Here is a 57671-nt window from a genome sequence, read left to right as displayed (position 1 = left end):
CAGTATAAACAACGTTTTCTCGGCCAACGCCAATCGCGACGTCGTCACCACGACCTCCCATCAGTCGGTTAGTATCCCCAAGCGCCAGCATGACATCCCCCCAATCTCCCGCTTCATTTTCTTGAAGTAGGTGGTAGTTATTGTCAAAAGAAGGCAGCCGTTCAGACCAATCAATCCCAATCACATTAGGAATAGAAAATGCGGGTATATTGATGGCCTGAGCAGGCAGTGTCAGCGCATCCATATCGGTGTAGTCACCTAAGCTAAAGTCAGGAACACCAAATTCTGGAATTTCAAAGTTTGGAACCTTGAAACCATAGAACTCACGCCCACTCAAGGCCGTGCCAAATAAACTAAATCCTGACAAGTCAAAACCGTTAAGATTGAATTCTGGCACTTTTATCTCAGGTAAATGCAATGTTGGAAGCTTGACCGTGGTATAGGTCGTCGAGTCGGTTCCGGTAGAACCGCCACCACCTCCAGATGTGGTCTCAGTGTGTTTAAGTTCAAAGTCATCTGGGGTTGTCCATTGCCCAACCGATGTTTCATTGATCAAGTGATTGTCTGTACCAGCTTCGGCAGGGGTGTCCTCGTCGCCGTAAAGGAAATAATTGTCAGACGCCCCTTTCGTTGCCGTATCAATGTCGCCCAAATCAGCCGATTGATAGGTATACATATTTAAGAACGCACCATTATCATTCAACCTTGGCTTAAACTCGGCTTGGGAGTTAAGAATGTTTCTACTTTGTCCGCCGCCCGACTCGTAACCAAATAGGTCACCTAGCATCGAGTCCGCACCACTGAATATTGATGAATTCACATCCAATTCGTACGTTAACTCCAAATCAAGGCTATCGACTTCCACTCCAAATCCACTCAGTGATGGCATGCAAAGTGACGGCAACGTGATACTCGGTATCTCTATTTCCGGTGTACTGATAGTAGGTAAATGAATTTCGGGTAAGCCATAGTTACCCAGCGAACCATATTGGTATGAAGGCGCCGATTTCAATGCAGGGATAGGTGGGATATCAAAGTCATACTGAGGAATCGTCAATGATGGGGTCTTCCAATCCGGGACACTTGGATCGGAGAAGTCCATCTCTGGGAATAGCAAATTGAAGTTGCCACTCATTTTCATTTCAGCTTCAAAGCTTGCTGAACCCAGCGTTCCTTTTACAGGATCACCACTACGCTCACCTTTGTCATCCTTCTCTTGGAACATATTTTCAGTGCCTTTTTTAAGCTCTGTAATTTCTTCTGTTGAAAAGGTAATCTCATTGTCTGCAGCGATCATGTTGCGTTTACCAACGGCTAAAATGATATCTGCACCACCACCTGAAGCTATCCAGTTTTCCTTACCAAATGCCGCTATCGTATCGTTACCACTTCCCGATAGAACCACATTATTTTGACCAACCGAAAGCACAACGTCGTCACCGCCTTCGGTCAGTAAAATATTATGCTGTCCAACAGCAGCCACAATATCATTGCCCCACCCCGTCAAGGCGACGTTGTAACGCCCCGCTAGAATCGCGACATCATTCCCTCCGCCTGCATGAACGAAATTCGAATACCCAAAGGCATAAATGGTATCGTTACCCGAAGCCGTAGAAATGATATTTTTCGTGCCAAGCGCGGCAACCGCATCATCCTGACTGCCCGTCAGAACAATGTTGTCCATGCCTGCCACAATGACATCATTTTCACCGTCACCAGCCAGCATGACATTCAGCTGTCCTAGCGCGACCATCACATCATTGCCATCGCCTGCCCAGAACAGGTTTTTCATCCCAACGCCAACCATAAAGTTGTCACCATTACCCGCAAGCATAGCGTTGACATTTCCTAGACCAATAAATGCGTCGTTACCACTGGCGCCTTGGAAAATATTATTGCCGCCTACCGCAACGGCGATGTTGTCGCCCCCGCCCATGACCAAAATATTGTTTGCACCAGCCACCATGACATCATCATTGCCACCAGCACCAAGGAAGACATTGTTCAATCCTATTGCTGTCATGGTGTTATTCCCGTCACCAGCAATAAAAATGTTTGAATCGCCCATCGTACATAACGTGTCGTCGCCCGAGCCGCCCCAAACAATGTTGTAAGCCCCAAGCGTGGTAATGTCATTGGTGCCATTTCCTGCAATGATCAAATTCGCATAACCAAACGCGACAATGAGATCGTTACCTGACCCCGTTTGAACTAAATTACCTCCGCCGTATACTTTCACTACGTTGTTGCCTTCGCCCGCCAGAACAATATTTCCTGCGCTTGTTACGTTGGCTAAATTTTTAAGATGATCGACCCCTGTATCCTTGCCAAAGTCATCACCATCCTCAGTGACAATTGACAGTAACCCCCCAGCTCGAATTTTGTCGTCGCCATCGCCTGACAAAATGAAATTACCGAAGCTATAAGCACGGATTTCATTGCCTGCCACTTCGCCGTGAGCAACCTGTCCAACAGAAGAAGCGCCTGAACCGCCGCCATTACCCGTGCCAATGATATTAAAACCACCTTCCGCTCGAATGACATTTTTTCCATCGCCGGCAAAGACAATATTCAACGCGCCTGCCGCATGAATCGTATTGCGACCATTGCCTGAAAACACGAAGTTTCCACCACCAAAGGCATCAATGGTATTTCGTCCATGACCAGCTAACACCACGTTAAGGCCACCAGCACTGTGGATGGTATTGTTATCATGGGCAACCTGCACCACGTTCATCCCACCTCGTGCATCAATCGTGTTATTGCCCCATCCCGCAGAAACCACATTCACGCCACCGTAAGCTTTAATGACATCATTGCCGTTTCCTGAGTTAATCGACTGACCGCCGACCGAGAGCGAATCAATCACATCATTACCATTGCCACTGGTAATTTCAGCACCCGCCGCACTCACTAAAATAGTGTTGTTACCATGCTTAGCATCAATCTTGACACCTATCGCTTTTACTTCAATTCGGTCATCACCATCTCCAACAAAGACATTGCCTCCGGCGGCATGCAACACGGCGTGATTGTTACCTTCACCAAGGTCAAGTAGCCCTACCCCCGCACCGACATAGGCATAATCATTACCATTACCTGCCGTAATACGAGCTCCCGCGGCACGTACATCAATGTGGTTATGTCCACCCTTAGCGTCGATATTGACACCAACAGCACGGACATTAATTCGGTCATTTCCATCACCAACGCGAACTTCACCGCCAATGGCATGAAAATCCACCGTATTATTACCGTGACCTAGATTTAGCAAACCAACCGCAGCTCCGACATAAGCGTAATCGTGACCGTTACCCGCGGTAATATTGGCACCCGCTGCACGAACATCGAGATGATTATTCCCTTCCCCCACATTCATACCGACACCAACAGCACGCACATTCACTCTGTCATTACCGTTGCCCACTCTGACTGTGCCACCAACCGCGTGATAATCCACTGTATTGTTGCCGTGACCTAAATCAACCAACCCAACCCCAGCGCCAACGTAGGCATAATCATGCCCATTGCCCGCCGTAATATTTGCGCCCGCCGCACGGATATACAATTTGTTGTTACCACTACCAGCATGAACGGTGGCACCAACCGCATTAATGTTGATAATATCGTTACCACCTTCAGTACGAACCTTGGCGTAAATACCTCGAGCATCAACTTCATCGTGCCCATTGCCGGTCCATACATCCGCATGAGCGCCACCAGCATAAACGTAATTATTCCCATTCCAGCCAGTATGCGCTGTTACCGACGCGCCTTTCGAGACGATCCAATCATCACCATTACCACTGTGAATATACGAAGAAACCGCACTGGTATAGATCGTATCGTGACCACTACCGGATTTCACACTGACCCCCGCACCTTCGGCGATAATATTATTGTTCCCGCCCCACGTTTCCACTTTGCAATTAAAGGTTCCAAAGGCGTATATCGTGTCATTACCATACCCCGTGGTTACACTGGTATTCGCTGACTTAACATTAATATCACGGTCATACCACGTACCTTTCTCGACCAATGTTGCTTTAGAGCCGACATAGTTGACCGTCACGTCTTTTTCTCCGGTACCAAGCTCGATGTAAACATTGCTACCAGACGTCACTTTATAGGTATCGTTACCCGAGCTCGCATAGATATTGACGTTCACCGCGCCGACATTGACATAATCATCACCGGCACCATCCCAGATATAAATTTGGTTCAGTGCTTTGTTGTAGTTACCAATGACATCGTTACCGTCTCCGGCATAGATCCATGATTCCCAAGTTGTATGTCCAGCACTGAGATCATCATTTCCTCCCCCTCCTGAAATAATACTTTTATGCGTGGCGTGACCAGCATGAAGCCTGTCTGCGCCGTTACCACCTTGATAATTTCGCGTTCCCATTTCATTTTCCTTCTGTTGTTTTAAACACACTCGCTACTTTCTGCGTACTGACGCGTGCAGTGTCATCGGTTTCACCCCACAGCACCCGATCAATTCAAATAACTAGCACCACTATGTTCAACATGCCCTTTCCGATGTTTAAATACCCTGTCGGCCTTAGTACCAGCGCCAAGACGTCGACACCAGGCTTGATCTTTATGGCTAAACTGCTGGCTCAAACTTCTTCGAATCGCGGTGCAATTTCCAAATGGAGCAACAAAGTCCATGAACCAAAGGTAGTTACCCCTATTCCATTCCACCTCCGGTAGCCAGACATCGTCATCAGTCAGCTTTTCATGCCACTCGCGGGTAACTTGTGCCCAAGTCACAATGCCAATGGGACCTTGCTCATCATAAAAGAATCGACATTGCCCCATTCTTATCGCATTCAAAAAACGGCTTTCCAGAACATGCAGGGGATAATCTCGATGTACTTCTGATTGCAATAGCAACCATGAGACTTCACCAATAAGCTGCATCTCTTTCTCATTCATATATGGACGCTCTAGCTTCATATACCCTCTCCGAACTTGTTTAAATATTCACCAGTCATCCCTATTGTTAGTAACTTATGCACCTATACTCAACAAATAGTTAAATTATGAGACGAATTGTTTTAATTTTAGTGATCACGATCATCAAACTAGATGTATATGAGACCGCTTGTACTGGTAAATACAGATCGAAAAGACGTTTGAAGTAAACACTCGAGAGGTGGGTAAATGGGGTTCTAAAGAGGCAGATATTGATAAAAGGCGCTAGAAGAAAGCGACAGTCGTTATATCGTTAATTTCAGCTAAAGCATGGGCATCAATCGCAAACCGACCCAATTATGCTCTTCTTGGGGGGAATATGATTGCCCGTTATCGAGACAACCTCTAATGGTGTCTCGATAACGAGCGATGTCTGGCAGTCAGCCAAGATTAACTCATCGAGTGTAATAGCCTACCGCGACCAATTTATTATCGATGACTCGATAATAAGTATGTTTGTTCTCCACTTCACTTGAGAGCGGATTAAGCCAACGATACGAGTATTCTCCTCGACCATTCTCTCGTGCTAGCTTGAGCATCTCGGTGATAATTGGCTTATTATCAGGGCTTAGTATCTCATTATGCGATAGCCCGATGAGCTCAGGTGAAGTCCCATGGGCAAGAAATTTGCCTGAGTTCATATCCAAAACAAATACATAGAGATCACCTTCGACGAAGTCCCCATCAATATCATTAAATGCCGCAATGCTTTGCTGCTCCGATTTGACCATTGCGGTCATTGCGCGAGCAAGGAGGTGCTTAGCTTCTGCCGAACTTGAACGCTCTGGGTAATAACCAACCGCGACAATGATATCCCCTACACGCTCAAAAAACGTTCGCTTTGGTTCGCCCATTCTATCGGTAGGGTTCGTCCAATGATATTCCACTTCACCAAAACCGCTGTGCACTGCCTTAGAAAGCATTTCACGAAAAAAGGGTTTACCGTAAACATCCTGCGTATCAAGTACACTGTCGCCAATAAGCACCATAGACGAGCCACCACTGGCGAGAAATTCTCCGTCGATACCTACCGCAAACACATACAGCTCCCCATCCGTAAATTGTGCATCACGTGAAAAATCTTCCACACTTTCATCACCATTAACCTGTACATGAAGCACCGCCTTTGCCAGTAGCGTTTTGGTTCTTAACTCGGCCTCGGTCGAAACATGCGGCTCACTGATCTCCAAAACATTCGTCGCCTCTTCAGCGCGAAGGTTTAGACTGACTAACACCAGCCAAAACGCAATGCTCGTCATTATAATTTGTCGTATTTTCAATGTACTATCTCCTAGTAACCTACCATCGACGGTAACCACAGGCTTATTTTCGGGAAGAAGGCGATAACAAAAACGCCGACAATAGACGCCACCACAAACGGGTGAATCTTAGCGGTAATTTGTTCCACGGTAGCCCCTCCTATCCCTGACGCCACAAAGATATTTTCCCCCAGCGGCGGGGTTGCAAAACCAATCGATAACGTGCAGACGATAACAATTCCCACATGTGTCGGATCAGCGCCCAACATGTACATAATCGGCAATAGAACAGGCACAATGATCATAATGGCGGCAAGGGTTTCCATAAACATACCGATAAACAACAGCAACATGATTGTGAGCGCCCATACCAGATACATATTATCGGTAAAGCCAAGCAAAGACTCCGCAACAATCACAGGGATCTTTTGCTCAATCAACAGACGGCCAAATACTGTTGCCGCAAACAAAATCAGCAGTACTCTACCCGTGATCCATGTTGTTGTAGAAAGCGATTTTAAGATGTTTTTAAACGACAACTCTCGGTGAATAAACACACCAACAAACAACGAGTAGAAAATAGCGACAACCGCTGACTCTGTTGGTGTAAACATGCCAGTATAAATACCACCAAGAATCAAAAACGGCGCTAATATCGACCATAACCCGCGCTTTATCGACACTTTAACTTCATCAAAGGACCAGTTTTCAGACAGCCCCCGATACCCTTCGCGCTTAGCAATCATATAATTGGTCATGACTAAGGTAGAGGCCATAATCAACCCCGGTACAACGCCCGCCACAAACAATTTCGGAATTGATAAAGAAGCAAACTGTCCGTGTAAAGCAATGGCTTCTGGTGGTGCCATCAACCCCATCGATGAAATACCGAAGATCACCAAAGGTATCGACGGTGGAATAATAATCCCAAGTCCCCCAGAGGCTGCCGTCACCGCCGATGCATAACTTCTGTCATACTCTCTCTTGACCATCGCTGGCACCATTAACATGCCAACCGCTGCTGTTGTTGCAGGGCCAGAGCCTGAAATGGCACCAAAAAATAAGCATGCCATCACCGTGGCGGCGCCTAACCCACCCGTCACTGGCCCTGCCAGACTTTCGGCAATATCCACCAACCGTTTAGAGATCCCAGCAGCTTCCATTAATGCGCCTGCCAACACGAACGCAGGCAACGCCATTAGGGGAAAATTACCAACCGACGTAAAAGCGATTTGTACCAAGGCAATGGGATTTTTATCCAGTATCAAGTAAGCGGCCATCGAAGCGCCAGCTAAAGACACCGTGATCGGTGCACCTAGGATAAGTAGGAATAAAAAGCCACCAAAAAGAATCAGAGTTAAATAAGCTTCCATAGTAATGTCTCTTCCGTTTCGTTAAGGCAGGTTTTTTTGCATGGTCATTTTTCGCAACTCTTTCGCTTCTGGGTCTTCGTTTTCAGCCCCTTTAAACAAGCGCTCATAGTTGTTCCAGATGATTCGAACCATCATTAACGAAAACGCAATCGGCAAAATCATATAAAAGTATTTCATTGGAATGCCTGTAGTTTGGGACTTCCAAAAGAGATTCATTTTATTAAAAACAAAGTCATAGCTTAGATAAACAAAATAACCATTGAAAGCTAACCAGAGTAAGTCAGCAATGGTCTCACTGACGGTTTTTACGATTGGTGGGAAAAATTTGAAATGAAAACTCACTCGGTTATGCGCCGACATTTTGGCCGCAACGACGGCACCAAGGTAGGCAAACCAAACAAACATATACGTAGCGACTTCATCTCCCCAAGGAATCGAATAATCAAAGAACTGACGAGTAATAATTTGACTAAATAACAGTAAAACAAAGCTTGCTAACAATAAGCAGCATGCGTATTCCTCGGTATTATTTAGGTGTTTTTTTATTGTGTTTGCGACCGACATATAGCCTCCTTTTTATGTTCTACATGACAACCAATCGCTCTAATTTCAAAACGTTATTGAGTAGGCATGTAATCACGCTGTCTAGCAGCAGGGGACACTGCTAGACAGCGCTAGTCCTATGGTTACTTTCTACCCAACAACTCCAGAACATTATCAAGTTTGTCTTTACCACCAATGCTGGTGTAGAACTTAGGCCAAACTTTGGTTGTGACCTTTTCGATCCACTCTTTCTCACCATTCGCAGGGTCGGTAAACACCATGCCTTTCATTTCTAACTCTTTACGGATCTTACTTTCCGTTTCTTGTAGGTACGCAAAACTGTGCTCAGTTGCTTCTTGACCCGCTTCCAAAATGGTTTTTTGCATTTCAGCAGATTGTTGCTGGAAAACGGACTCACTGACAATAAGTGGCTCTAGAGAGAAGATATAGCGCACGTTCGTGACGTATTTTTGTACTTCGTTAAACTTCATTGCGTAGACCGTGATATAAGGGTTGTCTTGCCCGTCAACCACACCTTGCTGCAAGCCAGTAAAGGTTTCAGACCAAGCCATTGGCGTTGGGTTCACACCCCATGCCTGATAAGAAGCAATCATAATTTCGTTACGAGGCACTCGAATAACAAGACCTTTTAGATCTTCAGGCGACGCCACCGGTTTTTTCGAATTGGTGATGACTCGGAAACCAGAATATGCCCAACCAACCACACGTACGTTGGCATCACGAATGGTATTTTCTACCAACTCCTGACCTACCTCTCCTTGCGTCAACAGTACCGCTTCTTCGGCACTTTGAATGACGTAAGGCATTGTTAGCAAGCCAACGGTTGGAGAGAAAGGCGTCACATTGTTAATGGCGAGGATTGAAAAATCGAGTAATCCAATCGCAGCATCATTGACCGTATCTTGCTCATTACCCAATTGACCATTTGGAAATAGGTCGATCTTGACCTGCCCATCGGTTTTCTCTTCCATCAACTCAGTGAATTTCGTTCCGAGCTCCCATTGTGTACCGCCCGCGGCATCACCGATAGCCATTTTAAATGTCGCTGAGATAGCGCTGTGCGACATGAACGTCGTCGCCATAATGGCAACAGTGGCTACGAGTTTGTTCTTTGTAAATGTCATAGTCTTAACCTTTATTATGTGTACATCTATTATTCTGTACATTGCTTTTAAGGTGACCTGGTACAACAATCCTGGTCGTCGTTACTTCCCTATTGATGGAAACAAATTCTTGCTGACAGGGGATGCCCTCTATCTATTAGATGTCACCTGTCGGAGCCTAAAGCACCTCATCTTTTAACTGATACCATTGGTAAAGAAAGTGTTGCCCTACGCGTCGAAACGGCGCAAAGAACTCTGACTCAACCACTTCTTGTATATTTGGAAATGGCAGCTTGGATTCAAAAATAGGCAGGTTGAGTTCATGCCCTTCACCTCCAATCCACTGCGCCAACCTTTTGCCTGCCTGAGCAGAGTACATGACGCCATTACCGCCATAACCCAACGCATAGAAAATGGTTTCATTGGGGTTAGGCTGATAAATTCTTGGCATCATGTCATGACTCACATCGACCCAACCCCACCATGAGTAGTCAATCTGAATCCCTTTTAAAGCTGGGAATTTTTTTGCCAAATCCGCTTTTAGCATGTCTTCATATTTTTTGTTCGGCGCGTCGCGGCCTGAAATAGCACTACGGGTTCCAATTTGCACACGGTTATCCGGCAATAAACGATAGTAGTGACGCAACACACGGGTGTCGGTAATCACCTGATTGGTTTTGAAATTACAGGCTGCTATTTCGTCTTCGGTTAACGGGCGCGTCACCATTGAATTAGACAAAACAGGGAGCAGCCGATTTTTCAGTTCAGAGTGCAAACCCTGACTGGTATAACCGCCAGTACAGACACCCACATTTTTTGCAGTGACAGTGCCATTCGGGGTCTTGATATAATGCATTCCATCACGAGTTTCCCAGCCTAATACAGGGCTAGAGGGGTGAACTTTAACTCCCAGTGCTCGTGCTTTTTTTAAGTAACCAAAGGCCAATTTTCCAGCATGTATTCCAATTCCCTCAGGCTCGTGCATAGCACCCGCGGCTTCTTCATCATCGACATACTCGCGCTTTACCGTCGCTGCATCGAGAATTTGCGCGTTGTAATTAAATGTCTCACGCAACAACTTGGCTTCTTTTTCCAGCGTTCGCATCACCTTAGGGCGATGAGCAATGTATAAATGTCCACCATGCTGTGCATCGCAATCAATGTCTTTAATCAGCGCCTTAAACGTCTCCATTCCGTCTAGGCATTCTTGATGCATTTTAAGCGCGGTGTCTAAACCCCAACGGGCAATCCACTGTGAGCGCTTTAATCGACCTGTTGCGCACTGTGCCTGCCCACCATTTCGAGTACTGCAACCCCAACTCGCACGGTTTGCTTCAATTACCGTTGCTTTAATGCCATACATTTCAGCAAGATGGATCGCCGTGCTTAAACCGGTATATCCAGAACCAATAATAACCACTTCCGCTTCCATATCTTTCACGATAGGTCCATCATCTTCCGGTGGCTCTCCGGCGGTATCAACCCAATAAGTAGGCGCGTATTCTTTGCCACACCCTGGGCTGTTATCCTTTAGCGGATCGTACTGTGGATCGTAATGCTCTTTGGCTTGCGTACTTGGTGACTGACGATCAATGGCGTCAGGTACAGGCTGCTCGATGACTACACTCATAACTTCACCCTCCTTGATATACTGACACGCAAGTCACACTGATAAGTAGCTCGCAAGACTGCGTGGATAGATGTGTGCATCACGGGCATCATGCTCTAGCCGCAATCACTGGCCGTGTTTTTCGAAACGCATTCTTTACACTGATCTTGCCATCTTTGAGGGTAAAGACATCCACCATTCTTGCTTCAATCACACCACCATCCGGGTTGGTCGCAGAAAATGTCGATTCTGATACCGCACGGTCACCACAAACAAAATGGCTAGGGTCTGACCAAGCGGCATCAGGAAAGTTTTGCCAAACCAATTCGAAGCTTTTTCTAACCGCTTCTCGGCCTGCTATTGTGTTGCCTAAAACGCCATCGCCCGCTACGGTATGGAACACACAGTCATCGGTAATAAAACCCATCAGTGCTTCAATGTCATGATTGTTCCAGGCATCACTGAAAGACTGTAAAAATTCGACATCTACTTGATTGCTTTCGATTTCTGGAAATGTTCCTGTTCGCATGTTCATATCCGTATTCCTTTGGTTCGCGTTATTTGTTAGTTGCCACTAGTCGCATTTAGAGCGTTCTTTGCCACCTTTGATACCTAGATTATTCAATCGAAACCACTTAATGTTTACAACCCATTAACATTCACCCGACTGTAACGTCGCGCTATTTCACATTCAAACGTCAAGCTCACACATTTGAGAGTTTGTTGACCATCTAAACATAATATTTAGTCTCATATTCCTATAACTTCTAATGACTCGGCTTATATTCAAACTAGTGTTTACATTTTTATTATTTAGTCTAACTTCTTTGTAAGAAACTAATCAAAGTCGAAGTCAGCATGATATTTACGTCCATATTGCTCTAACGTATCCATCGGGTTTTCTGTACTTAAATCCTTATTTTCTAATTTACTTTCTTTAGCTTCTTCGATCTCAACCGACTTAGTCGCATTATCATCCATATTTATTTCCTCCATTAATATTACTCTTGATGTTATTTTAGGTGCAATCCGTCCAGATTTTACTCTGTGTATTTCAGAGCAACACTCCTCAGACAAATGAATCACTCCCAGTACTGATTCATTTTCTAACTCATCACTTAACGATAAAACTTTGTTATTATTTTTAATCGGGTGGCAGGTAAACCACTTGCAACTATCCTCTTCATCAATATTGCAATCCATTGACTTAAAGACTGTTATTTTATCTAGTTTTTCATGGCACTGTGTAAAACACACCAAATCGTCTGAACTGACTTTTAGTATGTAAATGGCATCAACGCAATCCGAATAAGATACCGACCAAAATGCTTTCTCTGCGTCACTTGTCCACTCTAATAGTCGTGTATCAAAACCTAGTTCCTGTGCTATGCACATTAAACGCCATTTATTTCCTCCATCAACCCCTAGTATGTTGCCACCATAAGTTAACACGGAAGATAATATATCCCTCTCTTCAGATAATACGCTTGCTTTATTTCTATTCGCAATTTTCGGAACTAGAGCATGTTCATTTGATACATTAGACCTAAATATAACCACATCATCATGGGTCGTAAAAGAACCAATTAAATGATGATATTCATCTATAGATCCAACGTTATATTCATTAATCATCTCACCACTCCAGCTAAATTTAATAATAATTCGCTTACATTTGAAGATAGATAACTAGCAACATATATCCCGCAATAAATACCGTATTAGAGAAGAGTAATACGATTGGCTTCCAGCCTAATGAAAACAGTTTCTCAAACGAGGTTTTAACGCCCAGTGCCGCTATGGATATCACCAAACACCATTTAGACGCATCTGACATCGTATTGACCGCAGACTCAGGAACCAGATTAAAGCTGTTGGCGACAATAAGTGCGATAAACACCAGTAAGAAAAACGGTATTATCGGCGTTGATAATGTCGATACGCTGCTTTCTGACGAACGGTTAAATCGCACCGACAGCGCCAAAATAACAATAACGGGCATCAACATCGCTACTCTGAACATTTTCGCTAATGTCGATGCATCACCAACCTCTGTCGACAGCATAAAGCCCGCCCCGACTACCTGCGCGACATCATGAATCGAGCCACCTAAGAACATCCCTGCTTCCGCTGGCGTCAAACCTAGCGAGGTCACGATCAATGGATATGTCACCATTGCTAAAGTAGAAAATGCTGCCACACCAATGGCGGTCATCAACGTAAACTGTTCGTTTTCTTTGGTTTGTGGCAGTGTTGATGAAATGGCCATCGCAGCCGAAATACCACAAATTCCAGTGGCACCTCCCGCGAGTAGCGCAAAAGGTCCCGGTACGCGTAGCAAACGAGCAAAAGTAATACTAAACAATATGGTCAGCACAACAGCGCCTGCCAAAATCCCGACCCCGTGAACCCCTATTGTCGCCACATCGCTATAAGCAATTCTTACGCCTAACAGCGCCACACCAATACGTACTAACTTCTTCGCGGCAAACTCAATACCAGCCACGCACTTACCATGTTCAGACAAAAAGTGTAGCGAGATCCCAAGTAATAATGCGTATAAAAATTTTGGCCCGCCGTAGTGATCTGACACAAATGTTGCCGCTGCCGCAATCACGATACTCAATAGCAGTCCTGGAGCAATCATCGTCGATTCGAGATACAGATTTCTTGGGATTTGTACTGATTTTGAAACCATCGCTTTGACTTCCTCATGCCCACAGTGAAACTTCCAATGTGTCCGGCCAATTCAGGCCGGACAATCTGTACTCGACTTAAACGTAATCTTTATACTTATCTAAGAAGCGTACTGGTTTGGATAAAGCATCACGACGGAACGGGTCACCCAGCTCTTGAGTACACATGATTTCAAGAATGGTGGTTTTCCCTTCGTTCATCTGCATATCAATCGCTTTTTGCAATGCCGGACCAACATCTTCCAGTTTGTCGACCGTTATACCTTCAGCGCCCATCGCTCGGGCAATTTCAGCAAAGCTTTCATTTTCAAGTTCACCAGCCACAAAACGACGGTTATAGAAATCCACTTGGTTTTTCTTCTCTGCTCCCCACTGCCTATTGTGGAAGACAACCGCCGTAACTGGGATGTTATGGCGAACTGCAGTCATGGTTTCCATTAAGCTCATCCCCCAAGCACCATCACCCGCATAGGAAATCGCAGGACGGTGAGGCGCAGCGGCCTTAGCACCAATAATGGTTGGGAAAGCGTAACCACAGTTACCAAAACTCATTGCAGCAAAGAAACTTCTTGGTTTCTCAAATCGGAGGTAACTGTTGGCAACTGAATTAATGTTACCGATGTCCGTCGATACCATGACATCTTCAGGCATCGCTTTTTCTAACTCTCGTAACACTTGACGTGGGTGCAGATACTCACCACCAGAAAATGGCGTTTCTTGGGCATTTTCTTCAATCATATCTAGGCTGAACGGGTCACGCTCATGAGTCCATTCATCCAGCTCTTTTTCCCACTGCGCTTTTTCTGTCGCCACGGTATCTAGTCGGATAGCTTTGTTGCCATCACAGGTAAGGTTTCTACCTTCCAATCGTTGGGTGATTGCCACGGCAGCAGCTTTCGCGTCGCCGCAAATACCCACAGAGATTTTCTTCACCAGACCTAGCATTTTATTGTCAGCGTCAATTTGAATGATCTTGGCATCTTTCGGCCAGTAATCCATACCGTGCTGAGGCAAGGTGCCAAATGGCCCTAAACGCGTACCTAATGCAATGACAACGTCAGCCTGAGACATCAGTTTCATCGCCGCTTTCGATCCTTGGTAACCAAGCGGACCACACCAAAGTGGATGACTCGCTGGGAAAGAATCATTATGCAAATAACTATTTACGACGGGTGCACCAAGTCTTTCTGCCAATGCAGCACACTCTTCAACTGCATCCGCCATCACGACGCCACCGCCAGAAATAATGACTGGGAATTTCGCCTGTGCAATTAGGTCTGCGGCTTCATTCAGTGACTTTTCACCACCTGGCCCTCGGTCAAGTCGTGCGGGTTGTGGAATTTCTGTTTTGCTTTCTCCGTAGAAATAATCACGAGGAATGTTAAGTTGAGTTGGCCCCATTTCACTCATTGCACGGTCAAAACAACGTCCTGTGTATTCTGCCATTCTGTCAGGGTGAGTAACGTGGCCTTGATATTTTGTAAACTCTTGGAACATAGGAAGTTGGTTACATTCTTGGAACCCACCTAGCCCCATCGTTTTCGTACCGGTTTCTGGTGTCACAATAACCACAGGGCTATGTGCCCAATATGCCGCTGCTATTGCCGTCACACAATTACTAATACCCGGTCCGTTTTGACCAATAACCACACCGTGACGACCAGAAACACGAGAGTAGCCGTCTGCCATGTGAGCAGCGCCCTGTTCATGTACCACAGGAATGAGGCGTATCCCAGCAGGTGCAAAAATATCCATCGCGTCCATAAATGCAGACCCCATAATGCCAAACATGTCGGTGACATCATTTGCGACCATGGTTTCAACAAATGCTTCCGACGGTGTCATCGTAGTTATACCGGAAACAACCGTCCTTTTTTCTTGCTCGCTCATCCTTCGCTCTCCTTGACTTCTGATAATAATTTCAATTTTCGGAACAAAACGTCTCTTTTTTGACTTCACAATCACCTTAGTTGCTGTGATTTTGTTCGTCAAAATTTTTAATATAAAACGGAACATATTATTCCAATAAATAAAACCAGATCACATTATTGATAGTTTTTCGTACAAAACTTGTCGTTAATTACGCCAGTGAGTCTCTATAATCAAAACCAGAAGCCTATAGTCAGAACCACAAGCTTATTGCCAGAACCAGAAACCTATAGCCAGAACCAGAAACCACTTCGTGGTTGCGACCATTATCATTAAGGAAGGATGATTCAGATGAGTGAAAAGCAAGTAACCCCACAAGTAGACCTATCGGTTCGTGATGTCTTTGGTATTGAAAGCGATTTAACGGTGACTGCTTTTGCCGAGCGAGGTGATTATGTCCCTGACATTGATCCCAGCTATTGCTTTGACCCTGAAGTCACACTCGCCATTTTGGCCGGCTTCACGTCAAATAGAAGAACGTTGATTCAAGGGATGCACGGTACAGGCAAGTCATCACATATAGAGCAGGTCGCAGCGCGACTGAATTGGCCATGTCTTAGAGTGAACTTGGATGGGCACTTAAGTCGGCTCGATCTCATTGGTAAAGACAGCATCGTGCTAAAAGACGGCCTACAAGTTACCGAATTTAGAGAAGGCATATTACCCAAAAGCATTCAGCAACCCATCGCACTCGTGCTCGACGAATACGATGCAGGTCGCCCTGATGTTATGTTTGTGATTCAACAAATTTTGGAGCAAGACGGGAAATACACATCACTGGAACAAAATCGCGTGATCACGCCACACCCGTACTTTCGCTTATTTGCTACCTGCAACACGGTCGGACTCGGCAATTTTTCTGGCTTGTATTCAGGTACTCAAGTACTGAATCATAGTCAGTTAGACCGATGGAATATTATCGCCACCTTGAACTATCTAGACCCAAGCCATGAAGCAGATATCGTGTTGTCGCGCGTCCCTGTATTACAGAATGAACTTGGTAGACTGACGGTCGATAAAATGATCGCCACCGCAGGACTGACGAGAAAGGGCTTTGTTGCCGGCGATCTTTCAACCGTGATGTCACCACGAACAGTTATTACTTGGGCGGAAAATATCGCTATTTTTAACAGCGTTGCGACGGCCTTCAGACTCTCTTTTGTGAACCGTTGCGAAGAAGAAGAGAAGCATTTGTTGGCAGAATATTTCTATCGGTGCTTTGGTGAAGAGCTCATCCCAACAAACCCGTCGACCGCAGAAGGGAAATATCATCGTGTCTAACACAACCTCACAACCGATCACGCCTTTACAGAAGCGTCTTCTCGATAGCAGCGTTGCTGTCGCTCGTGCCATTAGCCATGATGCGAACCTAAACTACCGTGGTCATCGCTTATATCAAGGAAATCAACCTTGCTACTTTCTTGCTGCACACGTCAATGATTTAACCTTCCATTCTCGGCATAATCACGCTGCTGATCATGCTTCTACCCGAGGTAAAATTGACTCCGCCGCCATACGGATTCTGTTTTCAGACAGAGAATTGCACCGCTCTTTGCGTCCAGACTCTGAAATTGAAAGGCTACTGTTCGATTTCTGCGAACAAGTTCGCGTGGAGTCAATCGTCCCTAATCACCTTCAGGGCGTTATCAACAGTACGCGACTCAATTTTCATCATTGGAGTCAGCTCTACCATCAAAATGGCTTTACGGAATCTAAACTTGGCATCTTATTATTTACTCTCATGCAGGTGCTCTATTCTCGCCTGCATGGTTTAGCGGTTCCTGAAGCCATTGCCGATAGCATTGAAGCTACCCGCGCCGGGATCGCTCCAGCGATCGGTCACGCCCTAAAAGCACTGCGTGAATCCAAAACCGATCAACCTAACTTTGCACAGCATTCGTTAGTACTTTGCCAACTCACCTCCGAATTGGTAAACGCAGAAATGTCTAATGAGGAGGAAGATGGTGGCGACGCCATTGAAGAAGACACTAAATTACTGTCAAAACTGGCGCTTTTTGTGGATGGCGACATCGAAGATAACCCTGTCGCGACCGACATCACTGGAGTCAGTCGTGTATTTCAAGAAGACCATAGCCAATATCAAATCTATACTGCTGAATTTGATAAGGTGATTCTGGCGGAATCCATGGTCAGGCAGGCACTGTTACAAGAGCTGCGCCAACAAATCACTGACGACGCCTCCCGATTACACATTAATGCTCGCCGACTGGCCGCTTTCATAAGTAATATTGTCAAAGTCTCTGAAATAAAAGGGGTTCGCGATAGACTAGAAGAAGGGATTATTGATGGTAAAACTCTGCCTAGTATTGTTACGTCACCACAAAACACGCAGGTCTTTTATCAAGCAGAGTTCAGTACGACCAATGATTGCGCTATTTCAATCCTAATGGATTGCTCAGGCTCAATGCAGCAGTACGCGCACCAACTAAGTTTACTATTCGACACACTACTCAAGTCATTGGGACTGGCCGGTATTCCCCATGAAATACTGGGATTTACGACGGGCAAATGGAATGGCGGTCAGGCCTACAAACAATGGCTAAAACAGGGGCAACCCGCACACCCTGGCCGACTCAATGAAGTTCGACATATTCTGTTTAAGGACTTCAATACACCTTGGAGGAAAGCGCGCCTCGCCATTGCCGCACTGCGCAAAGCGGATATCTACAAAGAGGGAATTGATGGTGAAGCGATTCAATTTGCCAGCCAACGACTCAAATCAAGACCAGAGAAAAGAAAAATCCTCTTCGTTTTTTCTGATGGTTGTCCGATGGATACCGCAACCAGCACCGCTAACGATCAATTTTACTTAGACAATCACTTAAAACACGTCATTGAAATCGAGCAGCAGTCCGCAGAGATAGAAATCTACGGTGTAGGAATGGGGATTGACTTGAGCACTTACTACCGAAAAAATCTCACCATTGACGTCCGAGAGAGTTGCATCTTCTCCGTTTGCAGGCACATATTTTCGGCCTTAAGGTGACCATCACTAGCTAAACACGCTAAACCTTGTTGAAACCGCGATACTTTATTAGACCGCTATGCCTTATTAAACCGCTAAGCCTTGCTTAGACCGCTATGCCTTGCTTAGACTAACAAAGCTCTCGCATCCCATAACGCAGACAAGAGGAGCTGCGCGCCAATAAGCATCAATACGCTAAACACTATCGACCTTAAGATTTGGCTACTAACACTCGGAGGATAACGTCGAGCCAATCCGGTCACTAATGCCACTAAGGGTATCGCTAACACTGATAAAATGAGAATCTGCGACTCTAATGCTCCACTGGCGTAGACATATACCGTCCGAGAAGCGGAAGTACACGCAAATACCATGAGTAAGATGCTACGTACCACTTCAATCGTAAACGGTTGCCGGTACAGATGAAAAACAATAGGTGGGCCAGCCATGCCAAATAAGCCACCAGCAAACCCAGAACCAAAGCCAGACAATAAAAACGCAGCTGGCAAGGATCGGTGAGCGAGGGTGCTGGGCTTAAACATAAAATTAAGGCCTGCTAGCATAATCATCGCCCCCAGTAAGCCACGCAATACGTTCGTCGACGACTCACTCAATTCGCCCAACAGAAAAACGCCAACCACGACCCCTGGAATGACCCCTATGACTAAAGCGGTCATGATCTTCCCTTCACCAGTAAAGGGCTTGCCGGCGAGCGCAACGAAGCAATTAAAAAAGGTGACAATACTCACAACCGCTGCAATGACAGGGAGCGACGTTAAATTGAAGGTCACACAAATGCCAATAACAATGATGCCAAGACCGAATCCTGTCACCGTTTGAAAATAGGTACCCAACACAATCGTGGCTAAAATTGCAGCCAATAACACAACGTCCATCGCGACCCTTTATTTCATACACCAGTAGGTTGTCGTTAAATTTGTAATGATTACGAAATCAAGAAACGCTAAGTTCTGGTTCAAATAGTTCAGCACCAGCAGACGCCTGAGCCTGCACTGCGGTCACCGCAATCACGTGCATGATGTCCGTCACACTGCATCCACGAGATAAGTCATTGGCTGGTTTGTTGAGCCCTTGCAACAATGGGCCAATCGCCACCGCGCCGCCCAATCGTTCGGCCAATTTATAGCCAATGTTGCCCGCTTCCAAATTAGGAAATATCAAAACGTTCGAGCGACCTTTCACGGTGGAATCTGGCACTTTTCGCTCCGCAATTTCAGTAACAATTGCCGCATCGAGTTGCACGTCTTCGTCGATAGCCAACTGGGGATGTTGACGTTTAACAAGGCGGGCTGCCTCACGAACTTTATCAACCGATTCGTGCTGGGCACTGCCGTTAGTGGAGAAGGACAACATCGCCACTTTAGGCTCTTCCATCAAGAGTCCTCTTGCACTGTCTGAGGCCGCAATGGCGATCGCTGCCAACTGCTCTGCGTCTGGATTTATCACCAAGCCACAGTCACTAAAAATAAGGCCGCCTTTTAAATTATGAAATGCCTCGCAAAGCATCATTAAAAAGAAGCTCGATACTAATGGTGATTTGGCCTCAGTACCGATAATTTGTATCGCCGCTCTCACCACATCTGACGTGGTATACACCGCGCCATTCACCGTGCCATCTGCGAGCCCTTCTCTTACCATTAAATTGGCAAAGGTCAGTGGGTCGTCCACTTTTTCTAGTGCTTGAGAGTAAGACATCCCCTTCAGTTTTCGCAATAAGTACAGACGCTCAGCCAAAACCTCCCTTAACGGTGAGCTCTGGGGAGAGACAATGTGGATACCTTCTAAACTTACATGACACTGCTCAGCAGCCTGTTCAACCTGCCGTTCATTACCGATTAACGTGACATGCGCAATTTGATTATCCACTACCTGGCGGGCCGCCTGCAGTACTCTTGGATCGGTTGCCTCTGCAAGGACCACTCTTTTACGATCTTTCTGTGCTTTATTGATAATCCGTTCAATCGCCTTCATGACTAAATCCTATATAGTGGAATAAATTGTTCCATAATTTAGATTTACTATAAATGTAGTGCCATTAAAGATCAAACTCTATTCTGAAAATGGATATAGATATAACAGAATTTCAGAGGTACAATCTGAGTCATAGCTCTATTGCAAGGATGAACATATATGCCAAAAGAACCCGCTCAACTCCAAGGTGACACCCCTACTCTGAGACTCTTTTCTCTTTTAGAAGTCATTGCACAAAAAGACGAATTCATTTCACTGCAAGGTCTTGTTGAAGAAACGGGATTACCGAAACCAACCCTTCATCGTATGTTACAACAGCTGGAATCTGCTGGAATCATTCAAAAAGATGGTGACGAGAAACATTACAGTTCCGGTGTTCGGTTAAGAAAATTGGCGGAAAACCTATTGCTCAACAGTACGATGCACAGTGCACGTCGTGCCATACTCGAGAACTTAAAAGCAGAAGTGGGCGAAAGCTGTAATCTGACTGCATTATCTGGCGGTGAAATCATCTATATTGACCGTGCGGAAACGGAAGCTCCATTACGATTCCACTTACATCCAGGTTCCCGCGTACCCGTTCACTGCTCTGCGAGTGGTAAGTTATTTTTAGCGCATATGTCTAAATCTCAGCGCCGAAGGCTGATTGAGAACGTACCACTAACCCAATACACCATTAAAACGATCACCGATCACGGTGAATTAGAAAAAGACATCGATGATGCCAAAATCCAAGGCTACGCGATCGATAACGAAGAGTTTCTTCCCGGTTTAATCTGCATTGCGGTTCTCGTCCCCTCACCGTCTGGACAATCCAATATGGGTTTAGCGATTCAAGCTCCGGTTATTCGAGTCAAGCCAGATGAGGCCATTAAGTTCTTACCTGCCCTGCTAAAAGCTGCTAAGGCACTGTCCAGAATAGAAGCCGAAAGCTGGGGCAGTTAAGTCTAAACAAATCGTTTGGCCAAAGCATGATTGCTATATTTGCTGCGAGCTATATTTACTGAGAACCATATTTGCTGTGAATCATATCTGCTACTCACAATAATTACGACTGACAATAGTTGCGACTGACAATAGTTGCGACTGACAATAGTTGCGACTAACCGTCTCTGCTGCGACTTGTTGCCCTAAATTTAGTAGATATCTTGTGTAACGGCGTCATCAAACCAAGTCAACATATTGGCCAATATTGGGTTTGCTTCAGCGCCAACTTGATAAAAAAGGCTAAACGGAATTTTGATGTCGCTGGTCAATAACGGGCTAGATAGCTGGATCAGACTTGCTTGATTTGAAAGCTTCGATGCGATGTGGATGGGCAATAATGCCCAGCCTCCCGTTTCCAACATCGACATTAACAAGCTGTTACTACTGACAGTACGGCAGTGAGAAGAAAACGTCGTGATCAACCCCTTAGTCTGCAAGCTATGCTCACTCACATACTGAATTTCAAGCTGAGCATCTTCTAACGTAAATTCTTTAATCGACGCCAACGGTGATCTCGCGCCAACATAGATGCCATAACGCACATGCCCTAAATGCTTATAATTCACTGGTGCCCCGGGACGAACACCGCCTCTGGCGGGTAAAATCGCAAAATCAATCTCGCCACTGACAATGCCCTCTAGACTGCTATCTCTTCCCCGCGCATACCAATTGATCCTAAGCTCTGGATAGCGCTGTAAAGCGCGAACTTCTATGTTGCGTACCAGCTCATGAGGTAAATCATTATCATAGACAATATTAATATTGGTCGTCGGATAATCAAACACTGCGTGACTAAACTGGAATAGCTTTTCATTTTGCCTCAGCACCAGCCTAACCTGTGGTAACAGCGCTAGCGCTTGAACGGTAGGGATGACGCTTCTCCCCTGTGTTTGAAACAGCCCATACCCTAAGATATCTTCATAAGCTTTAACCAGTTCCCGAACAGTAGTACGGTCTTTGCCTAAAGCACGCCCAGCGCCGCTATATGACTGAGCGTCACACACCGCCACAAATGCGTTGAGTTGCTCTAAGCTATGTCCAGAAGTCGCTACCATTTACCTTCCTTACCACTCTATCGTCTGCCAATTCAACGTCGGCACTATCTCGCCCACCCCTAAGCACTTGAACGTAAAACCCCATCATATGTGGTTTTCATGTTCTTAATTTCCATCACATAATAAGCCAAATTTGAACTAAAAGTAACCACTTCCAACATGAGCATTGACGTCGATTCAATGGCAAAACGTAACCGACAGGGCATATTGAGTCGGGAGCTACTAAAAAGTATTCTCGTTATTGCCATTCCTGTCACACTGCAAACCATCCTTTTTTCAAGCAAAGGATTAGTCGATCTCATTATGGTGGGTCAATTGTCAGAAACCGACATTGCTGCAGCGGGTGTTGCCAGCCGAGCACTGTTTGTTGCGACCATTTTACTATCAGGCGTAATGACAGGCGGAGCCGTTCTAACAGCGCAATACTTTGGAGCAAAGCAGCCAAAAAGCATTACTCGTAGTATTGCACTCACTTGGCTTATGACAACCTTAGCTGCAACCATACCGTTACTTCTTTTTTGGGGGGCGGGAAACCACGTCGTCGGATTATCTTCGCGCTCACCAGAGGTCATGATCCTCGGACATGAATACCTAAAAATTACCGCACTAAGCCTATTTTTTATCGCGTTTACTGGCAGTGTTTCAGCTGGCTTGCGCTCTATCCATCAAGCTGCCGTTAGCACTTGGTTTAGCGCCATCGGCATTGCTCTCAATATGCTGCTAAATTGGGTGTTGATATTTGGCATGCTTGGCGCGCCCGCACTCGGCCTGAAAGGTGCGGCTATCGCCACCCTTATCAGCTGCGGCGTTGAAATGTTGCTGATGCTGATCTATTTACGCTATAAGCAACACTTGTTGAATTTTGGTCTCCAGGACATTATCCAAGCGTGTCAATTTTCTCATATTTCACGCTTTGCTAAACTCTCTATCCCAACCACTATTAACTTTCTAACCTGGGCGGCAGGGCTGTTTTGCTATACGGCCATAATGGGACAAACGGGCGATCAAGGGCTCGTAGCGCTGTCGGTTATCACGCCTATCGAAGCATTCTCACTGAGCTTTCTTGTGGGCATCGCCAATGCCTCTGCCGTCATCGTCGGTAATCAACTCGGTGAAAAAAATGCGTATTCGGCCTATCAACATGCGATTGCATTTACCTTCATCGCGGTAGCGGTCACTATCATCGTAGCCATTTGTCTTTGGTTACTAAAAGATCAAGTTCTTGGACTATTCTCCGTTCTGACACCTGAAACTCGCGCACTTGCAGATAAGTTTTATCTGATTTTATGTCTTGGGATTATTTTACGTTCCCTGCCAACCACTATGGTAGTCGGCGTACTGCGAGCTGGTGGAGACGTTAAGTTCTGTTTATACCAAGATTTAATGACGCAATGGCTCTTTGGTATACCGCTCGCCGCATTGGGGGCGCTATTTTTTGGATTTGAACCGGAAGTGGTATTTGCGATGTTTTTCCTAGAAACCTTATTTAAATGGTTTTTATGCGTCTATCGCTTCAGAAGTAAAAAGTGGATTAATTTTCTAACAAAAGAATAGGATTACTATGAACTTACTCAGCTTATACGAAACGTATGGTGTAACCATCGCCATACTCACCTTCTTCGCCATTTATGTGTTTATTCATATCAAATACATCCGTCATCACGCAGCGCACAAACGGTTTTTAGCGGCATTGTGGGAGCTAATGAAGAACACCATTCACGGCGAACATATCCGAACCATGGGCTATAAACACGAAAATGAACGACCACAAGCGGATAACAAAACTAAATTGCCCGAAAGCTAAATGACCAAAAAGCTAAATGACCAGATAACGGTCATCGAGAATAAATAAGGCGAACTCATTGCAGTTCGCCTTAATAAACTCAATTAGAATGCGTAAATGGCGTTAAAGCCGCCGCCGTTGTCACTCACACTGCCTAGTGCTAAATCATCAACTACATTGCGTTTAAACTCAGCAGTTACCATCATTTTCGGACTGTAATGATAAGTCAAACCTAGCGCATAAACCTGTCTATCCCCTGTAACTCCAACGGCAGAGTCATCAAAATCTAGATTAGAGTAATACGCATAAGGGCGAAGGCCGATATCAAACATGTAATGCGCATAGACATCAATACCGTTCGCATCCGCGTATTCTAAGTCAGAATGCCCGAGTAAACCGGCCTTATGTACCTTAGTACCTTTAGTGTACATGGCCGCCACTTTTATTGGGCCTTGAGCATACTGAGCACCTGCCGAAATCGCATCTTGCGTATCGCCGTCTTTTAGGTTCATCACTGGTGCGCTGCTGTCTACATACACCTTGTTTTGTAGGTACGTCGCTCCAATACTCACACCCGATTCGAAATCGTAACTTGCGGCGGCTGCAACGTTATAGTCACGGTCAATGTCCACGGTTTCGCTGGTACTCCCAAATCCATAATGCGCAGAAAGGTTCAATCCACCTAACGTATTACGATATGCGACAAGATTATCGCCACGCCCTGTTGCTAAGAAGCCACCATCACGACCATCGCTGTAGATTGGGGTCGCATCTGGATCGATAATGATTAAGTTATCCATATACTTAGCCACATCATGGTATGCCGACCACTGCTTACCAATACGGACACTACCTAGTGATTCATTGTTTAACGAGATATAACCGAGACGGTTACGGAAGTTGTCACCGTTCACACCATAGGAAGAAGGCGCATTGAGGAAGTTATCCCACTCCAATTTCACGTCGGTAGACCAATCGTTGCCTAACTCTCTTTCAAACGCTAAATTGAACGTAGAACGGCTGGTATAAAAAATGGCATCCATATCCGAAGTCGGCTTGAAAATATCAACCACAAATGCGCCACCAATATCAAACTTGTTGACATCATCTTCATACACCGTATAAGCCGTCGCTTGAGCACTTAAACAAATAGCAGCAATAGTTGTCGCGAGAATATTTAATTTCATTATTATTTTCCAAATTTCAAGTACAGGGGTACGTGCCCAATATTTATTGAGCCGCAGGAGAAACTATATATTTCAAACAATACAACTTAACGCTTCAATATAATTATTGAATCGCTAAAGTATTGGTAAAAATCTGAGAAGGCCTTTGTACTGACAGCACAAAGCACTAACGAACGTTAGTCAGTAGGGTGGTCGTGCGTAAATCGATAGTCTTGGTTGTACCAAAATGAGAGCTGGAGATCACTACGCAAAGCACAAAGCTCGATTGCAGATAATAAGTGTGACATTCATTGCATCTTCATGTGAGTAAGTAAGGACAGTTTATATACAATTATCAATAACGCATAGTGATCGCCATCTTGATTCTATCTCGTCAGTAGTAAATTTAATTCATTTCAAGATAACCATCACAATAAAAACCGAACTTAGATTACTTCATCGTCCATTAAATAGGAGTGATATGATTTTATAAATCAATACTTGTGGCTATACACCATTATTACTGGTTTCAGTGATTCATATTCAGTAACTGTCCTCGCTAAAAGCAGTACTCGCTAAAAGCAACAACAGCTAAAATCAACAACCGCTTCTATGTTTCACACCGTTTTACCCTAAAAGTATGAAGTAAAAGGCAATTACTTCTATTAATTGCTTTCTACTTCTATTTATTGACTCAGCGGCTTGATTCATACTCCCTATCACTTTATGTTGAACATAGCTATGCACTTAGACGCATTTAATAAACCCCCCATTAAGTCAATAGATATGGACATCAAATGACCCTGAATAAAACGACTCTCGCACTCATTAGTACAGCCCTGCTATTTTCAGGCCAAACGACAGCCGACGACAAACTCACAATAGGCATATCTCAATACCCCTCAACCTTGCATCCCCTTATTGATAGCATGGTTGCGAAAACCTATACCCACGGCTTTTCGATTCGCGGCACGCTAGGTTTTGACCAACAATGGCAACTGGTTTGCTTTCTATGTGAACAAGTTCCAACCTTCGAGAATGGGCTCGCCGTTATTGTCGATCGCCCACATGCAAAAGAAGAGGAGAGTGACAAAGGGGTTAAAATGACCATGTCACTTAAAAAAGACCTATTTTGGGGAGACGGCACCCCGGTAACCAGTAAAGATATTGAGTTTTGGTATCAAGTGGCTACATCGTCAGACGTACAAGGTAATGCCGGGTTATCCACGTACCAGCACATCGAAAAACTTGAAGTCGTTGATGACCGCACCGTTAACGTTTATGTGGATAGAGTGTCTTACAAATACAATGCGTATTATGTGCCAGATGTGCTACCACGCCACCTTGAAGAGCCTATTTTTAAGGCTGATCCTAAACAGTACCACCTTAAAACAAAATACGTGACCGACCCAACGTCCGCCGGCCTATATAACGGCCCTTACTCAATCAATGAGCTTAAACAAGGTCAATACGTTAAGCTGCAACTAAACCCTCACTGGAAGGGCAAGCAACCTCACTTCGATAACATCACACTCAAAACTGTCTCTGATACTCAAGCTCTACAAGCGAACCTACTATCCGGTGATGTAGATTATATCCCAGGGGAAATGGGACTCTCTTTGGATCAGGCGCTACAGTTTAAGAAACGCTTTGCCAACAAATACCACGTCGACATCCGCCCTGCTGCCGTTTACGAGCATTTAGATATCCAACTCGCCAATATTCACTTAAAAGATGTTCGTGTGCGCCGCGCATTGTTACTGGGTTTGGATCGTGAGCTCTTGACCGAAAAACTATTTGAAGGCAAACAAAAAGTCGCGAATTCAAGTGTCAGCCCGTTAGATGCTTCATTTGATCCAGATGCACCTTCTTATGCCTACAGTCCAGAAAAAGCCAAAGCTCTGCTCAAGGAAGCGGGCTATAAGCTCGTGAATGGTGTTCAAGTCAAAGACGGAAAACCGTTAGAAATTGAATTTATGACCACATCCGGTAATAAAACCCGCGAGCTAGTTCAGCAGTTTGCTCAGGGGCAATGGAAAAAGGTGGGTATCAAAGCCATCATCAATAATCAAACTGCTCGTGTTTATTTTGGTACCACACTGACAGAGCGCAAACATAAAGGTTTAGCTATGTTTGCTTGGGGGACCTCCCCCGAACAGCTTCCGCGAACGACGATGCACTCTGAGTACATACCAACCGAAGACAATGGCTGGTCAGGACAGAACTACGCAGGCTACTCCAGCCCAGAAATGGACCGTATCATCGAACAAATTGATGCTGAACTTAATCAAGAAAAACGTCTTGAACTTTGGAAGCAATTCCAACATCTTTATGCGACTGATTTACCCGCGTTACCACTCTACTATCGAGCAGACAGCTTTATCATGCCTAAATGGCTAAAAGACGTTGAACCTACAGGTCACCAAACCTACTCAAGTTTTTGGGCAGAAAATTGGACACGAGCAAATTAACAAAACGAGCAACCTATGAGTGAAGTAATACTGGATGTTCGTAATATGAGTGTGGCTCTAGGGCCACACTTCGCTGTTAAGGATGTCAACTATCAAATACAGTCAGGTGAAATTTTAGGTATTGTCGGTGAGTCAGGGTGTGGAAAATCGCTAACCTCACTCGCCGTAATGGGGCTGCTAGACAAAAAGCTATCCCTTTCTGGTGAAATTCGTTTTCAAGGCGAGAACTTGCTTAGTATGCCTGACCGACGTTATCAAAAAATTCGTGGTGGAGGGATCGGCATGATTTTCCAAGAGCCTATGACCGCACTTAACCCCGTAATGACTGTAGGCGAACAAGTTGCCGAAATGTTCATTATTCATGAGCAGGCCTCGCAAACAGAAGCGATGGATCGCGCCATAGAAATGTTAAAGCAGGTCCATATTCCCTTCCCAGAAAAACGCTGTAAGTCGTTCCCTCACGAATTGTCTGGCGGTATGCGTCAGCGAGTCATGATTGCGATGGCTCTTGCCTGCAAACCAAAACTACTCATCGCCGATGAGCCTACAACCGCACTCGATGTTACTGTACAAGCACAAGTGCTCGACTTATTAGAAGAGCTGCGCGAAACCACTGGCACTGCGATTCAATTTATTAGTCATTCTCTTGGTGTTGTGTCGCAAATCTCAGACCGAGTCATGGTCATGTATGCAGGGCAAGTCGTCGAAATTGCAGACGTCAACGAGATTTTTGACAACCCTCAACACCCCTATACTCAAGCTCTTCTAGAGACTATCCCAAGAGTTGGTGTGGACATAGATCGCTTGCCGGCGATTCCTGGCAGCGTGCCTCCGCTAGAACAACGAAGTACTGACTATACCTTCCGAGACCGATGCCCCGAACTCTATGACCACTATATTCACCGTGCTAAGCAGCGTCGCGATGCGCTTGGGGGGAAAGAGTGACACTATTAGAAGTCAAGCATCTTCAAAAGCACTACCTTCTTGAGGCCGGATCTATTTTTGGTCGCAAAGCGAGCTACTTACATGTAACAAAAGACGTCTCGCTATGTTTGGAAGCGGGAAAAACACTCGCTATCGTTGGAGAATCAGGCTCAGGAAAATCGACGCTTGGTCGAATGATCAGCATGCTCGAGCAGCCCGACTCGGGTGATATCTTCCTTGCAGGCTGTGAAGTGTCTCGTTTAGCTCCCCATAAACAGCGCCCACTTAGGCAACGAATTGGACTGGTTTTTCAAGATCCCTACTCTGCCCTCAACCCAAGAATGCCGATACTCGATTCGCTTATTGAACCAATGAAAGTCAACAATGTGGGTGATAAAAAGTCCCAGCGTGCTCGCGCCTTAGAAGTGCTGCAATGGGTAGGAATGCGTGAAGATGTTCTCACCCGCTACCCTCATGAATTCTCCGGTGGACAACGCCAAAGAATAGCCATTGCGCGCGCCCTAATGTTAAGGCCAGAACTGATCATTGCTGACGAACCACTTTCCGCGCTCGATGTCTCTGTCCAGTCTCAAATAATTAATTTATTCAAAGAATTACAAGAAAAACATAACATCGCTTTTTTCTTTATTAGTCATGATATGGCTGTCGTCTACCACCTAGCACATGACGTTGCTGTTATGAAGTGCGGCGAGATAGTTGAACAGGCGAGTAAGGGGGAATTTTTTTCTTCCCCTAAACACCCCTATAGCCAAGCACTTCTCAATGCCGTACCCGACATTGGGAAAGCAAGACGTTGTAATCAAACCAAACGGAAATTGGTCAATCAATGAAAAGATATTTGATTTCTCGAGTTTTGCAAATGATCCTAGTGTTACTGCTCGCCTCATTTGCCGCTTACAATTTAATGGGGTTAATGCCCGGTGACCCCATCGACTTACTCGCTCAACACGATCCCAATATCACCACTGAAGATATTGCCCGGCTAAAAGCGGAACAAGGCCTTGATAAGCCAGTTTATGTTCGTTATTTCTTGTGGTTATCCGATGCATTACAAGGGGACTTAGGGTATTCACGAATGTTCTCTCAGCCCGCTGTTGATGTACTTTGGGATGCCATGAAAAATACCCTTATTTTAGTCGGTAGCGGGACGTTATTATCCATTTTCATTGCACTTCCCATTGGCATACTGTGCGCGGTCAAACAAAATAAAGCCACGGACTACATTATTAGCGGCTTCACTTATCTCTTTTTATCTACACCAGCCGCATGGCTCGCACTGATGTTGATTATGCTGTTTTCGGTAGTTTATCCCATCTTCCCGGCAGGCGGCACAGGGGAAGCAGACGGCGCGCAAGGGCTAGATAAACTCGAATACATGGTGCTACCTATTCTAAGCCTAACGTTACTCAGTATTGCTTCTATTTCTCGCTTTATGCGCTCCAGCATGTTGGAAGTGTTTCGACAAGATTTTGTCCGCACCGCGAAAGCGAAAGGTGCCTCATCGCTACGTGTCTTATTTAAGCACTGCGTCAAAAATGGCATGTTACCAATGATTACCGTGCTCGCAATGGATGTCGCTGCACTTGTCAGTGGCGCGGTGCTGACAGAAACAATTTTTAGTTGGCCTGGCATTGGTAAGTTAACCGTCGATGCGATAAATGGCAGTGACTATAATGTCGCGATGTCGTGCTTTATGGTGGCGACGACGGCCATTTTGGTCATGAACTTTATTGCCGACCTTCTCTATTCCAAAGTTGATCCTCGCATCAACTTATCCAAAGGAGGTCAATCATGAGCTATGTCCAAATCAGAAGCCAAAAGCCGTGGCTTCAAGTTGCTCAGCGCCTACTTCGCCACAAATTAGCAATGGCCTCTTTACTGTTCCTTATTGGGCTAACTATCGTCTGTTTCAGCGTCCACTTTATCGGGCAATGGTTAGGGGTTGATCCTTATTCCGATAATCTTTTTAGCCGTTTTGAAGGCGCAACTGACGCCCATATTCTTGGTACAGACGAATTAGGAAGGGACATCTTCACCCGGTTACTACTGGGTGGACAAGTCTCGTTAACCTTTGCATTTACCGCCGCAATTGCCACCTCCATGATAGGGACAACGCTAGGGATCATTGCTGGCTATCATGGTGGCAAGATCGACGCGTTTATCATGCGAAGCGCTGACTTCATCATTAGCTTACCGGGCATTATGTTACTTATATTGATTCAAAGTATCGATATGACAAAGCTTGGGTTTTCAGAGGAAATAGTCCGCAGCGACAATTTCAGTATTTATCGTTTAGTGGTCGTCATTTCATTACTCGGTTGGCCTTTTGCCGCTCGCCTTGTGCGCTCTAACACACTATCAGTCAAGCATCGAGAATATGTTCAAGCAGCCATTGGTTATGGTGCTAGTCACTGGTTTGTCATGAGGCGTCACATACTTCCCAACGTCATCGCTCCCGTCATTACCGCGACAACATTGGGCATAGGCGGCGCTATTTTAACCGAAAGCGCATTGAGTTATTTAGGCTTTGGCATCAATCCACCTACACCTTCGTGGGGCAACATGCTACAAAATGCGAGAGAAGCCATGTGGCACTACCCTTTAGCGGCCGTCTACCCAGGAGCAATGGTATTATTTACCGTCATTACCATTAACTTTCTCGGTGATGGTTTACAAGAAGCGATAGATCCAAAAGCGTAGCAGAAAATAGGCACTCAAAGAGCAGCGGCGTAGCGCAACTGCTCTTCGCTTCCTTAACATCACAATGATAAATCAGCATGAATAAAGCGACTTTACCGTTGTGATGCTTACAGCAAGGTGACATAAACCGAATCACAAACAGCATACCCCTCCTCTACAGCCGATAACGACCTTACGACTTAACATAGGTATTTTCTAACCGCACGAGATACCCTTAAAAAGTCGTCTATTATCTACAATGTCAGTAATACTTTTGTTCGCTACGCATACTCGCCTTTCACGATAATAATTCGGTACTATTAATGAACTGTGATGACTACCATATTGATAATAACAGTAAGGGTACGACGTTAGGCTCACCGACAACGCTTGAGCATGTTAACCCGGCATTAAACTATACCTACATCAGTTTATTTGGTCTTTACGTTTTATCGGCATATTTGTTTTCTTTGCTTAGCCCACAAAGCCAAATCGTTTCATTCTGGCCACCAGCAGGTATAGCATTGGCAGGCTGCCTACTCTGGCAAACTCGCTTTGTACCTGTGATTATCGCAGGCTCTATTATTTTTAACCTTGGCGTTCAACTCTTCAGCGGTCACGATCTCACACTCACAGTCATACCACTGTTGATTGGAGTAGGTATGGGCTCAGCCCTTCAAGCTTGGATTAACTATCGTTTATTAGCTTACCTTTCCATCGATATTATTGATGCACCAAACCTTAGTAAAGTCGCGAAATTTATTGGCCTTGCATTACTGTGCTGCCTGATTTCAAGTTCAATTGGGAGTATATTAATTGACACCCCTCTATTAGAAAACGCTCAAGACACCTATTGGACAAACATGGTAATTTGGTGGTTAGGCGACTTCTTGGGTGTTATCATCGTAACGCCCATTATTTTGATATTCTTACGTTCTCGATACCGTTTTACCCAAACGCTAACCCGCTATCAAGCACTGGTATATCCTCTACTTCTGGTATTAATTACCCTTGTTATTATTCAAAAATACACCGATGAATCGATACGAGCTGACAGTATCAATAAACTCCAAATTCATTCAGAGCTCATTGAAAAAGATCTCAACCACCAAGTAGAAAACTATCTTCACTCCCTTGCTTTACTTGCGCTCAATCTCTCAGGCAACAACAACATCACCCGTGACGAATTTCAACGTATCGCCTTGCCACTCATTAATAAAATGCAAGGAATTAAAGCATTTTCTTGGAACCCTGTTGTCGAGCAACATCAAGTTACGGCATTTGAAGATAGCGTGAATAACCAGATTGCTGATACTTTTGAGGTCCGAGGTAATCCACTGCAACCCCAGGACCCTTTGGTGGTGGTTAAATGGATCGAACCTTTTGCACCCAACGCAAAAGCGTTTGGCTTTAACGTTTTCTCAAATGCGGCAAGACGAGAAGCGATGATTAAAGCGCAGAACCAAAATGCCCCCATAGCAACCGAAATAATTCAGCTGGTTCAGCTCGACAAGAAGGAGTCTGGTTTTTTAATTTTCTCCCCTATTAACCAAGGGCCATCACTGAGCAATGAACACCTAACCCGCTCTTTTAATTTGTCAGGGTTCGCAGTCGGTGTTTTTGTCGTTAGTGATATTGTGACCGCTAGCCTAGACAATACCTCAGCTCATTTCATGAATGTCAAAATACTCGATACTGACGCCAACGATGAAGTGATTTACCACTCCGCCCCTTCCAATGGGGTCACGGCTCACAACGCAATTGAGTTTTCCTTTATTCAGCATGTCGCGACTCGAAACTGGAAGGTCATTCTCTCCGTTTCCCCTGCAGTTCTTACCCAATATCAGACCCATGATTCTGTCTCGTTTCTTGTCTATGAATCAGTATTCGGAGCCTTATGTGTTCTGCTCATTATTACTTTATTCAGTAACCACAAGATCCTCTCTACTCAGGTCAAACAACGCACAAAAGAATTAGAGGTTTCGAGAGACCAACTCAAAAAGTATGCATTCAACGACTCACTCACCAACTTACCCAATCGGCGTATGTTTATTGAGCAAAGCACCCATGCACTGACCTTAGCCGAACGCTCTGAAAAGGTGCTCGCGATACTATTTCTCGACTTAAATCGCTTTAAACATGTTAATGACAGTTTAGGGCATGATTTTGGTGACCAATTACTAATTGAAGTAGCAAATAACTTCAATAGAAACCTAAGGAAAAGTGATGTGTTGGCTCGTTTCGGTGGCGACGAATTTACTATCCTGTTAGAGAATCTGACCAGTGTTGAACAAGCCATCGTCATCTCAAAAAAACTCATTCTTGGCTTGAGAACACCAATTAAAATTGACAATGAGTCGCTCATTATTTCCACCAGCATTGGCATTGCCACCTACCCCAAAGATGGTGACAATGTTCACGATCTTATTCGCGCTGCAGACACTGCTATGTATAAAGCTAAAGAAACATCCGCTGGCTATTTTTGCTATTCCGATATTTTAAGGAAACAAGCAAGGGCAAAATTGTTTATAGAATCGGAACTTCCTCAGGCATTGGACAACAACCAGTTCGAGTTGTATTACCAGCCTTTGGTTGAGCTAGCATCCGGTCAACACATTGGGTGTGAATGTTTACTGCGTTGGAATCATCCTGTTTATGGCGTTATTCAGCCGGATTCATTCATCCCGATTGCAGAGTTATCGGGGGAAATTAACTCCATTGGCGCTTGGGTGATTGAAGAAGCCTGTAAGAAAATAAAAGAGTGGCAAGAACAAGGTATCTATCATCATAAGGTATCCGTCAATGTGTCAGTTGTGCAACTCATGTCCGGAAGGCTCATTCAAGATGTCACCACATCACTGAAACGATATGATATCGCTGCTGAGTTGCTAGAACTTGAAGTGACCGAAAGCGTGCTGATGAAAAATATACACCATGCTATTGAGCTTATTACCGAATTAAAAAAAGTCGGCGTCAAAATAGCCATCGATGACTACGGGACGGGATACTCATCACTTAGCTACCTCAAACAATTACCGGTGGATAGCCTCAAAATAGACCGTATTTTCATTAATCAGCTCAGTGCTGATGACATGACGATCGTCACTTCAACACTGCAGATGGCTAATGAGTTGGGCATCAATGTCATTGCAGAAGGCATCCAAACAGCCGAGCAAATGCGGTTTCTTCTACAATATGGTTGTCGCTGGGGGCAGGGGTTTCTGTTTAGTAGGCCTCTTCCTGCTACCAAGTATAGCGAATTTTGTCAGCACGATAGAAACTACCAAATAGGTAATGTAGGGTGAATTATCTATATTTAAGGCTTATCGTCGTCGATGACCGATAAGCCTTTTTAATTCGTTCAAAGAGACCATGTATTAGCGAAGATGCATCCGCGTCGTTATAAGGCAGACTTATAAAGGTCGAATACATCTTCTGCGGTCAACGTGCGCGGGTTGCCTCCCATACACACATCATCCATAGCTTTTTGCACCCAACCATCAATATCGCAATCGTGTATTGCCGATATAAATATAGCACTAGGGTAATATACTAATTCATATTACCCCTAGACAACGTTAGAATTACCAATAAATGCGAAATCCCAACCGGGTAATTTTATCGTTATCATAAATAGTATCGTTAATCATATTACTGTTAAGTTTATTGCTATAGCTTAATAGGTTACCATCTTTTATACCTGCTTCTAGGGTGATTATGAACACGATTAAATTCTCAGATTTCTCAAAACTGGATATTAAAACTGGAACAATAACGGACGTAAAACGCCACTCAAACGCCGATAAATTGTACATCGTCCAAGTCGATGTCGGCAGCAAAACGCTACAAACGGTAACGAGTCTTGTGCCCTATTACGACGAAGAAGAGTTAACTGGGAAATCTGTTGTCGTGCTATGTAACCTAGAAAAAATGAAGATGCGCGGTGAAGTCTCTGAATGCATGCTACTTTGCGCTGAAACGGATGATGAATCAGAAAGTGTTCTATTAACACCAGAGCGACTAATGGGAAATGGCGTTCAAATTGTTTAAGGAAATTTGGCGGCAAGTTATCGATACAAAAGCCCCCAAGCGCTTGGAATTGGGGGCTCGAAAAAGGGTTTTATTTAATGGGACTGTTTTTCGAGTTTAAGCCACAAATCTACACGACCTGAGTGGCTGCTCTTTTTCAACACAAACACATTTTCAATATCGTCATCTATCATTCGATTTACATGACTACTCCAATTGAAAAACGCCTTCAATGGGGTAGTGATCGGATAGAGGAGTTGAAACGCCTTTAATATTAATATTCCAATCGGTTATGACGCTCATCGACAAAGGTACCAACTTCTCTTGTAAAAAGTAGTCTAATCGTGCAGAGGGTTCATCGCCACCAAACCTTCTAGCAAGTGCGTTAGTGGTTGGGTCATAGGTGTAGCCGTCTAGCTTAGGATGTAAATCTAACCAAGAATCTGTCGTTTGGTTAAATATGTGCATCATTTCTGAATGTTCCGTGGAGTGGCCGGGGACATTTAGGTCGCCCGTTATTATTAGTGGTAGGTTGCTGTACCATCCATTGATAAACGCTTCAATTTGCTTAAATTGCTCGTTTCGAACGTTTCGGTAGTCATGACTTTCAGTATCAGCTTGAGTATGACTAAATATGAAACGTACTCTGCTGCCGTTTTCTATCTCGATAATAGCGAAGATAAACCCCTTATTCGATAATGCATCTTCACCACTCGAGTCTTTAAATGCTACAAAACCATGGTTATTTTCATCTATGGGCTTAGATGACAACAAAAGTAGCCCTGACCCCATGGAAAACGGGCCGTTTTCATCGCTAATATGATGGGGGTATTTATCTTTTAGTGCTTGGATGATGGCCTTTTGGCTGGTTGTGGACCAAACCTCAGAAAGCATCACCATATCACTCTGACTAGTTCGAAGTCGTTCTATTATCCCTTCAAGTCTCGCTTTGTCATGAAAGGTTAGACTTCCAATGATTTTAGCAACGGCCGTTTTATAGAAAAGATGGGTATTGTAAGAAATGAGGTTTAAGGTTGCCATTTTTCGTATCCTTTCCGTCTTAAAAATTAGGCCCTCCATAAATGAAGGACCTAGCCTGCATTAACCAATACAATGAATGTATGGCTTACCGTCTTTACACCCTTTGCTACTCATACCAAAAAAGCAGTATTTGCTCATACAATCATCGCCACAGCATTGTTTATTGTGGCCAGACGGGATTAACCCTTTGCTCTGTGTATTTTGACGAGAGACATGTCTTGCAATTGGACTAGATTGATTTGGAAGTTTCATATTAAGTTCCTTTTATATCGGAGTGTTTACTTGCTCTTACGAGCACAGGTTTATATAAGTCACATGACTTGTATAATATTTAAAATTAACCATACATAAGGTATGTACAACTAAAACAAAAGCATTAGTAGGTAGTTCAGTATTGGCACTTCCCTTTAAACTTTACATCACCTTCTATATATTCCGCTTTAATAAGAGCGTTTTTTGTCTTTCTGCTTTGTACTAATCTAAGTATTAATTCTTCGTTATATTTAAACAGCATTTTTTCTTCGTTTACCGACGATGAACGCTCATAATAAGTAACATAACTAGACGGTGAGCTGTTCACTCTTTCTATAGCGAGCACTGCTGTTCCTAAACCGAGCCCCGTAGGCTTGCTCGACTCTACTTTTATATCAATAACACTATTATTCTCGGCGCTAACGTGGCAATTTAGTGAAGTATTCGCAGCGACATTAGACGTATTAACTAGAGATATCATTGCTATTAGCAATGTCATATAACACTTCATCGCATTAACCATTTCTGTTGGTTTTAAATTGAATCAGATTATTTAACCTAGCAGCACGTCGGCTGCATGAAGAGCAAGACTTAAACCCCATCTTACTGGTTAATTTCTGTATTGAGTCACCTAGTCCAATATCCTCAGAGATTGGTAAGCTGATATTAAGGGATGCTTTATCCCTTTGTACGGGTTGTGTCTGCTTAGGAATAGCCATGAATTCACCTTTTATCATCTCAAATAGGGAATACGAGGCAGCGTCTTATCTTACTGGGTAACTTGCTGCCTCTAACGCTGTTTTTATGGCAATGTCATACTTAACATGCACCAAAACACTCTTTCGCTACGCGTTGGCCAAGTACGGTGACTGTGGCACAAGCTCCCGTTGGAATGCCAAATTTAGTACATACATCGATGCAAGCTTTAGCCGCAGTACCCGACGGGAATGGCGTTTTTACTGGTATACACTGTTTTCCGACAACAGGAATGTCGATACACACCTTCCCTTGATTATCGATATCTGCGCTTACACACGTATCGCTTTGTGAAATGGCTCGATTGTCATTAGATGCAATAAAGTAATGTCCTGATCGGATCACTGGTGTATGTTGTTGAGGAAGCATAATTTAATCCTTTCTATTTTTGTGCTTAAAAGTAATGGCGGGACTTGTCTATCGCTTAGACCAAGAACGAACTTCACCGATTGTGACCGGAATGTCGCCACTCACATCAACGGTAAATCTAAATATTTTATTAGCAATCAATGTATTAGTAGGATTAAAGAAGCTGATTTCCACATCATAACAGTCAGAATCAGGGCGGCTAACTGGGCTCTTTTGAACGGAGATATCGTCAAGTTCAAGTTTTCCTTTGGTTGTACTTTCGATGACTTGGCTAACTTGGAATGCATTGGTCGCTGAGTAATTAAGTGCTCGTTCTTCCGGCGACATGCCCAAATTACGTAAATCGTAGTAAACGCGGCTAAGAAAATTACTCAACCCTTCATGATGCTCGTCGTATTGAGTTTGATCTGCGCCAGATTTAGTCGGTCTCTTACCAAGTACGTTATCCACTAGCGCTTTCGTCGACCAACTGTATATACCTCGCGGATTCGGTACGATTAAGGGAACAGTTTGTCCAGAAGACAGCGTGATAGAGCCGGATGTAATACCAGGAATTGATACCAGTTCAACACCTTGACTCATTTGCTCTTGTAGCGCTTCTCGAAGTTTTTCATAGCCAATATTCGCAAATGGACCAATCGGTTGAATCGCATAAATTGGGGTTACGTCTAAATTCAGAGTCCAAATGAGTGACTGTGCTTCATACGGATTCTGATCTAAATAGCTGAGTATCGCTTCTGTATCGTATGGGTTGTTTTTCCCGAATGGCATATTTTGGATGAAGGCATCCTTACGGGCTTCTGTTCCAAAATCAAAATCTATAGAACCTAAGGCATACACAAGAGAGTTTCGGTCGTTAGACGGCTCTGAAGAACACCCACAGCCAGAGGGCGTGAGTTCCGCTTCTGCCGCTGGTATCAGTTTTTCCTTATCATGAACGGTGACTGCTTTCACCTCAGAAGCACTTTTCACCTCAGAAGTGCTCTGCTCTTCCTTGGATTCTCGTTCATTTACCGAGCAAGGCTCGATAACAAGTTCTTTTGGCTGATGTGTATCCATTTCGTTAGTCATCATTTGTATTCCTTTATCAAATAGAAGTTTTAGTGTGTTGGTGAGGTTTAATGTTCCCGCTAAATACTTATCGCAATAGGAAGCCTGCTCGTGCCCTGATGTACAGCTGTCCGTGCCCGACAAAATTGCTTGTCGTACTGCTAGCGGGTTGATGGTTTGGTGTCGTTCAATTTGTAAACTAACAAGAAGCGCGGCGAAACCCGTTGTAATTGCGGTAGCAAAACTGGTTCCGGATAATCGCCCGTACTGGTTATCCGGGAAGGCACCGTTAATATCTTTCCCATAGGTCAAAATGCCATTTTTCTTATATTTGCTTCCCCAGTTACTTGAAGGCAAAGGGGTACCTTTCTCGTCAGTCGCGCCAACAGCGAGTGTGGAATCGATAGCCGCGGGGATATTTAAGCACTGACAACCGTCATTACCGACGGCCGCAATTAGGAGCACATTATTTTTTTCACAGGCCTCTAGGGCATTTTTTAGAATTGGATGGACATTCCCAGAGTTTTCCAGTTGACCACCACTTATATTGATGATGTGTGCTTTTGCTTCAATGGCTTTCATGATCGCCCTTGCCAAGTCAATCTGGCTGCAAGGTGAAACGACTCCATTGTTAAGTTGCGAGTAAATGGGAATAGAGATGCCAGTGCATTTTGGGGCCAGCCCCTTGATAGGAGTACGGTGATCGCCAAATATGACACTACATATATGTGTACCGTGTTGTGATGGTATAGCACTATTTTCAAGCGCAATGGTCGTCAATTGAGAAAGGCGGGCGGCTTTTAGGCATTCATGCTTGGTGTCAACGACACCATCAAGTACTGCAATTCTAACGTCGGGGTGGCCCGTTGTTTGTTCCCACAACTTATTTAAACTATCAATGTTATTGTTTTGTTCAGCGTGCAACATAGACTCTCTACCTAATAGTTATCGTGTATCTAAAGCTTAAAGTTGTTTATCGCTTTAAATATCGTGACTAGAAGTTAGCCTAAGTTGGTAAATAAATTTATTACCTCGTTATTACACGAGAAGGTAAGCCTGTAATAATGACTTAGTTGACAAGCACCATAATAGGCTTAAGAAGGGAGAAAGAATGACGTCTAACGGTAATCATCCTCTAAAACCGCTAACTGCCACTTTTACATCGATAACGTATTCATTTAACGGTGTAAGCAGTGAGGAACATAATTAAACCTAATTGAGTCAAATTTCTTGATGTTTAATTCAATATGCTCTGAAATTTGATTTCAAACTGGTTTTGATGATTATTGGGATGATTAGCAACTCAATGCCCTGTCATTAGGCCAAGCGTTGAACATCACTCTTAAAGGCTTTGTATGCATTACAGACCACCAGCTAAGTCTAAAAAATTACCTGTGGAGAATGATGATTTCTCTGAAGCAAGCCAGTAGATGGCTTCAGCGACCTCTTCTGGCTCTCCACCACGCTGGAGGGGTATTATACTTTTCAGCCTTTCAACCCTTTCCGGCTCTCCGCCATCAGCGTGCATTTCAGTATGAATTAGACCAGGGCGTACACAATTCACTCTAATGCCTTCAGAGGCTACCTCTAGTGATAAACCTTTTGTGAGAGTATCAATAGCGCCTTTTGACGCAGTATAATCGACATATTCATTCGGTGACCCCGAACGAGCGGCACCAGATGAAACGTTTATGATCGCACCACCCTTACCACCATGACGTGTAGACATTCGCTTTACGCCTTCCCGACTACATAAGAAATAGCTCGTTACGTTGTTCGATAAGATTGTATTAATCCTATCCGCTGTCATATCTTCAAGGCGACATTGCTGACGAAGAATACCTGCGTTGTTTACCACAACAGATACTTGCCCTAGTTCACGATCAATACGTTCAAATAACTGTACGACCTCGTGTTCATCAGAAACATCAGCTTGAACAGTGATACATTGACCACCATTAGCCGTAATTTCTAATGCTAAGTTCTCTGCTGCAAGAGCGTTGGACTTGTAATTGATACATACCGCGTAGCCATGAGCAGCAAACAACGTCGAAGTGGCTGCCCCAATTCCTCGACTACCGCCTGTAACTAAAACAACTTTTGAACGACTCATAAACTATCCCTGTATGATGAGTTAGAAGTAGCGCCCACTTACGTGGTAACTACAGCCCCACCGAACTTGATGAAACCACCGTAAACATACGATCCAACATTGATGCCAAAAGTACAAAACGTTAACTATTGACGCCATAGCCTCTTGTGAGGTTAGTCTCTTGTAATGTACTTATTAGCGCAAATATTTCTGCCAATGTTGTAGGTCTTTTTGCTCAACTTGATAGTCTGCAAAGTCACAGGAGCGGTAAAGCCTTTTCGCAACGGTATTTTCGTCATCGACTTCCAGAGTTATTTTGAGAACATCATACTCACGGCAATACTGCTCTATACCATGAAGTAGAACTTTACCTATTCCCTGACCTCGAAAGTTATCAGACACCATGAAGTCATGGATATTGATGATTTTTTAGCTCGATATGTCGAGTAAGATTCAAAGCAGACAGCAAATCCCGCAGGCTGATTTTCAGAGAAACAGAGAAAACCGTGAAAATATGGCAGTTCAAATAACCGCTTTACAGTATTGCTGTCTATTTCTATCGATAGTGTTGACGAATACTCGTCAAACAAATTTTTAAATAGTGTGTAGTGTCCGTCTTCTCTTATTTCGACATGTATAACTGAAGTGCTCAAATCTATTTCTCCATAAAGGTACATAACGTCCGCTTAAGTCGCCCGAAACGCACTACCACACTTTTTGCATGGCACCATAATCCGGATTCAATACAAACCAAAAGTGCTAAGCCCTACTTAACAAGTTAAAAACTTACTCTAAGTTACTGACTAAAATAGCAAATACGCCCACAATGCGTATAGGCGTAGAAGTGTGTGGTGGTACGCACTATTGGATAAGAACGTTAAATAAAATTGGATTCGAGAACATGCCGCGCCAATAAATCACTCGCTTAGCGCCAAAGCATCGCAGCGTGAGGCGCAGATGAAATCATTTTTGTGCAAGCCTTTGATTGAGTGGCTCCACCATGTCACGGTGACTTTGCCCCATTCCAATAAAATGGAAGGGTGATGAAACTGATCTTCCGCCAACTCTGCCACTTTATTGCTAAATGCCCACGCCAGCTTGAAGTTCTTAAACTTATACACCTTTTCAAGCTGTGGGATGCCGTCTCTTTCCATGATCTGCCAGCCAGACAACTCCAATAGTAAGGATTGTTGGTCATCTTTATTAAGCGCAATGGCATCGATGCTGCAGGCTTCGCATTTTTGTTCATTCAACATGTACAGGTTCCTTGGGTTCAAAAAGTGGGGGGAATAATCCCGCTTCGGCCGCGAGATCAGCTTGCTGTAATAGGTTTATCTGACTGATTTTAAACAGCTCAGACAGCGCCCCGATCACATAATATTTAGGCTGCATAATATCGATACGGTAAGGGGTTCTTAGGACCGTTTGTAAATCAAACTCATCGCGAATCGCCACCTTCCCTTCCAGCGCATACATGGTTTCTGCCGGAGACGAAAGAATACCGCCGCCATAGATTTTTAGCTTTTGCCCTTCTTGGACTAAGCCAAACTCAACCGTAAACCAATACAAACGCGCAAGATAAGCGCGTTGCTTGGGGGTTGCCGCCAATCCTAGTTTTCCATAATGCTCTGTGAAAGCGGCGAAATCGGTATTGGTCAACATGGCACAATGGCCAAAAATTTCATGGAAGAAATCTGGTTCTTGTAAATAATCAAACTCGTCTCGCGTTCTCAAAAAAGTCGCAACAGGAAATCGCTTGTTGGCGAGCAACTCAAAGAAACGGTCAAAATCGATCAACGCGGGAACAGGCTGTACCTGCCAACCGGTTGTTTCCTTAAGTACTTTGTTTAATTCAGGTAGCTGAGGCACCCTATCTAATGGTAGATCAAGCAGGGTCAAACCATGTAAATACGCATCGCAAGCACGGTCGTTGATGACGTTCAGTTGCCTTGTCACCAAGTCGTGCCAAATGGCGTCTTCTTCGAGGCTCCACTTAACCCATCCCTCTTGGCTCACAGGCTTTGAATGATATTGAGTCATTGCACACCTCCTTACGAATGTCTTCTTTTAAGCCTATCTCCACTCGCGATAAGCGCCAATTTGCGCCATTTTTCGAAACCAGCTTTCATGTAACATTTTGTTTACACAGCTCTGTTTGGTGCTAATTTTGCTGATCTTTTGACTTTGTAAAGCCTAAATACCAGACTGAAAACGTTAACTTTTTGTTAAAGGAAAAGAATGCACGATCCCAATAAGCCAATTTGGCAACCAAGCGACCAACGCATAGCGCAAGCCAACGTCACCCGATTTATGGATAGCCTCAATCAGCAAGGCGTACTTGAGCGAAAGTTACAAAACTACACGACGCTTCATCAATGGTCTGTGGAACAGCCCGAGTCGTTTTGGCAGAACGTATGGCAGTTTTGTGGCATGGTTGGCTCGCAAGGCGACAGCGTTAAGGCACAAGATAGCGGTATTAAAGAACTAGGTTATCGAATTAAAGAACCAAGTTACCGAGTTGAAGAACCAAGCTATCGAGTTAAAATGCAAGGCGAAAGCCGCTGGCAGCAGCCAACATCTCATCGTGACGCCGTTTGGTTCCCAGACGCGCAAATTAACTATGCAGAAAACTTGCTGGATTCAGCAAAGGCGTTGCCAAACGAGCTTGCGATTTGGTTTGAGAATGAGCGTGGCGAGCAACAGAGCTACACTTGGCAAACCCTATGTGAGGAAGTCTCTAGCGTTCAACAATGGCTCATAGATTGTGGTGTGCAACCCGGCGATGTGGTTGCAGCCTACACCCCTTATCTGCCGCAGACCGTAATCGCAATGCTTGCCACCACCAGCTTAGGAGCAATTTGGACCTCCACCTCGCCGGACTTTGGCGTAGAGAGTGTGATTGAACGATTTGGCCAAGTGAAACCCAAGGTTCTGTTCACCTGCGATGGCTACACCTTCAATGGCAAGACGTTCGATATGACAAACAAAAACCACAACGTCATTGAGCACCTAAATGGGCTAAAACAGGTATGCCCGATTAGCTATTTGAAACAAAGCGGCTACTTAAAACAGAACCCGCATTTGAATCAGAGTAGTCAGTTGCATCATAGTAGTGAGTTGAATCAGCACCGCATTGAGCCGGATGTATCAACCCAAAGCTGGCAAGACATCATCAATCATTATCCACCACAACCTTTGTGTTTTACTCGTGTAAATTTCAACAGCCCACTGTTTGTTTTGTACTCTTCTGGCACCACGGGCAAGCCCAAATGCATTGTGCATTCCGTTGGTGGCACCACCATCAACCACCTGAAAGAGCATCAGCTTCATTGCGACATTAAGCCGAAAGATCGCGTGTTCTACTACACCACGTGTGGGTGGATGATGTGGAACTGGCACGTCTCTGCGCTCGCGAGCGGCGCCTGTTTGGTGATTTTTGATGGTAGCCCGGTTTATCCGCAACCTAATGTTCTGTGGGATTTAGCGCAGCGCGCTGAAGTATCGACATTTGGCACCTCAGCCAAGTACTTAGAAGCGATTGAGAAAGCAGAACTTTCTCCCGTCAAGAGTCACTCTCTTCCTCAGTTAAGAACACTCTGCTCGACAGGTTCGGTGCTCTACCCAGAACAGTTTGATTACGTCTACAAGCACATCAAGCAAGATCTGCATTTAGCGTCTATTTCCGGCGGTACGGATATTTGTGGCTGCTTTGTATTGGGTAACCCTATCTCCGCTGTTTATCGAGGAGAATGCCAGCAGGCGGGGCTTGGAGTCGATATCAAGGTGTTCAATTCATCGGGTCAAGAAGTCAATCAAGAACGTGGCGAGTTGGTGTGCACCAATTCCCTTCCCAACTTCCCTGTCGGCTTTTGGAATGACACTGGCGAACGTTATCACCGCACTTACTGGGACAAATTCGACAATGTCTGGCACCACGGTGACGAAGTTGAGCAAACTAGCCGTGGTGGCTACCGGTTCTACGGACGAGGTGACACTACCCTAAACCCCGGAGGCGTAAGAATTGGTACCGCCGAGATCTATCAGCAGGTGAATACCATCGAGGGCGTCGTTGATTCCATCGCCGTAGGGAAAGACATCGACCGCAATGAGCAAATATGGCTGTTTGTTCAACTGCAACAAGACATGGTTTTGAGTGACGAATTACTGGCAACCATCAAGAACAAACTCAAATCTGCTTGTTCACCGAGGCACGTTCCAAGCCAAATATTTGCTATCAGCGATGTGCCTAAAACACGCTCTGGTAAGCTGGTGGAGTTGGCAGTGAAACAGATTATCAATGGCAACAACGTAGAAAACCTCGGTGCGATCGCTAACGCCGAGGTTCTAGAAGAGATAAAACGAGTTATTGCGCCTTGATGCTCCTCGCTTACAGAAATAGCTCGACGTAGGCAGAAATCTCTCTTATCTATCCTTTTGCTTTCGCTTATCCGTTTGCATCCGTTTATCCTTGTGCATCTGCTTGGTTCTCAGGCATAGCGTCAATAAAAGCGGGCAACTGATTACACGCGTCTACAATCGAGTTAATCAATGGATACGGCGACATATCAACAGCAAAGCGCAGCGCGTTATAGACTTGCGGCACCAAGCAGATATCAACAATGCATGGCGAATCCGTCAGACTATAAACCGAATCACCGTGTGTTTTTCGGTACTTCGCTAACTTCTCCTCTAGCGCACTGAATCCTTGATGAACCCAATAATGAATCCAATCCATTTTCGCCTCTTGTTCGCACGCCAACACCCTCTCCAAATACTGCTGCACACGCAAGTTGTTGAGAGGGTGAATTTCTATCGCAATATCCTGAGCCATTGCCAAAGCTTGATAGCGCAATGGCGTCTGATCAGGAATAAGTAAGACGTCAGGGTAAGTTTCATCTAGATATTGAAGAATCACTAACGACTGATTGAGCCGAACCTTACCATCCAGCAGCACGGGCACAAGTTCACTGGCGTTAATCTCACGATATTGTGGGTCATGTTGCTCGCCACCATTGCGCACCAAGTGCACCGATATAGACTCGTAGTTGAGCTGCTTTAGATTCAACCCAATACGCACCCGATAGGCTGCGGACGAACGCCAATAGCCATAGAGTGTCATGCTATCGTTCATAAAGGCCCTCATTCATAATCCCTCTCTTTGTAGCCTTAGTTCTCTAGCTATCCGATTATCGTTCTTGATATTGGCTAACTTTTTGGTCAATCGCGCCAAAAATAGAGTCCCCCGCCGCATCGAACATTTCTAAACGAATCGAGTCACCAAACGCCATAAACTGGGTTGATGGCTTGCCATCTCGGATAGTTTCAATCATGCGCACTTCGGCAATGCATGAATAGCCCACGCCACCTTCAGCAATTGAAGTGCCGTGATCCGTGCCTTGTTTATTCGACACCGTGCCTGAGCCTATGATTGCGCCCGCCGACAATGGACGCGTCTTCGCAGCATGCACGACTAGCTCTGCAAAATTGAAGGTCATATCGACGCCCGCATTCGGGCAACCAAAAGGCTTGTCGTTGTAGGTCGATATCAGTGGTAAATGCACCTTGCTGCCTCGCCACTGTTCACCAAGCTCATCAGGTGTCACCGCAACCGGAGAGAACGCCGAAGAAGGCTTGGACTGGAAGAAGCCAAAGCCCTTTGCCAGCTCAGCAGGGATCAACCCGCGCAGCGATACATCATTCACCAACATCAACAAGCGAATTGAATCTTGTGCCTGTTTGGCACTCGCGCCCATCGGCACGTCACCGGTTACTATCGCAACCTCACCCTCGAAATCGATGCCCCATTCGTCGTTGGCAAATTCGATATTGTCACAAGGGCCTATAAACGCATCTGAGCCACCTTGATACATTAATGGATCAACCCAGAAGCTTTTTGGCATTTCAGCACCACGTGCTTTACGCACCAGCTCAACGTGATTTACATAGGCACTGCCGTCTGCCCATTGATAAGCGCGCGGCAAAGGCGACTCACAAGACTGAGAGACAAAGACTTCACTGCCTGTCACTTGCCCGTTGTTTAACGAGGTGTATAACTCTTGTAACTGAGAAGCCACGCGATCCCAGTTATCCAATGCCACCTGCATGGTGGGCGCAAGGTGCATCGCGTGGAAGATGTCGGTGGCCGCCACACACTGTTTGAGATCTTTACTCACGACCATCAATAGACCATCGCGAGTCCCATTTTTCTTGGTTGCTAATTTCATTCTGCTCCCTTACTTCTTATCGCTCTCGGCCTTTTGCAAGCTCGTCTCTTGCCCATTCTTTTCTTGCCAGCTATAGACATATTCTTTGTTCTCAACGCTATCGAGTTCATCAGAGAACTGCAGTGCATGGCGAGTGTCGATCATCACCGCCACTTCATCGGTAAACGTCTTCTTGTGCGCCAGACCCGCCTTGAAGGCTTTTGGGTGAGGCCCATGCGTAAACCCAGCCGGATGGAAGGTCACCATGCCCGCTTCAATGTTGTCGCGGCTGAAGAAGTCCCCAGCGTGGTAGAACAGCACTTCATCGTAGTCATCATTGTTGTGATAAAACGGCACTTTCAATGCACCAGGATCGCTCTCAATCGGGCGAGGCACAAAAGTGCACACCACAAACCCTGCGCCCACAAACGTGGTATGTGCGGAAGGGGGCAAGTGATAACGATGTGACATCAGCGGCCTGATATCACGCCAGTTCACTTTCACTACCGCTAAGTCGCCATGCCAACCAATCGCGTCCAGTGGGTTGAACGGATACGTGATCACGCTGACTTTGTCGTGGCGTTTCACCTGAACCTGAGTCTGGCTTTCAGAATACTGAGCGCGGAACTTGTCATTAATCGAAGGGATATCGAGAACGGCCGGATCAAACACCGCGTGATGACCGACCATGCCTTTTTCTGGCAAGGAATACGCCGCATCGGTATTCTCAATCATCAAGATAAACATCGGCTCACTTGGCTCCAAACGCCAATTGGTCGAGCGCGGGATCATCACATAATCCCCTTCACTCACCTCTAAATGGCCATAATCGCAATAGAGTTCAGCACTGCCTTGGTGAATGAACAGCAGTTCATCCCCATCGGAATTGCGCACCAAAAACTCCATTTTCTCATCCATTCGCCACACGCGAATTTTGCAGTCCGCATTGTGCAAAAGTTGAGGTACGGCCCAAGGCGTTATCTGGCTGGCTTTTTCAACTAAGGTAAAATCAAACGCGCGAGGGCGTAAGTTGCCCTCCCACTCAGACCAACCGGTAGGAGCATGTTGGTGATGAAAGTGCGCCGCAGGACCAAAGAAACCACTCCGCCCCGCTTCCCTTTCATAAATTGCCTCTTCGGGAAAGTCGGCGTGCGCTTGTTTAGAGCACACCCCCTCCCGATGAGGAAACGAGATCCATTTATGCATCGTCTAATACTCCTCGACGAATCTGGTCCTCTTCAATCGATTCAAACAGCGCCTTGAAGTTACCTTCGCCAAAGCCTTCATTGCCTTTACGCTGAATAATTTCAAAGAACACCGGTCCGATTACCGTTTGCGTGAAAATCTGCAGCAAGATGCCGTCTTTGGTCGGTGCACCATCAATAAGAACGCGTAAATCACGAAGCTGATTGGTGTCTTCACCGTGGCCTTTCACACGTTCGTCGACTTTCTCGTAGTAGGTGTCTGGAGTTGGCATAAAATCCATACCGCGATCACGCAGGGTTTTCACCGTTTTGTAGATGTCATCCGTGGCCAACGCTATATGTTGGATACCTTCGCCGTTGTATTCGCGGATGAACTCTTCGATCTGTGATTTGTCGTCTGAAGACTCATTGATTGGGATGCGGATCTTGCCACAAGGTGACGTCATAGCGCGGCTTACAAGGCCTGTCAGTTTGCCTTCAATATCGAAGTAGCGAATCTCACGGAAATTGCCTATACGCTCATAAAATCCAGACCACACATCCATGTTGCCTTGCTCAACGTTGTGCGTGAGGTGGTCGATCTCAAACAAACCAACATCGGCTTTCGCCATGCGCACTTTGGCATCATCATAAAATCGGAAGTCGACGTCGTAAATGCTCTGCTTGCCATAGCGATCGACAAAATAGAGCAAGCTTTCACCAATACCGTAAATGGCAGGAATGCTCAGCTCCATCGGCCCTATTTCTGTTTTGTACTCTTCACCGCCACCCTTGAACGCTTGCGCCATTGCCGCCGTGGCTTCATGAACACGAAAAGCCATACCACAGACCGATGGCCCATGTACCTTGGCGAACGCTGCCGCTTGGCTGTGTGGTTGTTCATTAACAATAAAGTTGATGTCACCTTGTCGATACAGCCAAGCCTCTTTTGAGCGATGCTTGGCGATCTCAGCAAAACCAAGTGACACAAACAGCGCTTTAAGTTGCTCAATTCCCTTGTGGTCAACGGCCGTGTATTCAACAAACTCGAATCCATCCGTACCCAGCGGGTTGTAGGTATCCACCATGAACTTTCTCCCTGTATCTTTTGGTTTTATGTTACGTCGTTTAATGTTGTGTTTTTTGCCCTTAATTAAATTTGGTCCACAAGCTGAGATAATGAAATGCATGGAAGAAAATGGGGGTTCACGGTAAAAACCCGCTCACTTGTAAAATAATTGTTACACAGGTACAAATAAAGCAGGAAAGTGAGTGCTATCAATGGATTGAGAGATGGTGGGGTGATTTACAACTGAACACGAGATGTGAATGAATTGTTACAGGCAAGCTTTTGTTAGCGAAGGCATAACTTAGAAAAAAGCATCGATGACAAAAAAGCCACGGTAATTTGGAAAACCTGATTTGAGCGCCTAAAGCACACCAACCCAAATTGATGCCAAAAGCACCAAACATTACTATTCGACTTGAAGCACTCGTTAGGTAAATTAGTACAGCGCACCGTTGATTTTTCGAAGCGCTATGCCCTTCAACTGCTCACTAGTTGCCATTCGCATATTGACCGCAGTTCTTTCAATAGAACATCTCTTCGTTGAAACATAGTGAGTAATACAGCCACAAGAGTTGCAATGATGAAACGCCACTTCTCGGTCACCCCAAATATAAGGCGTTGTTCCTTGTGCCCCGGTATTTATGGTTACGTCACACGGTGAGAAATAGCCCCACAAAGCGGCATACCTTCGGCAGATAGAACAATCACACTCGGTAATTTCCGTAGGCTTTTGCACTATTGTTAACTTCACATTTCCGCAATGACAACTTACTTCCATAGTGTCTGTACCCTCGTTTGTTTAACGCCAGATTAAGTAGTGAGTGACGCGTCCGCTTAACCTAAACCTTTACAGCATAAACACGAAACCCAACCTAGAACTTGAATAGTCAAGCGTTGGGAGTCCGCCTTAAACGCCTTCTATATTCACATTGGTTAAATAATACGTCCACATTTTTGGCATTCGGCTTTTCTATCTTTTAAAGTTTGCGAAAAGTTTGATTTCCCACAAAAGTCGCAGAATTTTGCGCCACGTATATTCATAAATGTAATTAGCGAAACAATTGGGACGATTACAATCAGAAATTGCAGTGTGAAATGTCCCATCATATTAGCACCGAACAAAAATAAAACACTCGCGATAACGGAGAATATTGGATAATACTTCCTCTTAAACCGAGCATTTTTATTGACATAGAACAACACATAGCCGACGAGTACAAATGCAACCCAAACGCTAAAAGCTACTTGTACTTTTTCATCCATATTCACCCCCTCTCTTGCACATAACACCTTACTATGTAGCACCTACGATTAACTACCAAACGCACATTACTTCAAACCAAAATCGCCGAATTCTAGGTATCAACTTGCATAACCTATTAGACAGTTTTCCTTACCAACCATTGAGGTCTAAAATATAGAAAAGCAGCCAAAACTAATAATATTAAGTGTGGGAATGCGACACCTAACTTGAAGAAAACATCTACAAAACTACTGTCTTTTTTGGTTTGTGTCCAAGAGCGATCAATCTTAAAAAGTTCACAAGTCGCTGCAATATTTAGCTCTTTTTCAGAAAGTCGGGGGGCAAATTCAACGCAATGTTCAATGGCTTTCATCCTCGGGTAGTAACTAACTTGGTATTCCTTAAACTTAGCGTCCATTACATAAAAGCTTAATGTACTAACTACACACATCAAAAGAATCGACTTGTTAGCTTGTTGAAAGGAATAACCAATAATCGCAAGTCCGACAGTAATAGACCAACCTTTAATCATCATCAAATAGCCATCATATTGGCTAATGATATCTACTAATTTGAAGTACTCTGCAGAAAGATTTTCCACGACCATTCTCCTATAAAGTCTTCAAGTTTAGACGTTAAATATTGTCTGAGACAGCTAGCATGCTATTTAGATATAAGTAGTGCAATGCATAGTGAAAATACAACGTGTTACGAACCTGCTTGAATTGCTTGTTATGCGTAATTATTGACGTACTTTGCCATTGCTGTTTCCGAGACAGACAAACCGTCGATTCTATATTGATCTTTAAACTCACCTACAACATTGAACCCTGCTTTTAGGTAGAGGTTCTTTGCCGGAAAATTCTCTGACAATACACAAAGATCAAGCCAGTCAATTTCAGCTTTTTCTTGGCAGAAATTAATAACAGCATCAATGAGTCTTTGACCAAGACCTTGCTTCCGGCAAGAAACATCTACGCCCATACCAAGTAGAACTCTATGAGAACGGCTTTCATTACTGTGGTGGCGAAGATCAATGTGACCTTTAATACTTCCAGAAATGTCTTTTACAACCCACAGCTTTCTCCAACCTAATTCTCCAAACTGATGAGAAAAACCTTGGATAAACTTATCTTTTGTTGCTTCTGGAATTGCACTTTGCGCGCTGGACATTGGCTGGAAAAGAGGAACTTCTCCATTACCATTTTCAGACAGCTGATTTTCAAGATACACAAAGAATGAATCTAAATCCGATTTTTCCGCTTCTACTACTTCCATCTAATACTCAGTACTCCATCGGTTACGCATAACACCCAGCTAAGTAGTGAATGACGCCCCACCGAACCAAATTTAAACACCGTAATCACACAACCAATAATTAACGCTAAAAGTGCCACGCGTACGAGTCCAATTGAAGCGTTTGTTATATGCGTGTTTGAGTAAACAAGATTATCAGCTCATCACTATCGTACAAACGTTCTTCCGAATTTTGCATACCTAATTTTCTAAGTAGCCTTCCTGAGGCTAAGTTTCCAGCAACCACAACACCATAAACTTCAGAGATAACACCCGTATCTAAAGCGAAATTTAAAGCAGCTTTTGCGGCTTCGAAAGCATAACCCTTGTTTTGATATTCAGGTAATAACGCATACCTAATATCAGAAAATTTCGAATCTGGAATTAGCTCTACGCCAGCATACCCAATCTTTTGAGATGGTTTATCCTTTAGCACGACAACAAAAGTCCCATAGCCTTTTGACCAATGCCCAACTTTACTTGGCACGTAATTTTGTATGTACTCTAGACTAAAAGGTTTTCCGCCTGGCAAGTACTTTGTTACTTCAGCACTAGTGAGAAGTTTCGTATAAATATCAGTATCTTTTTCAGTGACGGGACTCAGTCTTAACCTTTCAGTTTCAATCATCGAACTTTCCCCTTCCTCAAAGCATATAGCGCTAAGCTAAGTTGCAGCTAACGCAACACCTAACCAGCGTAAACACCAAACTAAGCCAAACCGAAAATGCCACGCGTCCACATGAGTAGTTTGTATGCCTTTTTAACTTGCATACCAAGCAAGTGCTATTTCTTACTTTCCTTGTTCTGCAAATATTCTTCGTACTTGTAAGAAACCCATTGATGAATATGAAACCCAGTTTTACGAACAAGATACCAATCGATAGCCGCTAAAATTACTAGACCAATTATCGTTCCCATTAGAAACCCTCCATAAACATCGATGTGTAACTCAACCAAGTTGTTAATAACAACTTTTAACCAAAACATACTATTGGTGCGAGTGCTTGTAGTACCTTCCTATAAGTCTACAAATCCCTGAGGCATAGACATAATGAACCCCACGAAGTGCTAGCCTCCAATATCGTGGGTTAGCTGAAAGCCAGAGCCAAAATTAGTGTGTTCAAACAACTAAACATGGAGGAGAGCATGAATAACGATAGCATAATTTTCATTGGCTTAGATACACACAAGCCCTTTATCCTGGTCGCAGTTTTACAAGGTCATCGTGGTGCCAAACCGTTTGGAACTGAAAATGCACACGTTGGCTGTTTGCTTAAATTTCTTGTTATATGCGAACTATTCAGCTCGCTCAGAAACAAAATCATTCAGCTCAGACACTGTTTTTATGATGTAGACTTTTTTGCTGCTAGAGTATTCCACTAATTTAGAAGTAAATTCATCGTTCCAGAACTTAGGGCTTAGTTTGAGCATTTTATAGCTATTTAGAGTGCCTTTTAGAACTGAACTTCCCTCAGGCCACCCCTCAGGCTTAACAAAGAGCCCTTTAAGAAAACGCTTAGTAACAAACCAATAGCTCACTGAGTAAGGTAGGTCGATATAAACGAGAGTATCTGCCACCGCTATACGTTCATTAAAAGAACGTATAGGACCAAGTCCATCAATGAGCCATGACTCTGACCAAAGAATATCATTGTGAACAGAGTCAAATTTTTCTCGTTCTACAAATTCACCCGTTGGTTTGTAAACCATTGAATCTAGCTGATGAAGCGGTAAGCCGCTCATTTGTGCTAATGCTTTGCTTACTGTTGATTTTCCACTACCTGGCTTTCCAAAAACAGCTACCTTTTTCATTTTAAATCCCTCCAAGAGACTAGTTCCCAAAAGGTAGAAAAAGAAAACCCACCTTCTAGGGTGGGGTCGACTTATCCAAAGTACACAAAAATCCCACCATTCCTAAGGAATGATGATAATTCGATTGTTAAATTGCATTTGGCTAAATTTCATACAACCACTTTTATACAAATACACTCAGTTGTCAATTTGTCTTTGCGTAGGAGTGAATCGACCGCAAAAGCATATGACGCTAAGCTAAATTGCAGCTAACGCAATATCGCACTTAACCTAACCACCGTAATCACTAAACTTGCTGAAACCAAAATTGCCACGCGTTGGTTGTCGGCTTAAAGCGTTTGTTAGTTGCCCTTGCCCAACTCCAGTGCTAACATTTGTACACACGTCAATTTAGGAGTTAATCATGGACACTAGAATTCAATTTCGTGTTGATGACGAAATTAAACGCTTAGCTCAGCAAATGGCTGAGAGCCAAGGACGCACACTTAGCGATGCTTGCCGCGAACTTACTGAGCAAATGGCTGAACAACAACGCAAAGCATTATCTCACGACGCTTGGTTAACTGAACAAGTAAACCTAGCATTTGAGAAGTTTGACTCAGGAAAAGCTTCATTTGTTGACCATGACTCAGCAAAAGCACGAATGGCTGAAAGAAAAGCAAAGATTCGTAGCCGAGGGCAACAATGATTTTATGGGAAGAAGAATCGCTAAATGATCGTGAGAAGATCTTTGAGTTTCTTTATGACTTCAACCCTGATGCGGCAGACAAAAATGACGAAATAATTGAAGCTAAAGTAGAAAATTTACTTGAACAACCACTTATGGGTGTTCAACGTGATGGTATTCGAGGACGATTGCTAATTATCCCAGAAATCTCTATGATCGTTTCCTACTGGGTTGATGGCTCAACAATTCGTGTAATGCGAGTTCTACACCAGAAGCAAAAATTTCCTACCGACTGATTATAGTCGGTGGGCAAACTAACGCCTGCTTAAGCTGCAACCAACGCAATGCGGTGCCAAAGCAAAACACCTTAATCACTAAACTTACTAAAACCGAAAATGCCACGCATTGGTTGTCGGCTTGAAGCGTTTGTTATAACACAGTTTTACACATCATCTTCGGATAAAATTTGACGGCAATTACGAACTGTTAGTACACGAATTTCGTGGCTTAAGCTGTAGATAATACGATAGTGACCAAAGATGATTTCACGATAGTTTGTGTGGGGTATTTCAGGAACATACCGTCCCATTTCAGGCATACTTCCAAGTAGTTCCGTTTTGTCAAAAGCTTCGTTTACCCACTTTTCTGCCGCACGTGGATTATCCAAAGAAATAAACTCCGCTGCATCACCTAGCTTCTGAAGCGCTAATGGAGACCAGACTACTTTCATTTCTTAATGCGCCCCAATACTTGAGCACGCGCATCACCGTTGGAAACACCAAGACCAGAAGCTAATTGAGCTTCTGCTGTGCGCATTTCTTCCAGTAATTCGATTTTCTCTTGCATTGCTTCATACTCAGCAACATCGAGAACAACTGCTACACCTTTACCGCGCTGCGTAATAACCAATGGACGACGTGTCTCATTGATTTGTTTGATGTAAGAAGCTACACCTGCACGAAACTCAGATAATGGCTGAATATCTTGATCGAAATGAATACGACTCATATTGAACTCCAAATGGTACAAAATAACGTACAAATATTAGTTCAAATAGTCGTTTGGAGCAAGAAGTTGATTCTGTGTTATAACGCCTTGTTAAGTAGCAGCTAACTACCACTACCCCCAAACAAAGCCACCATAATCACTGAACTCAACCAAACGAAAATCGCCAACTGTTAGCTGTCTGCTTGAGCAATTTGTATGGATAATAAGCATTCCAACCGGGTAAGGTGAGACCCAGACTTTAGCTGCAACTAAAGTTCTTCTATTTGGTAGTTCGATTGAGCAATGGCTCCTCTATCGAGAGACCGATAACAAGTATGAACACCAAATAGAACTCCAAGCATCACACTCGAATAGTCTTCTGGGTCTCGAGCCCGCATTTGCAAGCAAGAGTTAGCTTATTATGAATACAAACACACTTCAAAACATTAATGTCGGCGTTGATACCGGCAAGTCACAATTAGATATTTATATTCGTCCTCTCGACATCTACTTCTCTGTACCCAATACAGAAAAAGGCGTCAAAGAAGCCGTCAAAACCATCTCTAAACATCAACCTCAGCGCGTCGTCATCGAAGCAACGGGCCGATTGGAAATGCCCTTCATCCTAGCTTGTGACAAAGCCAAACTTCCTTATATCATTGCTAACCCTTTACGTATAAAAAGGTTCGCTGGCGCTATCGGACAAAGAGCTAAGAATGACCGTTTAGATGCCGCTCTTATCGCTCATTATGCTGAAAAAGTTCAACCAGAACTGACTAAGTTAAAGAGCGAAAACATACGACTAATGAGTGACTTAGTTATCAGGCGCAATCAATTACTCTCTATRCAAACCATGGAAAGAAACCGACTTCAGATATTACCTAAAAACATCGCCTCGACCATTACTCCCATTTTAACTGCGCTCAAAAATCAAATAGAAAAGGTCGAAGCTAAAATTGCAAAACTTATCGACACTACTCCCGAATATCAGGCTAAAAACGAGCTACTTCAAAGCATGCCTGGTGTGGGGAAAATATTGGCAGCATCTATCATTAGCAACGTCCCTGAGCTGGGCTACATTACCAACAAACAAGCCTCCAGTCTTATCGGCGTTGCCCMTGTGGTTAGGGAAAGTGGCCGCTACAAAGGCAAGCGAGTAATACAAGGTGGACGGGCTCAAGTTCGGACCGTCATGTACATGGCAATGATGTCCGCCATACAATGTAACCCTACTTTCAAAGCAACTTATGAACGATTACTTGCCGTCGGTAAACCTAAAAAAGTAGCTATAGTTGCCTGTATGAGAAAGATGGTTGTGATCCTCAATTCTATGCTGAGAGACGGTGTTATGTGGGACAAGAGCAGCGCCAAAAATCAACTATTGACGCCATAGTCTCTTGTTATATGCCATCTTTTYGCATATACTTTATACGCACTAAAAATGCGCACAGGAGAGGCACAATGCAGMACACATATAGTACCCACGCCCCAAAAAAGGCAACAAACCTTAGTTTAAACAGTGAATTACTAAGCGAGGCAAAACGCCTAAACATCAACCTTTCTGCAACTATGGAAAAAGCACTAGAAAAAGAAGTTAGACTGCAGTTAAAGGCTGAATGGCTAGAACAAAACGCTGAAGCCATCGAAGCGTGTAACGACCTAACTGAGAAACACGGACTATTTTCTGATTCATACCGAGTATTCTAATGTCACAATTTTCGCTTTATAAAAACAACGATAAAAGCACTGCTACAGCCTACCCATACTTTGTGGATGTCCAAAGTGAGTTGCTAGATACATTAAATACTCGCTTGGTAATCCCATTAACACCGCTCGGACTATTTGAGAAAAAAACGCCAACTCATTTATGCCCAACAATTCATATAGATGAAGGTGAGTTTGTGGTTCTCACTCATCAGATGGCAAGTATACCGTCCAAGATACTAACTGAACCAGTTAACGAACTAAGCACATTTAGGAACGAGATTATCGCTGCCGTAGACTTCTTGATTACTGGCATATAACGCCTTGTTAAGCAGCAGCT

General features: G+C 44.4%; 55 protein-coding genes (1 of these 55 running past the window's edge). 18 read left to right on the top strand and 37 right to left on the bottom strand.

Annotated elements, in window-relative coordinates; genetic code table 11:
- From L4D74_RS08110 to xsc, 11 genes are all read right to left on the bottom strand, one after another.
- A protein-coding gene (locus L4D74_RS08110) for a hypothetical protein (protein ID WP_428751632.1) crosses the window boundary here: on the bottom strand, positions 1-4408 show its 5' portion. Its footprint begins 1571 nt before the window's first position; the window shows 4408 of its 5979 coding nt (coding positions 1-4408); its start codon is at positions 4406-4408; its stop codon lies beyond the left edge, outside the window.
- Positions 4409-4497: 89 nt separating this feature from the next.
- Positions 4498-4962 carry a toxin-activating lysine-acyltransferase gene (locus tag L4D74_RS08105; protein ID WP_428751631.1) on the bottom strand — a complete coding sequence of 155 codons (465 nt, stop codon included), beginning with the start codon at positions 4960-4962 and terminating at the stop codon, positions 4498-4500.
- Between the two features lie 413 nt (positions 4963-5375).
- The gene (locus tag L4D74_RS08100; RefSeq protein WP_428751630.1) at positions 5376-6260 is read right to left on the bottom strand and encodes a cache domain-containing protein; all 885 of its coding nucleotides are present in this window, start codon (positions 6258-6260) and stop codon (positions 5376-5378) included.
- 11 nt (positions 6261-6271) lie between these two features.
- Positions 6272-7612 carry a TRAP transporter large permease gene (locus L4D74_RS08095; protein ID WP_428751629.1) on the bottom strand — a complete coding sequence of 447 codons (1341 nt, stop codon included), beginning with the start codon at positions 7610-7612 and terminating at the stop codon, positions 6272-6274.
- A gap of 21 nt (positions 7613-7633) precedes the next feature.
- A complete protein-coding gene (locus L4D74_RS08090; protein WP_428751628.1) occupies positions 7634-8176 on the bottom strand; it encodes a TRAP transporter small permease in 543 nt (180 codons plus the stop codon).
- Positions 8177-8298: 122 nt separating this feature from the next.
- Positions 8299-9300, bottom strand: coding sequence for a TRAP transporter substrate-binding protein (locus tag L4D74_RS08085; RefSeq protein WP_428751627.1), 1002 nt, complete (start codon positions 9298-9300; stop codon positions 8299-8301).
- A gap of 157 nt (positions 9301-9457) precedes the next feature.
- Positions 9458-10909, bottom strand: coding sequence for an NAD(P)/FAD-dependent oxidoreductase (locus L4D74_RS08080; RefSeq protein ID WP_428751626.1), 1452 nt, complete (start codon positions 10907-10909; stop codon positions 9458-9460).
- 88 nt (positions 10910-10997) lie between these two features.
- On the bottom strand, positions 10998-11423 hold the full coding sequence (locus L4D74_RS08075; RefSeq protein WP_428751625.1) for a nuclear transport factor 2 family protein: 426 nt from the start codon (positions 11421-11423) through the stop codon (positions 10998-11000).
- Positions 11424-11725: 302 nt separating this feature from the next.
- Positions 11726-12523: an FRG domain-containing protein gene (locus L4D74_RS08070; protein ID WP_428751624.1), complete on the bottom strand. Its 798-nt coding sequence runs from the start codon at positions 12521-12523 to the stop codon at positions 11726-11728.
- A 34-nt stretch (positions 12524-12557) separates the two neighbouring features.
- Complete coding sequence (locus L4D74_RS08065) at positions 12558-13586, bottom strand: YeiH family protein (RefSeq protein ID WP_428751623.1); 1029 nt, start codon at positions 13584-13586, stop codon at positions 12558-12560.
- Positions 13587-13662: 76 nt separating this feature from the next.
- Positions 13663-15474, bottom strand: coding sequence for a sulfoacetaldehyde acetyltransferase (gene xsc, locus L4D74_RS08060; protein ID WP_428751622.1), 1812 nt, complete (start codon positions 15472-15474; stop codon positions 13663-13665).
- A 330-nt stretch (positions 15475-15804) separates the two neighbouring features.
- Here xsc and L4D74_RS08055 point away from each other — a divergent pair, with 330 nt between their 5' ends.
- Positions 15805-16794, top strand: a complete 990-nt coding sequence (locus L4D74_RS08055) for an AAA family ATPase (RefSeq protein ID WP_428751621.1) — start codon at positions 15805-15807, stop codon at positions 16792-16794.
- Positions 16787-18520, top strand: a complete 1734-nt coding sequence (locus tag L4D74_RS08050) for a cobaltochelatase CobT-related protein (RefSeq protein WP_428751620.1) — start codon at positions 16787-16789, stop codon at positions 18518-18520. The genes L4D74_RS08055 and L4D74_RS08050 overlap by 8 nt, the downstream gene beginning before the upstream one ends.
- A 104-nt stretch (positions 18521-18624) precedes the next feature.
- Here L4D74_RS08050 and L4D74_RS08045 read toward each other — a convergent pair whose 3' ends face one another.
- Positions 18625-19395 carry a TSUP family transporter gene (locus tag L4D74_RS08045; RefSeq protein ID WP_428751619.1) on the bottom strand — a complete coding sequence of 257 codons (771 nt, stop codon included), beginning with the start codon at positions 19393-19395 and terminating at the stop codon, positions 18625-18627.
- 58 nt (positions 19396-19453) lie between these two features.
- Positions 19454-20491: a phosphate acetyltransferase gene (pta, locus tag L4D74_RS08040; protein WP_428751618.1), complete on the bottom strand. Its 1038-nt coding sequence runs from the start codon at positions 20489-20491 to the stop codon at positions 19454-19456.
- Between the two features lie 159 nt (positions 20492-20650).
- On the opposite strand from pta, the gene L4D74_RS08035 reads away from it, so the two are divergent.
- A complete protein-coding gene (locus L4D74_RS08035) occupies positions 20651-21436 on the top strand; it encodes an IclR family transcriptional regulator (protein WP_428751617.1) in 786 nt (261 codons plus the stop codon).
- A 191-nt stretch (positions 21437-21627) separates the two neighbouring features.
- Here the strand turns inward: L4D74_RS08035 and L4D74_RS08030 are convergent, their stop codons facing one another.
- On the bottom strand, positions 21628-22533 hold the full coding sequence (locus tag L4D74_RS08030; RefSeq protein WP_428751616.1) for a LysR family transcriptional regulator: 906 nt from the start codon (positions 22531-22533) through the stop codon (positions 21628-21630).
- A 159-nt stretch (positions 22534-22692) separates the two neighbouring features.
- On the opposite strand from L4D74_RS08030, the gene L4D74_RS08025 reads away from it, so the two are divergent.
- The gene (locus L4D74_RS08025) at positions 22693-24087 is read left to right on the top strand and encodes an MATE family efflux transporter (protein WP_428751615.1); all 1395 of its coding nucleotides are present in this window, start codon (positions 22693-22695) and stop codon (positions 24085-24087) included.
- A 7-nt stretch (positions 24088-24094) separates the two neighbouring features.
- Complete coding sequence (locus tag L4D74_RS08020; protein ID WP_428751614.1) at positions 24095-24337, top strand: hypothetical protein; 243 nt, start codon at positions 24095-24097, stop codon at positions 24335-24337.
- A gap of 83 nt (positions 24338-24420) precedes the next feature.
- On the opposite strand, the gene L4D74_RS08015 is transcribed toward L4D74_RS08020, so the two are convergent.
- Positions 24421-25503 carry a porin gene (locus L4D74_RS08015; protein WP_428751613.1) on the bottom strand — a complete coding sequence of 361 codons (1083 nt, stop codon included), beginning with the start codon at positions 25501-25503 and terminating at the stop codon, positions 24421-24423.
- Positions 25504-26279: 776 nt separating this feature from the next.
- On the opposite strand from L4D74_RS08015, the gene L4D74_RS08010 reads away from it, so the two are divergent.
- The 7 genes from L4D74_RS08010 (at position 26280) to L4D74_RS07980 (ending at position 35627) form a co-directional block, all read left to right on the top strand.
- A complete protein-coding gene (locus L4D74_RS08010; RefSeq protein WP_428751612.1) occupies positions 26280-27953 on the top strand; it encodes a peptide ABC transporter substrate-binding protein in 1674 nt (557 codons plus the stop codon).
- Positions 27954-27968: 15 nt separating this feature from the next.
- Positions 27969-28898: an ABC transporter ATP-binding protein gene (locus L4D74_RS08005; protein WP_428751611.1), complete on the top strand. Its 930-nt coding sequence runs from the start codon at positions 27969-27971 to the stop codon at positions 28896-28898.
- A complete protein-coding gene (locus L4D74_RS08000; protein WP_428751610.1) occupies positions 28895-29728 on the top strand; it encodes an ATP-binding cassette domain-containing protein in 834 nt (277 codons plus the stop codon). The genes L4D74_RS08005 and L4D74_RS08000 overlap by 4 nt, the downstream gene beginning before the upstream one ends.
- Positions 29725-30693 (top strand): ABC transporter permease, encoded by a 969-nt coding sequence (locus L4D74_RS07995; RefSeq protein ID WP_428751609.1) that lies wholly within the window; start codon positions 29725-29727, stop codon positions 30691-30693. The genes L4D74_RS08000 and L4D74_RS07995 overlap by 4 nt, the downstream gene beginning before the upstream one ends.
- Positions 30690-31598 carry an ABC transporter permease gene (locus tag L4D74_RS07990; protein ID WP_428751608.1) on the top strand — a complete coding sequence of 303 codons (909 nt, stop codon included), beginning with the start codon at positions 30690-30692 and terminating at the stop codon, positions 31596-31598. Before L4D74_RS07995 ends, L4D74_RS07990 begins: the two co-directional genes overlap by 4 nt.
- Positions 31599-31900: 302 nt before the next feature.
- Entirely contained in the window at positions 31901-34882 is a 2982-nt protein-coding gene (locus L4D74_RS07985; RefSeq protein ID WP_428751607.1) for a bifunctional diguanylate cyclase/phosphodiesterase, read from the top strand.
- A gap of 412 nt (positions 34883-35294) precedes the next feature.
- On the top strand, positions 35295-35627 hold the full coding sequence (locus L4D74_RS07980; RefSeq protein ID WP_428751606.1) for a tRNA-binding protein: 333 nt from the start codon (positions 35295-35297) through the stop codon (positions 35625-35627).
- A gap of 186 nt (positions 35628-35813) precedes the next feature.
- On the opposite strand, the gene L4D74_RS07975 is transcribed toward L4D74_RS07980, so the two are convergent.
- The 9 genes from L4D74_RS07975 to phhA form a co-directional block, all read right to left on the bottom strand.
- On the bottom strand, positions 35814-36647 hold the full coding sequence (locus tag L4D74_RS07975; RefSeq protein WP_428751605.1) for an endonuclease/exonuclease/phosphatase family protein: 834 nt from the start codon (positions 36645-36647) through the stop codon (positions 35814-35816).
- A gap of 60 nt (positions 36648-36707) precedes the next feature.
- Entirely contained in the window at positions 36708-36899 is a 192-nt protein-coding gene (locus L4D74_RS07970) for a hypothetical protein (RefSeq protein ID WP_428751604.1), read from the bottom strand.
- Between the two features lie 515 nt (positions 36900-37414).
- Positions 37415-37618 (bottom strand): hypothetical protein, encoded by a 204-nt coding sequence (locus tag L4D74_RS07965; protein ID WP_265673272.1) that lies wholly within the window; start codon positions 37616-37618, stop codon positions 37415-37417.
- Between the two features lie 100 nt (positions 37619-37718).
- On the bottom strand, positions 37719-38024 hold the full coding sequence (locus tag L4D74_RS07960) for a hypothetical protein (RefSeq protein WP_428751603.1): 306 nt from the start codon (positions 38022-38024) through the stop codon (positions 37719-37721).
- 48 nt (positions 38025-38072) lie between these two features.
- A complete protein-coding gene (locus L4D74_RS07955) occupies positions 38073-40001 on the bottom strand; it encodes a PatA/PatG family cyanobactin maturation protease (RefSeq protein ID WP_428751602.1) in 1929 nt (642 codons plus the stop codon).
- Between the two features lie 433 nt (positions 40002-40434).
- On the bottom strand, positions 40435-41187 hold the full coding sequence (locus L4D74_RS07950; protein WP_428751601.1) for an SDR family oxidoreductase: 753 nt from the start codon (positions 41185-41187) through the stop codon (positions 40435-40437).
- Between the two features lie 174 nt (positions 41188-41361).
- Positions 41362-41571, bottom strand: a complete 210-nt coding sequence (locus tag L4D74_RS07945; protein WP_428751600.1) for a GNAT family N-acetyltransferase — start codon at positions 41569-41571, stop codon at positions 41362-41364.
- A gap of 512 nt (positions 41572-42083) precedes the next feature.
- A complete protein-coding gene (locus tag L4D74_RS07940; RefSeq protein ID WP_428751599.1) occupies positions 42084-42422 on the bottom strand; it encodes a 4a-hydroxytetrahydrobiopterin dehydratase in 339 nt (112 codons plus the stop codon).
- A complete protein-coding gene (phhA, locus tag L4D74_RS07935; protein WP_428751598.1) occupies positions 42412-43206 on the bottom strand; it encodes a phenylalanine 4-monooxygenase in 795 nt (264 codons plus the stop codon). The genes L4D74_RS07940 and phhA overlap by 11 nt, the downstream gene beginning before the upstream one ends.
- A 198-nt stretch (positions 43207-43404) precedes the next feature.
- Here phhA and L4D74_RS07930 point away from each other — a divergent pair, with 198 nt between their 5' ends.
- Positions 43405-45543 carry an acetoacetate--CoA ligase gene (locus L4D74_RS07930; RefSeq protein WP_428751597.1) on the top strand — a complete coding sequence of 713 codons (2139 nt, stop codon included), beginning with the start codon at positions 43405-43407 and terminating at the stop codon, positions 45541-45543.
- Positions 45544-45628: 85 nt separating this feature from the next.
- On the opposite strand, the gene maiA is transcribed toward L4D74_RS07930, so the two are convergent.
- The 11 genes from maiA to L4D74_RS07880 all read right to left on the bottom strand — a co-directional run bounded on the left by maiA (position 45629) and on the right by L4D74_RS07880 (position 53973).
- Entirely contained in the window at positions 45629-46297 is a 669-nt protein-coding gene (gene maiA, locus L4D74_RS07925; protein WP_428751596.1) for a maleylacetoacetate isomerase, read from the bottom strand.
- A 55-nt stretch (positions 46298-46352) separates the two neighbouring features.
- Complete coding sequence (locus L4D74_RS07920; RefSeq protein ID WP_428751595.1) at positions 46353-47390, bottom strand: fumarylacetoacetate hydrolase family protein; 1038 nt, start codon at positions 47388-47390, stop codon at positions 46353-46355.
- A 9-nt stretch (positions 47391-47399) separates the two neighbouring features.
- On the bottom strand, positions 47400-48575 hold the full coding sequence (locus tag L4D74_RS07915) for a homogentisate 1,2-dioxygenase (protein ID WP_428751593.1): 1176 nt from the start codon (positions 48573-48575) through the stop codon (positions 47400-47402).
- Positions 48568-49641, bottom strand: coding sequence for a 4-hydroxyphenylpyruvate dioxygenase (gene hppD, locus L4D74_RS07910; protein ID WP_428751592.1), 1074 nt, complete (start codon positions 49639-49641; stop codon positions 48568-48570). Before hppD ends, L4D74_RS07915 begins: the two co-directional genes overlap by 8 nt.
- 417 nt (positions 49642-50058) lie before the next feature.
- Positions 50059-50400, bottom strand: coding sequence for a GFA family protein (locus L4D74_RS25185; RefSeq protein ID WP_489686467.1), 342 nt, complete (start codon positions 50398-50400; stop codon positions 50059-50061).
- Positions 50401-50555: 155 nt separating this feature from the next.
- On the bottom strand, positions 50556-50885 hold the full coding sequence (locus L4D74_RS07905; RefSeq protein WP_428751591.1) for a hypothetical protein: 330 nt from the start codon (positions 50883-50885) through the stop codon (positions 50556-50558).
- 116 nt (positions 50886-51001) lie between these two features.
- On the bottom strand, positions 51002-51466 hold the full coding sequence (locus tag L4D74_RS07900; RefSeq protein ID WP_428751590.1) for a hypothetical protein: 465 nt from the start codon (positions 51464-51466) through the stop codon (positions 51002-51004).
- Between the two features lie 131 nt (positions 51467-51597).
- Complete coding sequence (locus L4D74_RS07895; protein ID WP_428751589.1) at positions 51598-52143, bottom strand: GNAT family N-acetyltransferase; 546 nt, start codon at positions 52141-52143, stop codon at positions 51598-51600.
- A 145-nt stretch (positions 52144-52288) separates the two neighbouring features.
- The gene (locus L4D74_RS07890) at positions 52289-52789 is read right to left on the bottom strand and encodes a GNAT family N-acetyltransferase (RefSeq protein WP_428751588.1); all 501 of its coding nucleotides are present in this window, start codon (positions 52787-52789) and stop codon (positions 52289-52291) included.
- A 155-nt stretch (positions 52790-52944) separates the two neighbouring features.
- Positions 52945-53079 (bottom strand): hypothetical protein, encoded by a 135-nt coding sequence (locus L4D74_RS07885; protein ID WP_428751587.1) that lies wholly within the window; start codon positions 53077-53079, stop codon positions 52945-52947.
- 378 nt (positions 53080-53457) lie between these two features.
- On the bottom strand, positions 53458-53973 hold the full coding sequence (locus tag L4D74_RS07880) for a P-loop NTPase family protein (protein WP_428751586.1): 516 nt from the start codon (positions 53971-53973) through the stop codon (positions 53458-53460).
- A 403-nt stretch (positions 53974-54376) separates the two neighbouring features.
- Between L4D74_RS07880 and L4D74_RS07875 the strand changes: the two genes are divergently transcribed.
- Both L4D74_RS07875 and L4D74_RS07870 read left to right on the top strand, forming a co-directional pair.
- Positions 54377-54661, top strand: coding sequence for a type II toxin-antitoxin system RelB/DinJ family antitoxin (locus L4D74_RS07875; protein WP_006710667.1), 285 nt, complete (start codon positions 54377-54379; stop codon positions 54659-54661).
- Positions 54658-54936, top strand: coding sequence for a type II toxin-antitoxin system RelE/ParE family toxin (locus L4D74_RS07870; RefSeq protein WP_428751584.1), 279 nt, complete (start codon positions 54658-54660; stop codon positions 54934-54936). Before L4D74_RS07875 ends, L4D74_RS07870 begins: the two co-directional genes overlap by 4 nt.
- 146 nt (positions 54937-55082) lie before the next feature.
- Here L4D74_RS07870 and L4D74_RS07865 read toward each other — a convergent pair whose 3' ends face one another.
- Both L4D74_RS07865 and L4D74_RS07860 read right to left on the bottom strand, forming a co-directional pair.
- Positions 55083-55370 (bottom strand): type II toxin-antitoxin system RelE/ParE family toxin, encoded by a 288-nt coding sequence (locus L4D74_RS07865; RefSeq protein ID WP_428751583.1) that lies wholly within the window; start codon positions 55368-55370, stop codon positions 55083-55085.
- Positions 55367-55648 carry a type II toxin-antitoxin system Phd/YefM family antitoxin gene (locus L4D74_RS07860; protein ID WP_428751582.1) on the bottom strand — a complete coding sequence of 94 codons (282 nt, stop codon included), beginning with the start codon at positions 55646-55648 and terminating at the stop codon, positions 55367-55369. The genes L4D74_RS07865 and L4D74_RS07860 overlap by 4 nt, the downstream gene beginning before the upstream one ends.
- Before the next feature lie 400 nt (positions 55649-56048).
- On the opposite strand from L4D74_RS07860, the gene L4D74_RS07855 reads away from it, so the two are divergent.
- The 3 genes from L4D74_RS07855 (at position 56049) to L4D74_RS07845 (ending at position 57651) form a co-directional block, all read left to right on the top strand.
- Positions 56049-57020, top strand: coding sequence for an IS110 family RNA-guided transposase (locus L4D74_RS07855; protein WP_428751581.1), 972 nt, complete (start codon positions 56049-56051; stop codon positions 57018-57020).
- 68 nt (positions 57021-57088) lie between these two features.
- Positions 57089-57334, top strand: a complete 246-nt coding sequence (locus tag L4D74_RS07850; RefSeq protein WP_428751580.1) for a type II toxin-antitoxin system CcdA family antitoxin — start codon at positions 57089-57091, stop codon at positions 57332-57334.
- The gene (locus tag L4D74_RS07845) at positions 57334-57651 is read left to right on the top strand and encodes a CcdB family protein (RefSeq protein WP_428751579.1); all 318 of its coding nucleotides are present in this window, start codon (positions 57334-57336) and stop codon (positions 57649-57651) included. Before L4D74_RS07850 ends, L4D74_RS07845 begins: the two co-directional genes overlap by 1 nt.
- The last annotated feature ends 20 nt before the right edge of the window (positions 57652-57671 follow it).

The organism is Vibrio cionasavignyae (genome assembly GCF_050337155.1).
Lineage (GTDB): Bacteria > Pseudomonadota > Gammaproteobacteria > Enterobacterales > Vibrionaceae > Vibrio > Vibrio nomapromontoriensis.
Note: the sequence above shows the minus strand (reverse complement) of the source record. Positions and strands in the feature narration are given on the sequence as shown.

What these genes read in the sequence shown, in the direction of transcription:
- L4D74_RS08105 (WP_428751631.1), bottom strand. Translation starts at nt 4,962, where the DNA reads ATGAAGCTAGAGCGTCCATATATGAATGAGAAAGAGATGCAGCTTATT.
- L4D74_RS08095 (WP_428751629.1), bottom strand. Translation starts at nt 7,612, where the DNA reads ATGGAAGCTTATTTAACTCTGATTCTTTTTGGTGGCTTTTTATTCCTA.
- L4D74_RS08090 (WP_428751628.1), bottom strand. Translation starts at nt 8,176, where the DNA reads ATGTCGGTCGCAAACACAATAAAAAAACACCTAAATAATACCGAGGAA.
- L4D74_RS08085 (WP_428751627.1), bottom strand. Translation starts at nt 9,300, where the DNA reads ATGACATTTACAAAGAACAAACTCGTAGCCACTGTTGCCATTATGGCG.
- L4D74_RS08080 (WP_428751626.1), bottom strand. Translation starts at nt 10,909, where the DNA reads ATGAGTGTAGTCATCGAGCAGCCTGTACCTGACGCCATTGATCGTCAG.
- L4D74_RS08075 (WP_428751625.1), bottom strand. Translation starts at nt 11,423, where the DNA reads ATGAACATGCGAACAGGAACATTTCCAGAAATCGAAAGCAATCAAGTA.
- L4D74_RS08070 (WP_428751624.1), bottom strand. Translation starts at nt 12,523, where the DNA reads ATGATTAATGAATATAACGTTGGATCTATAGATGAATATCATCATTTA.
- L4D74_RS08065 (WP_428751623.1), bottom strand. Translation starts at nt 13,586, where the DNA reads ATGGTTTCAAAATCAGTACAAATCCCAAGAAATCTGTATCTCGAATCG.
- xsc (WP_428751622.1), bottom strand. Translation starts at nt 15,474, where the DNA reads ATGAGCGAGCAAGAAAAAAGGACGGTTGTTTCCGGTATAACTACGATG.
- L4D74_RS08055 (WP_428751621.1), top strand. Translation starts at nt 15,805, where the DNA reads ATGAGTGAAAAGCAAGTAACCCCACAAGTAGACCTATCGGTTCGTGAT.
- L4D74_RS08045 (WP_428751619.1), bottom strand. Translation starts at nt 19,395, where the DNA reads ATGGACGTTGTGTTATTGGCTGCAATTTTAGCCACGATTGTGTTGGGT.
- pta (WP_428751618.1), bottom strand. Translation starts at nt 20,491, where the DNA reads ATGAAGGCGATTGAACGGATTATCAATAAAGCACAGAAAGATCGTAAA.
- L4D74_RS08035 (WP_428751617.1), top strand. Translation starts at nt 20,651, where the DNA reads ATGCCAAAAGAACCCGCTCAACTCCAAGGTGACACCCCTACTCTGAGA.
- L4D74_RS08030 (WP_428751616.1), bottom strand. Translation starts at nt 22,533, where the DNA reads ATGGTAGCGACTTCTGGACATAGCTTAGAGCAACTCAACGCATTTGTG.
- L4D74_RS08025 (WP_428751615.1), top strand. Translation starts at nt 22,693, where the DNA reads ATGAGCATTGACGTCGATTCAATGGCAAAACGTAACCGACAGGGCATA.
- L4D74_RS08020 (WP_428751614.1), top strand. Translation starts at nt 24,095, where the DNA reads ATGAACTTACTCAGCTTATACGAAACGTATGGTGTAACCATCGCCATA.
- L4D74_RS08015 (WP_428751613.1), bottom strand. Translation starts at nt 25,503, where the DNA reads ATGAAATTAAATATTCTCGCGACAACTATTGCTGCTATTTGTTTAAGT.
- L4D74_RS08010 (WP_428751612.1), top strand. Translation starts at nt 26,280, where the DNA reads ATGACCCTGAATAAAACGACTCTCGCACTCATTAGTACAGCCCTGCTA.
- L4D74_RS08005 (WP_428751611.1), top strand. Translation starts at nt 27,969, where the DNA reads ATGAGTGAAGTAATACTGGATGTTCGTAATATGAGTGTGGCTCTAGGG.
- L4D74_RS07995 (WP_428751609.1), top strand. Translation starts at nt 29,725, where the DNA reads ATGAAAAGATATTTGATTTCTCGAGTTTTGCAAATGATCCTAGTGTTA.
- L4D74_RS07990 (WP_428751608.1), top strand. Translation starts at nt 30,690, where the DNA reads ATGAGCTATGTCCAAATCAGAAGCCAAAAGCCGTGGCTTCAAGTTGCT.
- L4D74_RS07985 (WP_428751607.1), top strand. Translation starts at nt 31,901, where the DNA reads ATGAACTGTGATGACTACCATATTGATAATAACAGTAAGGGTACGACG.
- L4D74_RS07980 (WP_428751606.1), top strand. Translation starts at nt 35,295, where the DNA reads ATGAACACGATTAAATTCTCAGATTTCTCAAAACTGGATATTAAAACT.
- L4D74_RS07975 (WP_428751605.1), bottom strand. Translation starts at nt 36,647, where the DNA reads ATGGCAACCTTAAACCTCATTTCTTACAATACCCATCTTTTCTATAAA.
- L4D74_RS07970 (WP_428751604.1), bottom strand. Translation starts at nt 36,899, where the DNA reads ATGAAACTTCCAAATCAATCTAGTCCAATTGCAAGACATGTCTCTCGT.
- L4D74_RS07965 (WP_265673272.1), bottom strand. Translation starts at nt 37,618, where the DNA reads ATGGCTATTCCTAAGCAGACACAACCCGTACAAAGGGATAAAGCATCC.
- L4D74_RS07960 (WP_428751603.1), bottom strand. Translation starts at nt 38,024, where the DNA reads ATGCTTCCTCAACAACATACACCAGTGATCCGATCAGGACATTACTTT.
- L4D74_RS07955 (WP_428751602.1), bottom strand. Translation starts at nt 40,001, where the DNA reads ATGTTGCACGCTGAACAAAACAATAACATTGATAGTTTAAATAAGTTG.
- L4D74_RS07950 (WP_428751601.1), bottom strand. Translation starts at nt 41,187, where the DNA reads ATGAGTCGTTCAAAAGTTGTTTTAGTTACAGGCGGTAGTCGAGGAATT.
- L4D74_RS07945 (WP_428751600.1), bottom strand. Translation starts at nt 41,571, where the DNA reads ATGGTGTCTGATAACTTTCGAGGTCAGGGAATAGGTAAAGTTCTACTT.
- L4D74_RS07940 (WP_428751599.1), bottom strand. Translation starts at nt 42,422, where the DNA reads ATGTTGAATGAACAAAAATGCGAAGCCTGCAGCATCGATGCCATTGCG.
- phhA (WP_428751598.1), bottom strand. Translation starts at nt 43,206, where the DNA reads ATGACTCAATATCATTCAAAGCCTGTGAGCCAAGAGGGATGGGTTAAG.
- L4D74_RS07930 (WP_428751597.1), top strand. Translation starts at nt 43,405, where the DNA reads ATGCACGATCCCAATAAGCCAATTTGGCAACCAAGCGACCAACGCATA.
- maiA (WP_428751596.1), bottom strand. Translation starts at nt 46,297, where the DNA reads ATGAACGATAGCATGACACTCTATGGCTATTGGCGTTCGTCCGCAGCC.
- L4D74_RS07920 (WP_428751595.1), bottom strand. Translation starts at nt 47,390, where the DNA reads ATGAAATTAGCAACCAAGAAAAATGGGACTCGCGATGGTCTATTGATG.
- L4D74_RS07915 (WP_428751593.1), bottom strand. Translation starts at nt 48,575, where the DNA reads ATGCATAAATGGATCTCGTTTCCTCATCGGGAGGGGGTGTGCTCTAAA.
- hppD (WP_428751592.1), bottom strand. Translation starts at nt 49,641, where the DNA reads ATGGTGGATACCTACAACCCGCTGGGTACGGATGGATTCGAGTTTGTT.
- L4D74_RS25185 (WP_489686467.1), bottom strand. Translation starts at nt 50,400, where the DNA reads ATGGAAGTAAGTTGTCATTGCGGAAATGTGAAGTTAACAATAGTGCAA.
- L4D74_RS07905 (WP_428751591.1), bottom strand. Translation starts at nt 50,885, where the DNA reads ATGGATGAAAAAGTACAAGTAGCTTTTAGCGTTTGGGTTGCATTTGTA.
- L4D74_RS07895 (WP_428751589.1), bottom strand. Translation starts at nt 52,143, where the DNA reads ATGGAAGTAGTAGAAGCGGAAAAATCGGATTTAGATTCATTCTTTGTG.
- L4D74_RS07890 (WP_428751588.1), bottom strand. Translation starts at nt 52,789, where the DNA reads ATGATTGAAACTGAAAGGTTAAGACTGAGTCCCGTCACTGAAAAAGAT.
- L4D74_RS07885 (WP_428751587.1), bottom strand. Translation starts at nt 53,079, where the DNA reads ATGGGAACGATAATTGGTCTAGTAATTTTAGCGGCTATCGATTGGTAT.
- L4D74_RS07880 (WP_428751586.1), bottom strand. Translation starts at nt 53,973, where the DNA reads ATGAAAAAGGTAGCTGTTTTTGGAAAGCCAGGTAGTGGAAAATCAACA.
- L4D74_RS07875 (WP_006710667.1), top strand. Translation starts at nt 54,377, where the DNA reads ATGGACACTAGAATTCAATTTCGTGTTGATGACGAAATTAAACGCTTA.
- L4D74_RS07870 (WP_428751584.1), top strand. Translation starts at nt 54,658, where the DNA reads ATGATTTTATGGGAAGAAGAATCGCTAAATGATCGTGAGAAGATCTTT.
- L4D74_RS07865 (WP_428751583.1), bottom strand. Translation starts at nt 55,370, where the DNA reads ATGAAAGTAGTCTGGTCTCCATTAGCGCTTCAGAAGCTAGGTGATGCA.
- L4D74_RS07860 (WP_428751582.1), bottom strand. Translation starts at nt 55,648, where the DNA reads ATGAGTCGTATTCATTTCGATCAAGATATTCAGCCATTATCTGAGTTT.
- L4D74_RS07845 (WP_428751579.1), top strand. Translation starts at nt 57,334, where the DNA reads ATGTCACAATTTTCGCTTTATAAAAACAACGATAAAAGCACTGCTACA.